Here is a 56,086-nt window from a genome sequence, read left to right as displayed (position 1 = left end):
AACTACTTCGCGGCCGCGCTCTTGTTGCCCGAGCAGGCAACTGTGGACTTCCTTCAGAAAGCCAAGGCGGCCAAGGAAATCGCCGTGGAAGACATCCGCGACGCCTTCGCGGTCTCCTACGAGACCGCAGCGCACCGCTTCACCAACCTGGCTACCAAGCACCTGGGCATCACCACGCACTTCCAGAAGACCCACCAGTCCGGCATCATCTACAAGGCCTACGAGAACGACGGTGTCGCCTTCCCCCAGGACCACACCGGCGCCATCGAGGGGCAACCGTCGTGCAAAGCGTGGACCTCCCGGGCCGTGTTCGACGTCCCGGACAAGTTCAGCGCCTACAGCCAGTACACGGATACTCCGTCCGGTACATACTGGTGCACGGCCCGCACGGAGCGATCCGCAGCGGGGGAGTTCTCGCTCAGCATTGGGGTGCCGTACCAGCACGTGAAATGGTTCCGGGGACGCGAGACGACTGCCCGCGCCACATCGACGTGCCCGGACCCCCAGTGCTGCAAGCGGCCACCGGCGGCGCTGGCCAACGAATGGGCCGGAAACGCCTGGCCCTCCGCCCGTGCCCACTCGCACCTGCTGGCGGCCATGCCTCCGGGTGCGTTCCCCGGTGTGGACGAGACCGAGGTGTACTCCTTCCTCGAGGCCCACTCCGGACGCTGAGCTCCCCCCAGGAATCCAACCCTCTATCACCTTCCGGCCTCTTTTCGCGATCCCTCTATCACCTTCTTGCAACATTCGGGCATCCCTCTCTCACTTCACGTGAGTTTGGACTGCTTCCGGGGCACCATGAAGCCATCACCGTTTCACAGGGGGGAAGTGTCATGGCCCGGACCTTGCTGAGGTTTGCTTCAGTATCTTTGGTGGGCGCGCTGGTAGCCCTGGCTGCCTGCGCGCCCCAGCCACCCGCCGTCGTGCTGTTGAAGGCCGACGGCGTCACCCGGCTTTCGGTGCAAACAGGGGACTACGACGCGCAACTGGAGGCCCTGAACGCTTCCGCGCGGAAGCTCGGGGACGCGCTCCTGACCGACGGAGGCGACTCAACGAGCGGCAACGTGGTGGTCTCGCCGGCCAGCTTGCTCATCGCGCTGGGCATGCTGCGGGCGGGGACCTCGGGGGCGACGGCGGCGGAGATGGATGCGGTTCTCGGCCTGCCTGCCGAGGGCCGCGACGAGGCCATGAACGCGCTGCTCACCTCGCTGGAAAAGTACGACGGCGATCCCGGCTCGGTTGACGAGGACAACCCGCCGCGGAAGCCTGTAATGCACGCTGCGAACGGGCTGTTCGTGGAGCGCTCGACTCCCACCGGGCAGGATTTCCTGGCGACCCTCGGGCGGCAGTACGGAACGGGCGTGTACCCGGTGTCGTTTCAGGACGAGGCTGCGACGAAGCCTGCAATTGACCGCTGGGTCAACGACAACACCGGCGGACGGATCAAAGAGGCTCCCGCCGGATATGACCCCAAGAACACGTTCAGCCTGGTCAATGCGCTGTACTTCGCGGCCGCGTGGCAAACCCCGTTCAGCGCGAACGACACCTATGACCGGCCCTTCACCAAGGCCGGCGGCGAGGTGGTGAACGTGCCCACCATGGGTGAAACGGTCAGCATGAAGTACGCAGAGGCCGCTGGCTGGAAGGCCGTGGACCTCCCGTACGCTGAAGGTTTCGTGATGCGGCTGGTACTGCCCGACGCCGGTACGCCGGGTTCGGATTCTCCGGCTGCGGTTTCGGCTGAGGTGCTTGCCGGTGTTGAGAAATCGTTGGCTGAGGCGCCATCGGACGTGGTCACCATCGCGCTCCCGAAGTGGGACCACAAGACCACCTTCGACCTGCGGAAGGTGTTTGCATCCCTGGGGCTCAAGGAGATGCTGGCAACGGAGAGCGATTTCGACGCCATCCAGGGCGGGATGAGGCTCACCCAAGCGGCCCAGGCTGCAAACATCAAGGTCGCCGAAAAGGGGACGGTGGCGGCTGCAGTCACCCAGATCAACGCAACGGATTCTGCTGGCACGGCTTCCGAGCGCGAAATCATCCTGGATCACCCGTTCCACTATCAGATCGTTCACTCGGAGACGGGCTTGCCGTTGTTCACAGGGTGGGTTGCGGATCCACGGTGAGGGCTGCTCGGAGACTGGGGCACGGGCGAGTTCGCGGCAACCGCGCGGTGACGCCGAAAGTTTCCGGGGGCCTTCGGCGGTTTCCCGCGACCTTGGCGCAGGCCTACGTCCGCAGCACAGCTCAGCTGTTGAGGGAACTTGCCCAAGCCAATGCGTTTGCCCGACGTTGTTCTGTGGGGTCGATGAGCTTGATGCGTTCCACCAAGGCGACAGGGTCAATGAGTTTCGAATCAACAAGGGCAAGGACGAAGGCGTGATCCTTGGTTCTGCCGGCAATCAACTTGGCAGCGCAAAGATCGTAGGGGTCCAGACACAGACCGGTGCTGTTCTTTGTGTTTTCGTTCCGGACGCTGACAAGCCTGTACTCCCAATCGCGTGGGAGCACGGCCGTTCCTTTGCCAACTCCCTGCACATAGAAGCCGAACTGTGCGTGAAACGGGGACCACTCGCCGATGGCCGCGTCAATACTGTCTGCCAGGCTCCCGGCGTCATCATCCGACATCGGTGCAATGTCCACTTCGTCGGACATGGTAGCCGCCAAGGGCAACTGGTCCTCGGTATAGGAGGCCAGGATGGACTGGCTGCCAATGACTATGACGCGATCGTTGTGGATGATTTCAGTGGCAGCCCGAATGGCGTGCTCCAGTTCTTCACGGCGCAAGAGCAGCCGCCTTCTTGATCGCTATCAAGCGCTCTTGTTCAGAGAGCGCCCCCGCGAAGGGGCTCATTTGTCTGAGCTCAGTGGCGAAAGGGCTGTCTTCGAGCATTGCCTCTTCAATCTCTGCGGCCGGTCGGTCCAGGAGTTCATCCCATCGGTCCACCCATGCCTCCGCGACCTTGCTTCTGGGCTTCTCGCGCATTCTGTTGACGCCGGCGCGACCTATACCGCGGATCTTCTCTTCATCCGTGTGGAGCTTGAGACTCAACTGGATGTGCAGTTCAAACGGGATGCGCTCTTCTCTGCGTACCAAGTGTGGGCGTCGCGACCGGGCGGACTTTATGGATGCCTGGACCACGGCGGGGCTGGAGTGAATCCTCTTGGCGATGTCCCGAATCGACAGTCCCACGGCATGGAGGGAAAGGATCGCCTCCTGTCGTTGATGGGCGGCCACCAATTGTTTGAGGCGCAACTGCTCGCTGATTCTGCCAAGGTTTTCAGCTTCTTGAACCAGCTCGTCAACATTGATGTCCACCCCTGTATGGTACCCCCATACAGGCTGGCTAACCAGCCAGCCGCGCTACCAGGATCGCCGCAGCATTGACGACGTCGTCCGCCTCCCGTTTGGTGGAGCTCAGGGCAACCTCCTGGCCCGCAACGGTGATGATGTCCGTGATCACGGCGACGGTAAGCCGTCCCAAGGTGTCCTCGCTGGTTCCGAGGAGGACCGAGTTTTGCCGCACCCATTCGCGGCCGCGTTCGCGTCGGAGGACCTCGAAGCCCGGGGGAGTGTCCCCCTCGATGAAGACGCGTTCCAACGCCCGGTGTTCCCAGGTGTAGTCGAAATAGCTGCGGCTGCCGACGTTGAACAGCGCGAGGGGGTCGCTTTCGCCGGACCTCCGGGCCTTGGCCACTGCAGCAGCGACGAGCCGCTCGTGTTCATTCCGGTAGTCGTCCCACAAAGCCAGGAAGAGTTCAGTCTTGCCGCCGAAGTGGTGATACAGGCTGCCGACGCTGGAGCCGGAGCGGGCAACAATGTCCGAGATGCCGGCGTCAGTGAAGCCCTGCTCGGAGAAGACCGCAGCAGCCGCATCAAGGAGGTTCCGCCGCGTTCCGGCAGTGCGCGACCATTGCCAGGAACCGGAATGGACGGCGGCGTCGGACGTTTTACGAACCATCGGTCCCCCTTGGTGCAGCGTCGGTGTGTCGTTGGGCTGAATTCTGGAACGTGGCCCACTGGAACCACCCGGAAATGCCACAGAATCCTTGACCCAGCCCCAAGCTACAGGAAATAATTCTGGAAGTCTGTTCTAGAAATATGTATTGCAGTATGTCACCAAATGCTGCGATTTTTGACGCCGAACGCCCCAAAACCCGGGTGCCGTTTTCACCGTCGGGCAGCAACTGGTTGAATCGCTATGAGAGAGCGCCAACTGGTCGCACGCCAACAAGCCAGAGAGGAACGCGGCCTGATGTCCGTTTCAAGCAAGTCGTCCGGGATCACGTCGAACAGGTGGTTCAAACCCGTCGTCGTTACCGCAGGGGCTCTGGTCGTCGCACTGATCCTGGTGCTCGTCGCCATCTGGCTGCGCACCCTGGATCCCGTCAAGCAGTTCCTGGTGGACTACCCTGGACACTCCGCCATCCCCGAGGGCACCCCCACCGGCTTCCCGGCCTGGCTCGGCTGGCAGCATTTCCTCAACATGTTCTTCCTGGTCCTGATCATCCGCTCGGGCTGGCAGGTGCGGACCACCACTCGTCCACCGGCGTACTGGACCCGTAACAACAAAGGCTTCATCAAGACCAAGAACCCGCCGTCCAAGATCAGCCTGGACCTGTGGTTCCACCTGACGCTGGATGCGTTGTGGGTGCTCAACGGCATCATCTTCATCGTGCTGCTCTTCGCGACCGGCCAATGGCTGCGCATCGTGCCCACCAGCTGGGACGTGTTCCCGAACGCCGTCTCGGCAGGACTGCAGTACGCGTCGCTGAACTGGCCCGTGGAAAACGGCTGGAACAACTACAACTCGCTGCAGCTGCTGACCTACTTCATCACGGTGTTCATCGCCGCGCCGCTGGCCATCATTACCGGCATTCGCATGTCCGGCGCATGGCCCAAGAAAGCAGCGGTCAACAAGTTCTACCCGATCGAGCTCGCCCGCAAGATCCACTTCCCCGTGATGATCTACTTCGTGGCCTTCGTGATCGTCCACGTAACGCTGGTCCTGGCCACCGGTGCGTTGAACAACCTGAACCACATGTACGCCTCGAACAACGACGTCAGTTGGTGGGGCTTCGGTATCTTCGCAGCGTCGATCGTGTTCACGGCCGCGGCGTGGTTCCTGGCCCGGCCGCTGTTCCTGCGCCCCATCGCTTCGTTGATGGGCAAGGTTTCGCGCTAGCTCAGCGCGCCCCACCCTGCCACAGCGCATCGAACGGCGCCCCCGACGCTACGCGGTTCCGGATACCCGCAGTGACGAACGCCTTGGCCGTGCGTGCTGCCTCCAGCGGCGACGCACCCTTGGCCAGTTCGGCAGTCACGGCTGCAGCAAGCGAGCAACCGGCACCGGACACGGCAACCTCGCCTACCTTTGGCGCACGGAGGACTTCCAGCGTCTCGCCGTCGTAGAAAACGTCGACGGCGTCAGCACCTTCCAGCCGCACCCCGCCCTTGGCCAGGACTGCTGCGCCGCTGAGCTCGTGGATGCGGATGGCGGCGGCCTTAAGGGATTCTTCGTCCGTGATGGCGAGCCCGGACAGGGACTCGGCTTCGAAGTGGTTCGGCGTGACGAACGTGGCGAGCGGAAGAATCTGGGCCTTGAGCGCCTGATCGGTGTCCAGTGCGTGGCCCGGCTCTTGGCCCTTGCAGATCAGGACCGGGTCCAGCACCACGTTGGCAAAGGAGCCGTCGGACAACGCCTTCTCAACCGTGCTGATCGTCGCCGGGCTCCCGAGCATCCCGATCTTCACGGTGTCCAGAACCGAAGGTGCCCCGGAAGCGGCGCCATAGGCCGCCGTCGTGGCTTCCAGTTGGTCCGCGATGACCTGCTGGTCCACCGGCACAAAGCGGTGGTTCCACTGGTCCTTGGGATCGAACGAAACGATGCACGTGAGGTTGACGATGCCGAAGACTCCCAGTTCCTGGAAGGTCTTGAGGTCGGCTTGCGCACCGGCGCCGCCGGTCGCTTCCGAGCCGGCGATGGTCAGTGCAATGGCAGGGGAAACGGCTGAAGTCATGGTTTCCATTTTGCCAGTTTCCTGGCGGTGCCCCGATTTCCGGCCCCGAAGGACTGGTTGCCTAGCCGTGCAGGGCCCGGTAGGCAGCCGCCGCAGCAGGGTGCAGGGGAACGCCGGCCGTGTTGATGAGCGTCTCCGGGCTGAGGAACTGGACACCGGCACTGGAGGCGGGTACCAGGTCCCGGGCATGCTCCACGAGCAGTTCGACCGTGCCCGTCGCCAGTGCATCAGGCAGGTCGCGCCGGCAAAGCAGGAGGTTGGCCACCCCTACGGTCCAGACCGCGGGGGCCTGGCCGTAGCTGTTGGCGGGGATCAGTACGCGGTCGTAGAAGAAGCCGGACTGCGCCCTCGTGGCCGGGATGATGCCGGAGAGATCCAGCAGCCGAAGTCCGGTGTCCTTGGCGGCCGCTATGACCGGAGCCGTGGGTACGCCCCCGGATTGGATCATCACGTCGATTGAACCGTCCTGCAACGCCGCGAGGGCTTGGTTCAGGCCAAGGTTCACCTGCTTCAGGGCGCTGTCCGGAGCCTGGTCCGACCCCAGCCCGGCAGCGGCAATGATCCTAGCGGCGGTGAGGGTGGTCCCCGAGCCAACCTCACCTACGGCTGCGGTCCTGCCGCCCAGCTCGGAAAATGATCGGATTCCGCTGTCTTCCCGGACGATGCAGTGGACGTAGTTTTCGTACACCTTTCCGAGAGCCACCAAGCCGTCGCCCCGCTCGTGGGCAGCAGCTTCGACCACCGCGGTATCAGCCAAAGCGACGGCGAGTGTCGCCTCGCCGGACAGCACCCGCCTGACGTTGTCCAGGCTTCCTCCGGTGACCACGGGCGTCGCGGTCCCGGCGATGCCCTCGCGTTGCAACAGCCCGGCCAACAGGGTGGCGAACTCGAGGTAGAAGCCCCCCGACTCGCCGCCGGCAACGGTCAGCTGCTGAGGCTTCGGCTCCGGAGTGCAGGCGGCCGCGGGCAACATGAGTCCGCCTGCGCCGATTGTCAGCCCGGCACGCAGCACGGCCCGCCGCGGCATCAGTTCACGCATCGGGTCCGCCTGTGAATTCCAGCCGCGCGGCCAGTCCTCGCGGCTCCCGGGCATCCAGGAACAGCATGCCGTCGTTGGCCTCGGCCAGGCGTTCCACAATGGTCATGCCCAGGCCGTTCCCGGGAATGTTGCTGTGCTGCGGCGCCCGCCAGAACCGCTTTGTGGAAGCGTCGCGCTGTTCGGCGCTGAGGCCTGGACCGTCGTCGGAAATGACGACGGCGGCGCCCCCTTGGGTGGGCCGGGCCGAGACGGCGATGCGGCCGCCGGGAGCGTACTTGATGGCGTTGGCCAGGAGTTCCCCCACCATTTGGCCCAGCTCTTCCGGGTCGCAACGGATGGCAAGTGGCTCGCCCGGCTGTGCCAGGGTCACGGTGCAGCCTGCCCGTTTCGCCGCGGGTTCGGCACGTTCCACTTCGCCTTGGAGTACGGGTATGGGGTCAATCACGCTTTGCCGTTGGTGCTCCGGCTCCTGCGCTGTTCCAGCAGCCCCAGCGGCGGCGCGGTGTTCCGCCGCAGCCAGCTTCAGCACGCCGTCGAGCATGTGTTCCACGCGGTCCAGTTCCGCAACGACTCCCGCCGCGGCGGCCTCCCCGGGAGTGTTCCGCAGTTCGAGTTGCAGCAGGTCGATCCGCAACCGCAGGGCACCCACCGGGTTGCGCAGTTGGTGGGAAGTATCGGCGATCAGTTGGCGCTGCGAGGCCATGCTCGCGCTGACCGTGTTGGCCATTGCAGTGAACGAGCGGCTGAGCTCGCGCAGTTCCGGCGGACCGGCCTCGGGGAGTTGGCTGGTTTTCCCCGTTTCTTCGAGTTCGTGGACCGCCTTGCTGAGCCTGTGCACCGGCCGCAGCACCCAGCCTGTGACCCGCGCCGCCGCCACCAGCAGCACTGCGAACATCGCCAGTGCCGCAAGCCCGACGACGAACCACCGCTCCCGTAGTTTCGCCCTGGCAGCGCTGGGGTCGACTTCCAGGACGGTTTCGCCGAGAACCTGGCTGGCCGTGCCGAAGGACCGCGAAATGGTTTCCGTTCCGGTCTCGAAGGGGCGGACCGTGCTGACTGTGGTGTCGCTGAGGTTGAGGCTGGCCCGGCTGATGGCCTCTTTCACGTCCTGCCGGTCCTCATCGAGGTTCCCGGACCGCAGCGTCCGTTCCTGCAGCCGGATCAGGATTCCTTCACCGTAGAGCTCGGAGTACCGGTCCATTTCGCGCTGGAGTTGGGTGGTGTCATTGTCAGCGGAGGCGTCGTTGGCCAGCTGGGCGAAGCGGTTCAGGGCGGCCACGCGGTTGATCTGGACTTCCTGGGTGACCTCCCGCCCGGCCGAGCCCAGGATCACGCTGGACACTGTCACCACAATGAGCACGGCGATCACACTCAGGATGCCCAGGACGCGGACTTTCATTCCTGCTCCACGCGATAGCCCACGCCTCGGACGTTGATGATGAAGCCCGGGATTTTGAGCTTGGCCCTGAGCCCGGTCAGATGGACGTCGAGCGAGCGGGAGTGCGCCAGGAATGCGTCACCCCAGAGGGCGTCGAGGATCTGCTCGCGCGTGACCACGGATCCTGCGTTTTTTGCCAGCAGGGCGAGAAGGTCGAATTCCGTGGCGGTCAGGGACAGTTGGCGGTGTTCGACGGCGGCTACCCTGCGGTCGAGGTCTACGGCGAGGGGCCCAACCACGATCTGCTGTGGAGCGCTGGGGCCGGAACGGTTGGTGCGACGGGTGACCGCTTCGATCCTCGCGAGCAGTTCGACGAGCTTCACGGGCTTGACCAGGTAATCATCCGCCCCGGAACGCAGCCCCAGCACGACGCTCCGCTCATCGTCCCGCGCCGTAAGGATCAGGATGGGGGCGTGGGTGACCTGGCGGAGCTTGCGCAGGACGTCCAAGCCGTCCATGTCCGGGAGGCCCAGGTCCAGGAGGATCACCTCGTGGTTGCGGTGGTCCAGGAGCGCGTCCTCCCCGCGGGATACCCGGGTGGGCTTGTGGCCCGCCGAAGCAACCGCGGCACCGAGGGCCGAGGCCATGGCGTCGTCGTCCTCGACAATGAGCACGTGCACGGTGTGGTCCTTCTTGTTGCGGCGATTGGTCCGACTTGGACGTTACTCCTTTCCCGGAGCGTCCGCCCCTCCGGCGGGCACGCAAGGCACCCAACCCCGGCACCCGCCGTCGTACATCCCCAACGCTCTCTCACCTTTAAGCGTCTTTTGGCCAACGCTCTCTCACCTTTTGGCGTCTTTATCGAAACCCTCTATCACCCACCCGCGCCACCTAGCCCTGAGAGGCCCGCCCTGCGTCCTTTCCAACAAACAAAGGGCGCAAAGCGGGCCTCACAACGGGGGGCTTTAGGCGTCCACGAGGTCCTTCTTGTCCCCGCGACCATCCCACGCGTGGCCCTGTTCCGTGTCCAGGTGCGTCGCCTTCTTGTTCTTCAGCGCGAAGACGTACACCAGCAGGGAGATGAAGATTGCGGCAGTGACGTAGGTGAAGAAGAGATTCTCCTGGCCGGCCTTCTGCAGGGCTGCGCCGATCAGCGGAACCGTGCCGCCGAACAGCGAGTTGGCGATCGCGTAGCCCAGCCCAACGCCAAGTGCGCGGATGGACGCCGGGAAGAGCTCGGCCTTCACCAGGGCGTTGATCGAGGTGTAACCGCCGACCATCAACAGTCCGCCCATCATGAGCAGGAAGGCCATAAACGGATCCTTGGTGCCGGCAAGCATGGAGAGCAGTGGCCACGTGAAGAGCACGCCCGTCACGCCGAACCACACCAGCAACGGCTTGCGGCCGATCTTGTCGGAAATCAGGCCATACACCGGCTGAAGCAGCATGAAGATGAACAGCGCCCAGAAGTTGATGACGGAGGTGTCGGTCTTGGGGATGCCGGACGTATCGTTCATGAACTTCAGGATGAAGTTGGTGTACGTGTAGAACGCCACCGTGCCGCCGAGCGTGATGCCAATGCAGATCAGCAGCGGCTTCCAGTGCTTGGTGAACAGGAGCTTCATGGTTCCCGGCTGTGCCTCGCCCTCCACCTTCACGTGGGCGGCGCGGAGCTGATCTGCGGAAATCGTTTCTTCCATGGACCGGCGAAGCCAGAGCACCACGAGCGCAGCGACACCACCTACGGCGAACGGAATGCGCCAACCCCACTCAGTCAGGGCTTCCTTGGTCATGGTGTTCTGCAGGATCACGAGCACCAGGAGGGCCAGCATCTGTCCGCCCACCAGCGTCACGTACTGGAAGCTCGAGAAGAAGCCACGCCGTTTCGCCGTTGCAGCCTCCGACATGTACGTGGCGCTTGTCCCGTACTCACCGCCCACGGAGAAGCCTTGGACCACGCGGACAAAGACCAGCAGGATCATTGCCCACAGGCCGATCACGTCCTGTGTCGGCAGGATGGCGATGGCAAAAGAGCCCGCGGACATCATGGTCACGCTCAGCGTCAGCGCCGCCTTGCGGCCCTTACGATCTGCGTAGCGGCCGAAGAACCAGCTGCCGATGGGTCGCATGAGGAACGACGTCGAGAAGACCGCCATCGCTTCGAGGCCCGCCTGGAGATCGTCCGAGGAATTGAAGAAGTGCGACTGGAAATACGCCGCAAACGCCGTGTAGACGTACACGTCGAACCACTCCACGAGATTGCCCGCGGAGCCCTTGAGGATGTTGCCCACGGCCTTGCGGGTTTGTGCCGCCTGGCTGAGGGGCGCAGCTTGTTGGGTGCTCATCAATGAACCTTCCTGGCCGGCTGCGCACGCGGCAGCCGTGTCTTTCATGAGTTCGTTCTGTCCATGAAGCTCGTGCTCATGGCGTCCTTGCGCATGGCTCTTCGTCGACTAAGAAAGGCCCTCTTGGGGTGAAGAGGACGTATTCCAAACTATGGGTGATGCACGGCACAGCCAACGCGGGAGGTGATTTCCTAACACTTCCTTAGGTTTCAGGGTCGCGTTTGGCGACGCACGACGGCGGCACGCAGCTTGGGCGCCCGACGCCCTTAAGGCTGTGGTCCCCCCGACGCTCTCTCACGGAATCGCCCTTTGGGGCGGACGCTCTCTCACCGATTGGCTGGTGTGGGCGGTCGCTCTCTCACCAGCCGCGCACCGGCCGTGGCTTTCCAGCAATGCCAGGAATATGGTTCATGCCATGATCATCGTTCGGAGGGCAGCACTCGTCCTGAAACGGGAGGCAGCCAGCGTCCCTTTGCCACCCCGACAGGTGGTCGGGTTGGTGTTGGATGTCGTGCTCGGTCGGCTTTATCCGACACGCGTCGCACCCATGCGGGGCATGCGCAGGATTGCCGGGGTGATCGTGGTTGCCGCAGGAGTGGGAGTTACTGCGTGGGCCGTTGCAGAACGCCGTCGCCACACAAAGGGCAACTTCGTTTTAGGACGTCCCGAGGAGTTGGTGACCAGTGGTCCTTACGCGGCGAGCCGGCATCCCATGTATCTGGGATGGTGGCTGATCCATGCGGGCGTGGCGATTTTCCGAGGTTCCTCCTGGGCCCTTGCGACGTTACCTGCTGGGATCCTCGTGGAACACCTCGGGGCTTTGTGGGAGGAAAAGGTGCTCCTCGAGGAGTTCGGTCCTACTTACGCCGAGTACATGCAGGCAGTGCCGCGTTACGTTGGCAATCCCGTGAGCAGGCGGATGCGCGTCGATGAAGCACGGTGAGAGAGGGCTTAGGAGAAGGGGTCATTCGGTGAGAGAGGGTTGGGTAGAACGGGTGGTTAGGTGAGAGAGGGTTGGGGGTTGAGTTTTACGAGCTTCCAAACTGATAACCGGCCCATACCCGCGGCCAAAGCAATGGGCAGGCTGAAAAGAGTTGCGCCCAGGCTTGAGAAGCCGCCGAAGGGTACACAGATCAAGGCGCCGGCCGCGAAGAATGCGGCAACGTGAAACCACTGATTGCCAACGCGACGAAGAGCGAATCCCAGGACGGCCCCTACCGCGGTGCCGATGAATGCTGCGGGGATGGCCGCGTAGATGAAGAAGATCAATGCCCAACCCGGAGCCTGCATGGTCAGCAGTAAGCTGAAGACCACATAGGCAACCAGGACACCGACCGCGAGACCCTTGCCGGTCAAAATCACGCGGTCCCGAGAGGCGTACTGTGTTGGACGCGGCTCGGCCAAAGCTATCTCGTCGTCGTTCCAGTCGTTCATGACTTTGCCGCCGCGATCTCGTTGAGGGCGCCCGCCAAGGACGGGTGTTCAAAGGCAAACCCTGCGTCAAGCAACCTGCGGGGCTCCACCCAGCGGCTCTTCAAGACGAGCTCCGTCTCCGTGCGGATCATCACCGCGCCCAGCTCCAACAACCACTTCGGCGTCGGAAGCCCGAACGGCACACCGAGGCTTCGTCGAACCAACCACATCAGTTCGCGGTTCTCCACGGGGTAGGGCGACGCGGCGTTGACGGGACCAGTAAGCTCGGGCCGGTCGTGGATGAACAACACGGCCCAGAACAAGTCCTCCACATGGATCCAACTGAATTTTTGTGTGCCCGGACCCATATGTCCGCCCAAGCCCACGCGAGCCAGGTTCCGGAAGGGTCCCATCACGCCACCGGTCCCACCCAAGACGATGGCGATCCGAAGCGGCACCTTCCGGGTGGCCGGCACGGCAGCCGCGGCCAGTTCGTCCTCCCACGCACGGGCCACGGAAACCGAGAATCCGCTGCCGAGTTCCCCCGCCTCTTCCGTTTGCGGCCGGTCCTCCGCATGCCGGTAGATGGTTCCAGTGCTTGCGTTGATCCATGTCCGCGGAGGTTCGTCGCAGCGGGACAACGCGACCCCCAATGACCGCGTCGTCAGCAGCCTGGATTCCAGGATTTCCCGACGGTTCCGTTCGTTGTAACGGCAATTCACGGTCCGTCCGGCGAGGTTCACCAGCACTTCGGCGCCGTTCAGCACCCTGGCCATGCCGCCGTCGTCGTTCCATTGCGCGTCAGCCGAAGCATCGCGACCAATGGTCCGCACCTGCCATCCCTCCTCAACGAACCGCCGCCGAAAGTAGCTGCCGATGAACCCCGAAGCCCCAGCGAGCACCACCGTCCGTGTCATGAGGCTTCCCTGACGTTGCGGACCAAGCCGAGGACGTCGTCGAACACTTTGCTGACACCCGGAATTTTCGCCAGCGACAGCCCGCGAGCCACCAGCGGTGCCGCGCCGTCAATCAGTTTGCGCGTGCGGCGTTGGTTCTCGGACCGGTCGTACACCCAGAACAATGCGATCCCCATGTGGGCGAGCCACAGCAGTTCCGGGAGGTCGGCGCGCAGCTTCTTCGCGACGGCGGGTGAAGAACCGTCGACGGCGGAGCGGAAGATCGCGAGCGAAGCGTCCCGGGCGGCGGTGGACGCCTCGCCGAACGGATTGACGGGCGACGTCGGCCGGATCGCCGTCGCGATGAAGTCGGAACCGAACTGGTGGTACGGGGTCATGACGTCGATGCCGCTGTGGAGGACTGCTTTGAGGCGCCCGGCCAAATCATGGACGCCTTCGAGGGCTTTCGCCGCTGCGACGGCGTGCTCGTTCTGGACTTGGAGGTACAGCTCCTGAACCAGCTCATCTTTGGAGGAGAAGTAGTAGTAGGCGTTGCCCACCGAGACGCCGGCTTCCTGGGCGATAGCTCGCATGGTGGTCTTCTCGAAGCCGATTTCGCGGAACATCTTCAGTGCGACGTCGGCTACGAGTTGTCTGGTTTGCTCGCTTTTGGCGGCCATGGTTCCTCCGAGCAGGTTTTGAACGTGTTCAAGAATGAGTATGCCACGACTTCTGAACGTGTTCAAAAAGGAGGTGAGAGAGGGGTGGGCGGGAACGGTGGTGGGGTGAGAGAGGGTTGGGTGGTTGGGGTGGTGAGAGAGGGTTGGGGAGGTGGGGTGGTTTGGTGAGAGAGGGTTGGGGAGGTGGGAGAATGTAGCTGGTGACGGGCCGGATGCCCCACCAAACACAGTGCTAATACAGCGGGGCGGCCTCGAAACGAGCGCCTGCGCGAACCACTACGAACGGATGACCCATGCCCTCGCCCTCAGGCTCCAGCACGTTGAGCAAACCAGCTCCCCGCTTTGCCTCTATCGGATCCCCTTATTTCGGCATCATGCTGGCGGTCATGGCCGTGGTGCTGATCCTGTCCAACATTGGCGCCTCCAAGGGTGTGGTGCTCGGCCCGATCATCACCGACGGCGGGTTCTTCCTGTTCCCGCTGGCCTACATCCTGGGCGACGTGATGAGTGAGGTCTACGGGTTCAAGGTTGCCCGCAAAGCCATCATCACGTCCTTTGCGCTGAGTGTGTTCGCGTCCCTCTGCTACTGGGTGATCATCATCCTTCCCGGCTTCGACGACGAGTACGGAACCGCCAAGCAAGCAGCCATCGAGGGCGCACTTGGCCCGGTTCCGCAGATCGTCCTGGCTTCGCTGCTCGCCTTCCTCGCCGGCCAGACCATCAACTCCTGGATCCTCGTGAAGATGAAGGAACGCACCGGAGAAAAGACCCTCTGGGCCCGGCTCATGGGTTCCTCTGTGGTGGGCGAATTCGTGGACACGCTGATCTTCTGCAGCATCGCTGCCTCGGTGATCGGCATCTCGGATGCAGGCTCGTTCGTCAACTACGTCCTGGTGGGCTTCGTCTACAAGACCGCCGTCGAGTTCATCTTCGTGCCCATCACGGTGTTGGTGGTGGGTTGGATCAAGAAGCGCGAGCCGAGCTACGGAGTAGTCGCAGCGTAAGCCCACGCCGGGTTCGCTGGAACGGTGCCCAGTCGCTGGAGGTTTCCCAGCCTCCAAGCACGTTTCCGGCGAACCCGGCGCCCACCAAAGGCTACGAGTAGTACTGCCCCAACGTCTCGGCCTTGAACTCGAAGAAATCCCCGGACTCGATGGCGAGACGCGCATCGTCCACCATCTTCACCACGAAGCGCTCGTTGTGGATGGAGATGAGCGTCGCCGAAACCATTTCCTTGGCCTTGAACAAGTGGTGGATGTAGGCGCGCGAGTAGTTCAGGCACGCGTAGCAGTCGCAGCCTTCCTGCAGCGGCCCGAAGTCCTTCTTGTACTTCGCCCCGGACAGGTTGAACCGGCCGTACGGGGTGTAGAAGGCGGAGTTCCGGGCCACGCGGGTGGGGGAGACGCAGTCGAAGGTGTCGGCACCATTCTCAATGGCCGTGAAAATGTCGTCGGGCTCGGAGATCCCCAGCAGGTGCCGGGGCTTGTCCTCGGGAAGTTCCTCGTTGCACCAGCGCACGATGGTCCCCAAGTTCTCCTTCTCCAACGCCCCGCCAATTCCGAAGCCGTCGAAGGGCATGGCGCCGAGGTCGCGGCAGGCCTTGCGCCGCAGGTCCTCGTACTGGGCACCTTGGATCACGCCGAACAACGCCTGGTAGGGCTTGCCCACCCGGGAGGCCGTCAAGGAGAAGTGCTCGTCCAGGCAACGCAGAGCCCACAAGCGCGTACGTTCCAGCGATTCTTCCTGGTACGCCCGCGAGTTCTGCAGCGTGGTCAGCTCGTCGAAGGCAAACATGATGTCCGCGCCGATCTGGTGCTGGACCTGCATGGAGATCTCGGGGGAGAACCGGTGCTTGTCGCCGTTGAGGTGGGACTTGAACCAGACGCCGTCGTCATCGATGTGCGCCAGGCGTTCCTTGCCTGGTGCCACGGCGTCGTCGGGCCCGGAAGTATCCACATTCTTCATGTCGATGACTTTCTTGAACCCCGAGCCAAGGCTCATCACCTGGAATCCACCGGAGTCGGTGAAGGTAGGCCCGGACCAGTTCATGAACGCACCGAGGCCTCCCGCGGCGTCGAGGATTTCCGGTCCGGGCTGCAGGTACAGGTGATACGCGTTCGCCAAGACCGCTTGCGCGCCGAGGTCCGCGATCGACTCGGGCAGTACGGCTTTAACGGTGGCTTTGGTTCCGACGGCGATGAACGCGGGCGTCTGGATGGTTCCGTGCGGCGTGCTGATGGTTCCGGTCCTGCCAAGGAATTCGCCGCCGTTGGCGTCCACCAAAGCGTCCGACGGCGACGACGTTTCAGTCAGTCGCTGGCCCACCGAGAAGGAGAAACCGGACGCAGGATCGGAAACGGCAGAGGGAACGGATGAGGGCGAAGACGCGGAAGCTGGCACGCTACCAAGTGTGCCAGCTTTACCGCGGGTAACTTACCCGGCAGACCCGGGAGTGCCCGGCAGCAACCATCAGGACCCGGAGCCTGAGTCCTTCCACTTGTCCCACGAGGACCGGATGTCCGCCAAAGTGTGGGCCCCCAAATCGTAAGTGGAGGCAATCACCATGGCGCCGCCGTCGGGCCTTTTCTCCGGAATCGCGAGCTGTTCGGCGACGATCAGCAGCCCATCGCCGTGTTCGGCGTAGCTGTGCACGGTGACGCCAACCTGGTGGCGGCTCTTGAACCAGACCTTCCCGGAAATCGACTCGCCGGTGGTCAGTGTGAGTGAGTATTCGTCGCCGACCGGCGGAAGATCGCCCAACCCCAATTTCTCAATGGCCGACCCGCCACCGGAGACCGAGACAAAGTGCGTCCGGCGCTTGCCGTGCGGGTGGCGTTCCAGGGTGAAGCGGAGCTGGTTCAGGAAAGTGAGCCAGCCTTGGGTGATGTCCTCGTCCCATTCGGCCCACTCAGAGTCGTGGTCCAGCGCGGCGCGCGTGACCTTGACTTCGGTGCCGCCGGAGACGGGATGGAGCTCGAATTCATCGCCGCCGCGAACGGTCAGGCTGGTGTGGTCCGGTCCTTCCACGACGCTCGGATCAAAGTAGATTTGTTTGATTTCGTCGGTCAGCTCGTCGGTTTCCCAGCCGTGCCATTGGGCCACCAGCGACGGTTCGCGCAGCATCGTCCAAACTTGCTGCGCGTCAGCATTAATCACAACGCTCAGATTGTTCGTCATGGCCCTGAATTTACCGCCGTTTGGGTGCCCATAACAGGCCTTGCACTTCCGCAGGTAGAGGACTAGGCGCGCACCGCTTCGAGTTCGTTCGCGATCCGTCGCCCGAGTTCGTCTTCGGCGATGGTCTTGGAGCCGCCATGTGCCCGGAGGAACATCAACGCTTCGAGCCGCAGGAACCGCCACTCACGCTCGGCGTCGCGGTTCCCGTTGTCCATGGCACGGAAAATTTCCTTGTCGTAGAGGTTGGGCTCGTTCAGGGAACGCTGGCGGACCCGGGCGTTGACGAGTGCCTTGAACGGGTCCTCTTCCTGGGACTCGGAGGCGCGGAGCAGTTTCTCGTAGACGGCGGCCCGCTCCGACTGGCCGGCTTCGCGGCAAATGAAGCTGGACAACGCGAGGGCCCGTTCGATCGATGCCCAGCGGTCCAGGTTCCCGTCGAACGGAAGCACGTTCAGCAGGTCCGCGACTTCAAGGGAATGGTCGGGGTCGCGCAGCACGATGCAGAGGTCGAAGGCGAGATCGCTCAGGTCGCGGAGGCAGCTGCCGGACTTGGTGTTGATGCCCTTGGCCAGCCGCTCGGCCAGCACCTGCACGCCGTTCTTGCCCTTGTGGTCGGCCACCGCGGCGCGCACTACGGCCTCCGGCGTTCCATCCGGTTCGGGAATCAGGGCGAGGTCTTCGGCGCTGGGGCCGGTGAAGGCGGGAGGGTCCGCCGGGCGGGGAGGTACGACGACGGCGGGTTCCGCGGGAGCCTCAACGTCGCCTTCCGCGGTGGTGCTGGAGTCCGGCTCGCTGCCCGTACTGGCGTCGCCACCCAAGCCGCGCGGAACTCCGTCTCCTACAGGAACACTGGACCCGACAGCGATCCGCACCGTGCCGGCGTCGTACGTGGTGACCAGCAGCAGCGCGGCAACGCCGTAATCGTCGTTCTGGACCTCAACGGAGGCGATTTCCTCGGCCGGACCATCCCCGGGAAGGTACACGAAATCCCCGGCTTGCAGGTCCCCAGCCTGCTTTTCGCGGTATTGCTGTGAGGCTGGGCTGTGAGTCATCGGAAGTCCTTTGGTTCTCGTGCGGTCCGCCGTCCAGTCTACAAAAGCGGACCGCCAATAACCTGAGGACCCGCTAGGCGACGATGCCGGAGAACGCCAAAGCCTGGCGGACCAGGTTCCCGCGGCCGCCTTCGAATTCCTGCTGGACGCCGTCGCTGAGGACTTCCTGCGGGGTCATCCAGGTGAGTTCCAGCGCGTCCTGGCGTGGTTCGCATTCGCCGGTGACCGGAATGATGAACACCAGCGACACCGCGTGCTGGCGGTCGTCCGTGAAGCCGGTCTGGGAGGGCGCGGGGAAGTATTCGGCAACCGTAAACGGCACCGGGCTGATGGGCAGTTGCGGGAAAGCCAGGGGGCCGAGGTCCTTTTCCATGTGCCGCAAAAGGGCTGCCCGGATGGTTTCGCGGTAGAGGACCCGGCCGGAGACGAGGTAGCGCACCATGTTGCCGTCGGCGTCGCCCTGCAGGAGGGTGCCCACTTCGTTGACGTACCCGAGCGGATCCAAGCGGACGGGGACAGCCTCCACGTAGACCATGGGGAGGCGGCCGCGGGCTTCGAAGAGGTCCTCATCGGAAAGCCAGCCTGGATACGGGTCGGGTGTACGTACGCTCATGGTTAAGTTCTACCCCATCACCAGCCGAAGTTCCGTTGAGGCCTTGCCCGGCGCTGTGGCGTTACGCTCTCGGCGGTATTACAACGCAAGGATTGACTCGAGGGGGTGGCCGGAGGCAAGGCGCGCAAGGATGTCCGGCTCGGCCTCGTCCGATGCCAACGCCTTATCCAGGACTCCCCGGGCCGCTTCGGGTGGAAGCACGATCACCCCGTTGTCATCCCCAAGCACCAGGTCTCCGGGATTGACCTCCACTCCGCCGCAGTGCACCGGGACGTCCACCGCCGAACCCGTACCGTGGAGCCGTTTGGTGGTGAGGCACGTGGTGCCGCGGGCAAAGACGGGCAGCCCGGCCTGCCGCAGTTCCAGGACGTCCGTCGCCACGCCGTCAACTACGACGGCGGCGGCACCTTGGGCGATCGCCGCGGCTGCCGTGACGGCACCGACGGGCGCATGGCGATGGTCGCCGAGCATGTCCACTACGAGCACATCTCCGGGCCGCAGGGCCAGAAGGGCGCGATTCATGGCGATGGCATCGTGGTCAGCGATCCGGACGGTGACGGCTGGTCCAGCGACCTTCACGTTCTCCAGCAGGGACTGGATGGCCGGATCCACGAAGCCGTCCTCAAGGAAGTGGCCGATGGTGGGATAGCTGACTTTCTGCAGGTCCTGGAGCAGTGTGGTGATCATGCTGCCACCACGGCGACACACTCGATCTCGAGGGACACGCCCCAGAGGCTCACACACACCGTGGTCCGGGCAGGCTTGGCGTCGCCAAAGTACTCCACATAAACGCGGTTGTACTCCTCAAGCTGCTCTTCGCTGGTCAGGTAGGTGTTCACCTTGACCACGTGCTGCAGGCTGGACCCGGCTGCTTCCAGAACTCCGGCGAGGTTTTCGATGGTCTGGCGGACCTGCCCTTCGAACGTGCCGGGTTGATCGTCCAGGCCTGTGATCGCCGGGATCTGGCCGGAGGTGAACACGAAACCGTTGGCAATGACCGCCGGGGAGAAAGGCCCGACGGCGGGCGCCTGGCCGGGGATGCCGGCCAGGCGCTCGATGGTGGTTGCGGTCACTTCGCTGCCACGGCTTCCGCTGCAGCCTCGGCCGGAGCTTCCTCGACGGAGTCGATGTTGCCGTGCCGGGTCTCGGTGAGGACGAAGAGCGCTGCCAGGGAAAGAATGGCCGCCGCCATGATGTACCAGGCGATCGAAGAGCTCTGGCCGGTCAGGCCAAGGAGCCACGTGGTGATGAACGGCGTGGCGGCACTGCCCAGGAGCCCGGAGAGCATGTACGCCACGGACAAGCCGGAGTAGCGGACCTTGGAGCCGAACAGCTCTGCCAGGAAGGTGGCGATGGGGCCATAGTTGGCCGCGAATGCCGTCATCATCGCAAGGTAGGCCACGAACAGCAGCGCCACCGATTTGGTGTCCATGAGCCAGAACATCGGGAAGGCGAGGGCGGCTTCGGCAGCGACTCCGGCGTAGATGATGGGCTTGCGGCCGTACTTGTCCGAGAGCTTGCCGAAGAAGGGAATCAGGACGAAGCACAGGGCACAGGCGGCCAGGACAACCCAGAGCATGAGGCTCTCGGAGTGGCCCAGTTCCTTCTTTCCGTACGAGACTCCCGATGCCACCAGGAGCGTGAAGGTACTGCCGGTCGAAAGCGTGGCCACGCCGCCCAGGACAACGTGCTTCCAGTACTTGGCCATGAGGGAGGCAAATGGCATCTTGGCCTTGGCCCCGGCGGTCTTGACGGCCTGGAAAGACGGGGTTTCCTCGATGTTCAAGCGGATGTAGATCCCGACGGCCACCAAAAGGACGGAGGCCAGGAACGGGATGCGCCAACCCCACGAGTGCAGGGCGTCCGTGCTGATGCTTGAGGCCACAATCAGGAAGGCAACGTTGGCGATCAACGTGCCTGCGGGAACGCCAACCTGGACCAGGGACCCGAAGAAACCCCGGCGGGCCGGGGGAGCGTGCTCAACGGTCATGAGCACCGCGCCACCCCATTCGCCACCGAGGGCCAGGCCCTGGATGACGCGAAGGAGGAGGAGCAGCAGCGGGGCCATGATGCCGATGCTCTGGTAGTCAGGCAGCAGGCCAATGGCGAACGTCGCAGCGCCCATGGTCAGGAGCGAAACGAGCAGCATCGACTTGCGGCCAAGCCGGTCACCGAAGTGGCCGAAGATGATGGCACCCACCATGCGGGCGATGTAGGCCGAAGCGAAGGTGCCGAAGGCGAGCATGGTGCCCACGATGGGGTCGAAGCTGGGGAAGAAGATCTTGTTGAAGACCAGCGCTGACGCTGTTCCGAAAACGAAAAGGTCGTACCACTCGACGGTGGTGCCAATAACGCTGGCGAGGGCAATCTTGCGCATCTTGGCCAAGTCCAGCCTGGCTGTGGATGCGGAGTCGGTATCTACCGTTTGGGCCATCAGAATCTCCGGATGGGGTGCGGGGACGAGTGTCCGGTGCAAGGTAGCTACAACTATTCTGTGTTGCCGATCACAGCTTCAATGGCATAAATCCCAGCAAAAATGCGCCGGAAATGTGAAAACACACATCGGGCCCCTCTGGAATCAACACGCGGCACTATGCCCAGGCCACCACCAGCCGTGCTGCGCTCACCGGTACCGCGAGGTCGATTCCGGTCAATTCCTGGAAGCGGTTGAGCCGGTTCAGGATGGTGTTCCGGTGGCAGAACAACTGCTCCGAGGTCAGGGTGACGTTGCCCGTGGTCAAGTAGTTTCGAACGGTCTCCAACAGGCGCTCGCGCTCGCCGCCCTTGCATTCGGCCAGGGCTTCCTCGAGTTCGGCAGCCAGGTCCAGTCCGGCGTCCTGCAGGTTCTGTTGCGCCAGACGGGCCCACGCCGAATCCGCCGAAAGCGGACCGGCATCGCGTGGCCGGAGCAGCGCGGCCAGGCTTTCCGCCGTCCGGGCCGCTGCCGGCAAGGCCCGCAGTCCCAGAACTTCGGGAACATAGCCGCAGGGGACGTCCACGACGCCGGGCGGCAGCTGGTGTCTTTCGGCGTCGGGTCCGTGAAGCTCGCCGCGGTTTTCCGGAGCCCTTGACCGGAGTGGTGGAAGGGTCCAGAACACGTAGGTATTTCCGCCCGACTCGTGCGCGAACAATCGCTGCCGGGCGTGCTGGCTTGATCCGAACTGGGATACGGCGGCCCGCAACCGGGCCCCTGGTTCACCGCTCGCAGCCACCAGGGCAAACCTGGATTCCGGGTTGATGCCCAGGGCCGAAGCTACTTGCGCGGAGGTCTCCAGGGACGGCGTGCTCTGGTTGAACAGGCGGGCGATGAACTCGCGCTGGATGCTCGACTCTTCCTGGGCCATGCGCACGCGTTCGGTGAGGTAGCTCGTGTGGGTCCGGGTGGCGAACTCGTCCACCACCCGCCACACCTGGTCCACCCTGGAGGCCAAGAGGATGGCGTCCTCCGGCTTGGCAATCTCCAGCAGTTCGGCCCACAGGATGCTGAAGTCCAGTCGCACAGCGGACGTCAGGGACTCTGGGGGAATGCCTGCGCGGGCGCGCTTGGAGCCGAGGTCGGAGGCGAAGTCCAGCAGTCCGTCACTGCTGTCAGTTGTGCCGTTCTTGAGCCCGCGAATGAGGCGCCGGAACGTTCCGCGGGCAGTCTCGGTGATCTCCTGGATGGTCACCTGGCTTTCGCCGTATTCGGGGATCTCGCGGACCCTGGCGGTAAACGCGCGGGCCAGTTCATCCAGCCGTCCATCCAGCTGATCCACCAGTTCGGTCCAGCGCTGGGTGTGCCCCGACGTTTCAACATTGTGCATTCACACATCCTAGCGGTCCTTTTGCGTGATGTATCGCTAGTTATTTTGGGAAAAACTACTGGCACTATGGAATGAGTCACTGTGGAGTGAACCCCCTCACAAGCATCCACACCACCTTCCGGGCCCCCAACGCCCGGTCCCGTTTTCGCACTTTTGGAGCAACAATGGCAAGCACCGTCAGCGGAGCCACGGGCGTCAGCCCAACGGCAGCACGCGTCGTCGATGAAAGCGTCACCAAGAAGGTGGCCCTCGCTGCCCTGGTGGGCACGGCGTTGGAATGGTACGACTTCTTCCTCTTCACCACAGCCGCTGCGCTGGTGTTCAACGCACAGTTCTTCGTCTCGCAGGACCCGTTCGTCGCAGCAATGGGCTCCTTCGCTACGTTGGCTGTTGGCTTCGTGGCCCGCCCCATCGGTGGCTTCATCTTCGGCGCACTTGGAGACAAGGTGGGCCGCAAGAAGATCCTCATGGTCACCATCGTCGGGATCGGCATTGTCACCGGCCTTATCGGACTGCTTCCCAACTACATGACCATCGGCCTGGCCGCCCCCATCCTCCTCGTGGCGCTGCGCATCGTCCAGGGCCTCGCCGTCGGCGGTGAGTGGAGCGGCGCGGTGATCATCGCCGTCGAGAACGCTCCAGTAGAGAAGCGGGCCCGCTACGCGGCGCTTCCGCAGGTGGGTTCGCCGATCGGCACCATCCTGTCCTCGGGTGGTTTCTTCGGCATGCTCTTCCTGGTGGGCCAGACCAACTTCGATGCCTGGGGCTGGCGCATTCCCTTCATCGCAGCTATCCCGCTGCTGGCCGTCTCCCTGTGGATCCGCAGCAAGCTCAGCGAGTCGCCCGAATTCGAAGCCCTCATGGAATCCGGCGAAACAGAGCACGCACCCATCCGCGGCGTCCTGAAGAACAGCTGGCGGCAGATCCTGGTGGGCATGTGCTCGGCTCTCCTGGGCATCGGCGGCTTCTACCTCATCACCAGCTTTGTGGTCTTCTACGGCACCAAGGTCCTCAAGCTGCCCTCCGAGTTGTTGCTCCTGGGCACCCTGCTTGCCGCTGCCCTCGAAATCGGCGCGCTCATCTGGGCCGGCCGCCTGGGCGAGAAATTCGGCGCCAGCAAGGTCATCCTCTGGGGTGGCGTTGCCTCAGCCCTCATCGCAGTCCCGGTGTTCCTGGCCATTGACAGCCGCAATCCCGTGCTGGTGGTCCTGGGCATGATGATCGGCGTCGCTGTCCTGTCCATCCCGTACGCCGTCTCAGGCACCGCGTTGACCGCCCTCTTCGCCACGAAGGTGCGGTACACCGGCGTCGCCATTACCTCCAACACGGCAGGCGTTATCTCCGGCTTCGTGCCGCTGATCGCCACGGCCCTGGTGGCCACCAACAACTCCTTCTGGCCGGGCGCCATCATCCTGCTGGTCGTTTCCGCACTGACCGCCCTCTCCGGATTGTTCCTCCCACGCCTTTCCATCGAAGAAGAAGGAATGAAGCATTGAGCACTACCACCACTGCGGGCCACCTGATCGTTGGCCAACTTGAACGGGCAGGCATCAAGCGTGTGTACACCGTGCCGGGCGAAAGCTTCCTGGATGTCCTTGACGGATTGCACGGCTCACCGATCCAGAACGTCGTGGCCCGCCAGGAAGGCGGCGCCGGGTTCATGGCCCTCGCCGAAGGCCGCTTGACGGAACTTCCAGGCGTGGCCATGGTGACCCGCGGTCCGGGCGCAGCAAACGCATTCATCGCCATCCACACGGCCCACCAGGATGCCACGCCGCTGATCCTGTTCGTCGGCCTGATCCCGGTCGCAGACCGTGGGCGGGAGTCGTTCCAGGAGTTCGACATCAACGCCTGGTTCGGCAGCACCGCCAAGAAGGTGGTCACGCTCGACGACGCCGCTTCCGCAGCACGCGTGGTGGACGACGCCATCTTCACAGCCCTCAGCGGGCGTCCTGGACCCGTGGTCATCGGCCTTCCGGAGGACGTCCTGGTGCACGTCGTCGAGGACGCCACGGTGGAACCCCGCACGGTCGCCCGCCCGGAGCCGACCGTCGCGGACCTTGCCGCGTTGAAGCAGAAGCTGGAGCAGTCACGCAAGCCGCTCATCGTCGTCGGCGGCGAAGGTTGGACGCAGGAGTCCGGCGAGCAACTGGCCGCCTGGGCGAGCCGCCACAGCATCCCGGTGGTGGCGGACTTCCGCGCTTACGACGCCGTTCCGCACCGCAGTGACGCCTACGCCGGCTACCTCGGATACGGCCGCAGCGACGCGAACGCCCGGCGCCTGGACGACGCCGATCTGCTGGTCTTTGTAGGCTGCGTCCGCGGCGACGTCCTCTCCGACGGCTACCAGCGCGGGCTCAGCGCCGAGACCATCGTGGTCAACGCAGACGCGAACCTTTTGGGCCACTTCGGCCGGGTGGACCAGCACATAGTTGCCGATGTTTCGGCGTTTGCGGGTGCCCTCGCCGCCGTTGACGCTGCTGTGGAACCGCAGGAAGGCTGGTTCGCGACCGCCCGCGCCGAGCAACTGAAGTTCTCCACGCCAACCCCCGACGGCGGCATCGGCGTCGATCTCGGCGTCGCCATGGAGCTCCTCAAGAAGGAAATGGACGACGACGCCGTCCTCACCTTCGGCGCCGGGAACCACGCCCTATGGCCCGCGCGCTACCTTGAGCACAACACCGCCAACTCCCTGGCCGCTCCCCGTAATGGCGCCATGGGTATGGGTATCCCGGCCGCCGTGGCAGCGTCGCTCGCGTACCCGGGCCGGCAGGTCATCTCGGTAGCCGGTGATGGTTGCTTCATGATGAACGGCCAGGAGATCGCCACGGCCATGGGCTACGGCGCGCAGTTCATTGTGCTCGTGGTGGACAACGGCATCTTCGCCACCATCCGTGAGCACCAGGAAGCGCACTATCCGGACCGCCCGTCCGGAACGCACATGACCAACCCGGACTTCGCCGCGCTGGCCCGCTCCTACGGTGGTTACGGCGAGCGGGTGGACCGCACGGAAGACTTCGCAGCCGCGTTCCGCCGCGCCGTCGACTCCGGCCTTCCGGCGCTGCTGCACTTGCCGCAGGACCCCACGACGCGTTCGCCCAAGACGTCCAACTAAGAGTCAGGACCTTTTTCGTGATTCAGCTCCAGAACATCATCAACGGCGAGTCCGTCTCCGCGCCGGAAACTCTCCCGTTCTTCGACCCCACCTCGGGCGAGCAGATCGGTACCGCTCCGGACAGTGACGCAGCCGCCGTCGACACCGCGTTCCAGGCCGCTGCCGCGGCTTTCAAGAGCTACAAGCGCACGACGCCGGCCACGCGCCAGTCGCTACTGTTGCAGCTTGCGGACCTCATTGAGGCCAACGTTGACCGGTTGCTCGAAGCCGAAGTTGCCTGCACGGGCAAGCCGGCAGCCCTCACCCGCGAGCTCGAAATCCTCCGCGGTGCCGACCAACTCCGCTTCTTTGCTGGAGCCTGCCGGGTGGTTTCGGGCACGGCACAGACCGAGTACGTCGAAGGATTCTCTTCGACCGTCCGGCGCGAACCCATCGGCGTCGTCGCGCAGATTACTCCGTGGAACTACCCGTTCATGATGGCCATCTGGAAGATCGGTCCCGCGCTGGCCGCCGGTAACACGCTGGTGCTCAAGCCCGCCGACACCACCCCGTGGTCCACGGTGGTCCTGGCTGAGCTGGCCCAGCAGGTGTACCCGGCCGGTGTGGTGAACGTGGTGTGCGGCGGTCGCGAGGCCGGGGCTGCCATGGTGGACCACGAGATTCCGGAAATGGTGTCCATCACCGGCTCCACCCGGGCCGGTGCCCAGGTGATGTCCGCAGCGTCCAAGACGCTCAAGGATGTCCACTTGGAGCTCGGCGGCAAGGCGCCCGCGGTGGTGTTTGCCGACGTCGATATCCAACGGACCGCACGCGAGATCGCCCTGGCCGCCTTCTTCAACGCGGGCCAGGACTGCACGGCCGTGACCCGCGTGCTGGTCCACCAGGACATCCACACGGAGTTCGCCGCGGCTTTGGCCGATGCTGCCTCGGCTCTTCGGGTTGGCGAGGACCTTGGCCCGCTCAACAGCGCCGCCCAATTGGAACGCGTGGAGGGCTTCATGTCCCGCCTTCCCGCGAACGCGCAGGTCCTGGCCGGTGGCAAACGCACCGGAACCGGGTACTTCTTCGAGCCCACGGTGATCGACGGCGTGTTCCAGACCGATGAGGTGGTGTGCGACGAGATCTTCGGTCCCGTCCTGACCGTCCAGCCCTTCGCCACGGAAGAGGAAGCCCTGGAGCTCGCCAACGGCACCAAGTACGCGCTGGCTTCCAGTGTGTGGTCCGAGAACCACGGTGTGGTGACGCGCGTTTCCAATGAGCTCGACTTCGGTGCCGTCTGGATCAACTGCCACCAGGTCATCCCGGCCGAAGCGCCGCACGGTGGCTTCAAGCACTCCGGCACCGGCAAGGACCTGTCCGTCTTCGGACTCGAGGACTACACGCGCATCAAGTCCGTCACCACGTCCCACCGCTAGAAGACGCCATGAAACTCGACCTCCTCCTGCGCAACGCAGACATCATCACCATGGACCCGGACCGTCCGTCGGCCAGTTCGCTGGGCATCTGGCAAGGCCGCATCGTGGGCCTCGACGAGGACCTGTCCGGCGTGGACGCTCTTGAGGTTCTGGACCTCGGCGGCGCGACGGTAACTCCGGGCTTCATCGACGCCCACTGCCACACCACGTGGTTCGGACTGGGACTCGCGGAACTGGACGTGTCCGGTGCCCGGGGGCTGGAGGAGCTGTATGGGCTGCTGCGGGACGCAGTCACGGACGGCGGTGGAACCAAAGGCGAGGGCTGGCTCTTCGCTACCGGCTTCAGCCAGACCCAGCACGGCGGGCTCTTCCCGGACATCGCCGAGCTTGACCGCATCACGGGGGAGCGGCCGCTGTTCATGCGCCACAACTCCGGGCACATGGCCGTGGTCAACACGGCCGCGCTGCGGCTGGCAGGTGCCCACTCGCCGTCGTTCCCCGACCCCGACGGCGGTGCGATTGTCCGCGACGCAGCGGGACGTCCCACGGGACTCGTCCAGGAAACGGCGCAGGAACTCATCCAGCAACTGATCCTGCCTTACTCCTTGGAAGACATCGAGGCGGCGCTGGAACGGGCCACGGCGTACTACGCCTCGGAGGGGATCACGAGTTTCACCGAAGCCGGGGTGGGCGGAGGCTGGATCGGGCACAGCCCGGCCGAGCTCGCCGCCTACCAACGGGCTGCCGGGAACGGCCGCCTGCACGCCCGGGCACAGGTGATGCCGGTGCTGGATGTGCTGCACCCCCTCGATGGACATTCCTCGGACAGTCCCGGTGCGGCTCCCACCGGACTGGACCTGGGGATTTCCACCGGATTCGGCAGCGGCTTCCTGTCACTCGGGCCGGCGAAGGTGTTCCTGGACGGCTCGCTTCTGGGTGAGACGGCTGCCGTGAGCCACGAGTTCTGCAGCCACGGGCACAAGGACAACCGCGGCAATGTGGGCTACTTCCAAGCCGACCCGGCGCAACTCCGGGAACGCATCGAATCCGCCTACGCCGCAGGATGGTCCATCGCGGCCCACGCCATCGGAGACCGCGCCATCGACCTGGCCCTGGATATCCTCTCGGATTGCCAGGCCACCTACGGCCCACGGCGTGTGCCCAACAGGATCGAGCATGCCTCCATGACCCGGCCGGAGCAGCTGGACAGGCTCGCCGAAGCGGGCATCGCCGTCACGCCACAGGCCAGCTTCTTCCGCGACGGCGGAGACGGCATGACGGACTCCCTCGGTCCGGACCGGCTTCCGTGGGCCTACCGCGCGGCCAGCTTCCTCGAAGCCGGAGTCACGCTCGCAGGCAGCTCCGACAGGCCGGTCGCCGATGGGAACGTCCTGCGCGGGATGCAGGCGTTCGTGGACCGTCGCACGGAATCCGGCGCGGTCTTCGGCAATCCGGCCGAGCGGCTCACGCCGTTGCAGGCCCTGGCGGCCTACACGAGCGGAGCCGCCGAGGCCACGGGATCGCTGGACGTGAAAGGGACCCTCACACCCGGCAAGCTCGCGGACTTCACAGTCCTCTCGGCCTCTCCTTTGGACGCTCCGGACATCAGCGCCCTGCGCGTCCTGGCCACCGCCGTCGGAGGCCGATTCACCTACCAATCAACCGACTTCCACACTGCGCCGGCGTCGCTCGTTCCGGCCGGCCAGTCGCACCACAGCCTTTAGGGGAGACCATGACAACCACAGCCAGCTTCACCGCCCAGGACACCGCTTTCGTGCAGGACTTCCGGACCATGAGCGCCTTCGGAGCCACCGAGAACGGCGGCGTGGACCGCCAGGCCGCCACCGTCCCGGACGGCGAACAGCGCCGCTGGCTCACCGGCCTCCTCGAGGAGCACGGCTTCACCGTGAAGTTCGACCACGCAGGCAACCAGTGGGGCCTCTACGAAGCCGTGCCCGGTGCGCCGTTCGTGGTGGTCGGCTCGCACATGGATTCACAGCCGACGGCGGGCCGTTACGACGGTGCGTACGGCGTCCTCGCTGCCGCCCACGCTGCGTTCCGATTGGTGAGCCGCTGGGAAGCCGGCGCCGAGGCACCCACGTTCAACCTCGCCGTCGTCAACTGGTTCAACGAGGAAGGCAGCCGCTTCAAGCCGTCCATGATGGGCTCCTCCGTCTACACCGGAAAACTGGAACTGGAGGACGCCCTCAACACCCAGGACGCCGCCGGGGTCACCGTGCGGGACGCATTGGATGCGATCGGCTGCCGCGGAACGTTCGAGGGGCCGGAGGCCGCCTACTGCGCCGAGATCCACATCGAGCAGGGCCGCAGCATGGAACGCGAGGGCATCACCATCGGCTTGGTGAGCTCCAACTGGGCCGCCAACAAGTACGAATTCGTGGTCCACGGCGAGCAGGCGCACACCGGATCCACCGTGATCGCGGACCGCAAGGACGCACTGCTTGGCGCCTCCATGCTGGTGGTCGCCGCCCGCGAACTCGCCGACCGTTTCCCTGGCGTGCTGCACACCTCCGTCGGCCAGCTCAACGTCTACCCGAACTCGCCCGTAGTGGTTCCGTCCCGCGTGAACCTGCTCCTTGACCTGCGCAGCGCCGACGAAGCCGTGCTGGCCGAGGCCGATGCCCTGCTGCACCAACGCATCGCGGAGATCGAACAGGCGGCCAACGTCTCCGTGGAGCAGCACCACTCGCACTCCTGGGCCGTGACGCCGTACCAGCCCGAAGGGGTGGAATTGGCAGCCAAGGTCGCTGCCGATCTGGGCCTGTCGAACAAGGAAGTCATGACCCTCGCCGGTCACGACTCCACCAACATGAAGGACCTGGTTCCCACCGTGATGCTGTTCGTGCCCAGCGTGGACGGGATCTCGCACAACGAGCACGAGTACACCACGGACCAGGACATCGTTGCGGGGCTGACCATGCTCACCGAGGTGGTCCGGCGGCTCTGCGACGGGGCGTTGGAGGACTAGGTACCCGTCACCACGATCGACGCCGGCGCGGAGCCGGCAGCCGCGTCCGGGTTGGCGACGTACAGCACATCGTCCTCGATCCTTGAGTCGATGCCCGCCCCGTGGAGCCTGTCCAGCAGCGGTTCCAGGCCGCCGTCGTACTCGAAGGCCAGGTCGCCGGACGCGGGCTCCGCGCCGTGCAACACCCGCAGGACGCCGCCGTTCTTGGTAGTGAAGGTAGCCGACTCGTCGGTCGAGGAGCGCGGCCGCGCGCCAATGTTGCGCAGCTCCTGGGCGGAACCCACGACGTCGGGACTTACCCACGTGGCCACCACGGCGAGTGCCGGGTCGGCTTCGTCCGAGGTTGCCCAGGTTCCGTCCGCGGCGCGTTGGGCCGGGTCGGCAAGGAAGGTGAAGCCATCCCGTGCCGTTACTTGGACGGTTTCCCCGTGGGCTGCCTCGGTGACGTCCGCGATGGTTCCGTCGTCCCTGGTCCGCCGGGCGAACTCGTCCAGCACGCCCACCTCAACGCCGAACATGGTGGTGCCATCGTCCGGCTGGGTGGATTCGTGCGCCACCCTGTGCAACGCGAGGCGGCCCGATCCGGCGTCGAACTCCCACCAGTCCTTGTCCGCCTTGGTGACCACCAGGCCAAGAGCCTCAAGCAGTTCGGCCCACGGTTCCGGCCGGGAGGTGAAGTGGATAGGGCGTGCTCGCAGCATGGATCCTCCTGGGCTGGTTCCCGGCAATTCGCGGCTTCCGCTCCCAAGCCTATGCCGAAAGCACGGATTCACAGCAGAATGGGGCCATGCCCATCGAACTTGCAGAACTGATCGTCAAAGACGCGGACCAATGGCGCGAATGGTTGTCCGATCACGCGGCAGAGAGCCGCGGCGTGTGGCTGGTCCTCCACAAGAAGGGCGGCAACGTCACCGAACTCGATTACGACGCCGCCCTGGACGAGGCTCTCTGCTTCGGGTGGATTGACGGGCAGGTGAAAAAACGCGACGCCGAGAGCTACTTCCAGCGTATGACCCCGCGCGGCGCCAAGAGCATCTGGTCCGCCCGGAACGTGGGGCACATTGCCCGTTTGGACGAGGCCGGGAGGATGACCGCCTCCGGATGGGCCGCCGTCGACGCCGCCAAAGCCGATGGACGCTGGGAGGCAGCTTATGCCGGGCCGGCCACCATTGAAGTGCCGGAGGATCTGGCCGCGGCCATTGCCGCCGTTCCGGAGGCCCAGGCGATGTTCGAGGTCCTGACATCGCAGAACCGCTTCGCGCTGATCCACCGGACCAACTCGGTCAAGCGTGCCGAGACCCGTGCCAGGAAGATCGCGGGCTTCGTGGAAATGCTGGCCCGGCACGAAGCCCCGTACCCGCAGAAGAAAAGTCCCGCCTCCCCGCCCAACTAGGTCGCATTTGTGCGCGTTTTGATGGCTCAAAACGCGCACAAATGCGACCCAGTTGGGTGTCAGTCGCCGATAGGGAACGCTACTCCCTCTCCCACCACGCGCAGGGAGAGCTCCGTTCCGGGCCTGGTGATCGAGGCATTCCAGTGGCGGATGGTGATGATTTCCCCGCCGCCAGGGTAGCGGTGGCCGTTGCCGGTGGCGCTGCCGTCGGGTGCCCGGTATTCACCGAGCTTGATGCGCACGGTGGTTTCCGGACCGAAGTAGTCCGTATCCACCACAACCCCGCGGATGGGTCCATCGGGTGCGATCCTGATCTGCTCGGGCCGGAGCATGAGCTGGACCTTGCCCTGGGCCGGTGGGCGGCGCACGGGGATTCCACCCAGCGAGCACGTGGCCAGGGATCCTTCCATCCAGGCGTCGAGGAACACCGCATCGCCGAGGAATTCGGCGGTGGCCCGGTCCGCGGGGCGCGTGTACACCACGAAGGGGTTGCCGATTTGGGCGAGCTTTCCTCCGCGCATGATCGCCACCTGGTCGGCAAAGGACAGCGCTTCGGCTTGGTCGTGCGTGACCAGGATGGTGGTGACACCTGCCTCGTTGAGGACCTTGGCCACGGTGCGCCGGGTGGCCACGCGCAAACCGGCGTCGAGGGCGGAGAACGGCTCATCCAGGAGCATGAGTTCGGGCTTCCGGGCCAAGGCCCGCGCCAAGGCAACGCGCTGTTGCTGGCCGCCGGAAAGCTGGTGGGGTCGGCGCTTCGCCATGGCCGGGTCCAGGGAAACCATCTCAAGCAACTCGGCCACGCGCGTTTTGACGGCGCGCCGACCGCCGTCGAGCTTTGCCGGGTCGAGTCCGAAGGCGATGTTCTGTCCCACGGTCAGGTGCGGGAAGAGGGCGCCGTCCTGGGCGACGTACCCAACATGGCGTTTATGCGCGGGAACCCACATGTTGCCGTCGGCCACGGCGGAGCCGTCGAGGCTGATGGAGCCGGTGTCCGGGTGCTCGAACCCTGCAATCAGCCGCAGGAGCGTCGTCTTTCCCGAACCGGAGGGCCCGACGATCGCCGTGGTCCCGCCCTTGGCAACCGACAGGTTGACGCCCTTCAGCACGGACTGGGAACCGAAGTTCTTGGTGACCTCGGAGATGTCCAGGTGCGGATTGGTGGTGGGCGCAATGGAGGCCGCGACCCGCGGGGCCGGGAGTCGTGAAGGGGATTGTTCGGTCACTGTCCGGCAACTTTCTTGGACTGTTGGAAAAGCAGGTAGGTCATGGGTGCCGAGAGCAGGATCATCAGCAGGGCGTAGGGGGCTGCGCCGGTGTAGTCGATCTCGCTGCTCTTGCTCCAAAACTCCGTCGCCAGGGTCTTGGTGCCGTTCGGTGAAAGCAACAGCGTGGCGGTGAGCTCATTGACGATGGCCAGGAATACCAGGGCCGCACCACCAGCAGCCGCAGGTGCGGACAAGCGAAGGGTGACCCGGAAGAAGGACACCAGGGGTGCCTTGCCCAGTGACTGGGCGGCTTCGTCGAGTTCCTTGGGTGCCTGGGCCAGCCCCGCCCGCAGGTTGACCAATGCGCGGGGGATGAACAGCAGGACGTACGCAGCAACCAGCACACCCGTTGTCTGGTAAACGCCCGGTACCAGACGGATGCTCACCGTGACGAACGCCAGGCCCACCACGATTCCCGGAAGCGAACTGGTGACATAGTTGGAGAGCTCCAGCGTCTTGCTGAACCAGTTCGGACGCCGCACAGCCAGGTACGCCATGGGGAAGGCCACAATGGTTGTGACCAAGGCACCCACGGCGCCGTACATCAGGGTTTGCAGCAGAGCGGGAAGGAACTCGCTCGCAGTCCAGATTTCCGTACCCCCTGCCACAATCCAGCGCAGCACAAACCAGACCGGCACCCCGAACGCCAGTACCGTGAGGGCCAGGAGTGACAGTTGCGCCGGTGCCTGGTAGAAGCCCAGCGGCAGGCGGGTGGCCTTTGCCTGGGCTCCGGAACCGATGCGGGCATACCGTGCCGTCCCACGGCTCCTGACTTCCACAACCAGCAGGATCAGGCACAGGAACACCAGCACACTGGCCAGCATGTTGCCCGCGGTGCCGTTGAACGTCGACTGGAACTGGACCATGATCGCCGTCGTGAACGTGTCGAAGCGGATCATGGCAAAGGCACCATATTCAGCCAACAAATGCAGGGCCACCAGCAGGGCGCCACCGGTCATGGCGATCCGCAGTTGGGGCAGTATTACCCGGAGGAAGACAGCCCAAGGGCCCAGGCCCAAGGATGCTGCGGACTGTTCGATGGCCGGGTCCAGGCGGCCCAGCGATGCGGCCGCGGGAATGTAGACCAGCGGGAAATAGGAGAGCGTGGCGATCAGGACCCCGGACCAGATGCCCTCCAGCGACGGGACGGCCGAGACCCAGGAATAACTGTTCACGAACGCCGGGATGGCCAGCGGAGCAGCGAGCGCCACGGCCCAGAAACGGTGTCCGCGCAGTTTGGTCCGCTCCACCAGCCACGCACCACCCACGCCCAGGACCAGGCACGCGGGGACCGTGATCACGGTGAGCAGGATGGTGTTCATCAACAGTTCCGCGACGCGCGGCCGGAAGATGAGTTCGACGGCGGTGTCCCAGCCTGTGGCTGCGGTCATGTAGACCACGTAGCCCAGCGGGATGAGGGAAAACACCGCGGTCAGGATGGCCAGCAAGGACACTGTGGAAACGCCGAAAGGCGGGCGAGGGCGCTTGCCCCTGCCCGCCGTCGTCGTGCTTCCGCTGTGGTGGCCGGAAGCCGAAAGCCTGGTGCTCACTTGGTTACAGCAGTCCTGCCTTGGTCATGAGATCGGTGACCTTGGTGGAGTTGAGCTTGGCCGGGTCCACGGTGGGAGCCTGGAGTTCCTTGATGGGAACGAGCTTCTCGTTGGACTCAACCTGGGACGCCACGGCGTACTCGAATGACGTGCCGGTCTTGAGGATCTCCTGGCCCTTCTTGCCCGTAATGAACTTCAGGAAGGCCTGGGCGTCCGCTGCGTGCTTGGAGGACTTCAGTACGCCGCCACCGGAAACGGACACGAAGGCACCCGGATCCTGGTTCTTGAAGTAGTACGGCGTCACGTTCTTGGAGTTCTCGCCGGTCTTGGCCTGGTCGCCATAGTAGTAGTAGTGGTAGATCAGCGCTGCGTCCACTTCACCGGCATTCACTGCCTTCATCGCGGTGCTGTTGCCCTTGTAGGCCTTGAAGTTTTCCTTCATGCCCTTGAGCCATTCCTCGGTTGCGGCCTCGCCCTTGAGTTCAAGGAGCGCGGAGACGATCGCCTGGAAGTCGGCGCCAGTGGGGGATGCGGCCCACTTGCCTTTCCACTCCGGGTTGGCCAGGTCCAGCATGGACTTGGGCAGCTTGTCGTCACTGATCTTGTTCTTGTCGTACACAAAAACGGTGGAGCGGGCTGCGATGCCGGTCCATTTGCCGGTGGAGGGGCGGAATTCGGCGGGAACCTGCTCGACGGTTGCCTTGTCCACGTCCGCGAACAGGCCGGCGTTCTCAACCTGCGTCATTGCGGGCGAGTTCTCCGTGAGGAAGACGTCTGCCGGGGAGGCGGCACCTTCCTGGATGATCTGGTTGGACATCTCGGTGTCGCCGCCCTGTCGGACGGTGACTTTGATGCCGGTTTCCTTGGTGAAAGCGTCGATCCATTCCTTGGTGAGGCTTTCGTGCTGGGCGTTGTACACCGTGATGCCATCGCCGGAAGCCGCGGCCGAATCGGAGGCGGCCGGAGTACCTGCGTTGGAGCCACAGGCTGCGAGGCCAAGGGCGGCGGTGGCTGCGAGTGCGATTCCGGCCAGCGCGTTCTTGCGGAGCTTCATGGGACTTCTTTCTGCGAACAGACTTGGGGCCGGAGCACATTCCGGGCCTGGCGGGCGGGGGATTGGGGGTGCCCGTCCTTGAAAAGAGTAGGTTAGGCAATCCTTCCGCACGAAGCCCACAAGCCTGTATGTGACGAGGATCACTACAATTACAGAACTGTTGCGTGACTTAATTCGCCTGGCCAAGCGTGGCTGCCGCTTCGAGCGCCATCCACGCCTGCAGCTGGGTGGAAAGCTCGACGGCGGCCCCCGCCGGATACGTCTCGCTCGCGGGTCGCACGGGGTCGGGGGAGAACACTGATCCGTGGGTGCCGGCCTCCCGGCGCCCGCCCCAAAAGGCTCCTGCGGTGGCCAGCACCATCTCCATTGCCGTGGCGCGGGCCCCTTCGGGGAGTTGCCTGTCACGGGCGGCCGCAGCCAGGTAGCGGACCAGGATGCCCGTGAACAGGCCGCCGTCGCCGGTCCCTTGGCCGCGGATGATGGAGGTGCCGTCCACGGTCAGCCCACGCGCTGTTGCCTCGACGAGTTCCGCTGCCCTGTTGATGTTCGCGCCGCCGCCGAGTTCCAGCAGTGCTCCCAGGACCGGGCCCTGGTTGTAGGTGTAGATGGCGTTTTCCAGCACGGTTCCGCCATTCCGGATCCGCAGCCCATCCATGTAAAGGCCGTTGTCCGGGTTGAGCAGATTGGTGTTGAGCCAATCCACCAGGACCTGGGCCTTATCCCGGTGCCCGGTACGGGCGAAATACAAGGCGATGGGAGCCGTGGCGGGGGTGTTCTTGAAGTCCCTCGCCGTGCTCCAGAAGGTGCCGCCGCCAAGGTCTTCCGTGGCGGCGGAGTTGAATTGCAGGGTGAGGGACCTGCGCACGTAGGCGTTGCGGCGGCGTCCGGGCTTGCGGGTTTCCTCCGCCAACTGGTCCAGCCTGAGCGTCGAAAGGGCCAGCCAGGCCATGTCGTCGTAGAAGTGGTTGACGAACCTGAAGCGGTTCCTGATCCGGACGGAAGTGACCAGCCGTGACGCGAGCCGTCCGGCGCTGGGGCGAGAACCGCCGTCGAACTTTGCTCCGGTGGCGAGTTCCCGGCGGCCGGTATCCACCAGGCAGTCCACGTAATGCGCTTGCCACCAGTAGTGCCACGGGCCGAAGAGGCTGCTTGCCTGCCATGGGACCTTGATGGCGCCAATGTGCGTTCCCGGGAGGAGGAACAAGCGCCTGCCGAAAGTGCGGGTTACCGAGCGGGCAGCGTGGTCGGCGCGATTCGCCCACTGGCTCGGAAGGGCTGGTGGTTCGGCGTTGCTCGGCATGGTCACAGCCTAGCGGCGGAGCCCCGGCCTGGCGGTAGGGTCCCGGCGGGCCTTGGGCCTATCCAACGTGCGCTGGGTCACAATTCCAGTTAACATGCATTAACGGATTTTGGTCATCGAAGGACTGCATCGCGTCTGCATCAAGGAGGATGGATGGACATCAAGGGCACAGTTGCACTGGTCACCGGGGGAGCGTCAGGGCTGGGTGCCGCTACCGCCAAACGGCTGTTCGATGCCGGGGCGTCGGTGGTGTTGGTGGATTTGCCCCAGTCAGCCGGCGAGGCCTATGCGGCCGGACTCAACGAAAGCGCTACAGGGCAACAGGCTGTTTTCGCCCCCGCGGACGTCACCGACGAGGCCCAGGTTCAAGCGGCCGTCGATGCTGCCGCCGCGCTGGGAGTCCTGCGGATCGTCGTGAACTGCGCAGGCATCGCGACGCCGGGCAAGGTCCTGGGGCGGGATGGTGTGCTGCCCCTTGAAACCTTCAACAGGGTCATCCAGATCAACCTGGTGGGCACCTTCAACGTGGTCCGGCTCGCCGCCGCTTCGATGGTGCAGAACGAGCCCGTCAGCACGGAACTCGGCGGGCCGGAACGTGGAGTCATCATCAACACGGCGTCCGTGGCAGCATTCGAAGGCCAGATCGGGCAACCGGCCTATGCCGCCTCCAAAGGTGCAGTTGCAGCGATGACGCTTCCGCTCGCCCGCGAATTTGCCCGCTCCCTGATCCGGGTGGACACCATCGCCCCCGGGATCTTTGAAACGCCCATGATGGCGGGCCTGCCCCCGGCCGCCCAGGAGTCACTGGGACAGCAAGTACCGCACCCCGCGCGCCTGGGCCGGCCCGAAGAGTATGCCAACCTGGCCGCACACATCGTGGAGAACGCCATGCTCAACGGAGAGACCATCCGCCTCGACGGTGCCATCCGGATGGGGCTCAAGTGACGGCCACCTTGACGGATTTGCCCGCGGCAGATTTCTTCGACTTTGAGTCGCTCCTCAGCGTCCAGGAGCAACGCAAACTGAAGGAACTCAGGGCATTCCTGGCCACCGAGATCGCCCCGTATGCCGGGCAATGGTGGGACAAAGCGGAGTTTCCCGAGCACATCCTGCCCAAGCTGGCAGCACTCCGGCTCAGCGCACCCGCCCAGCGCGGCTACACGCACCTGTTCGCGGGCTTGGTCATCGCCGAAATGACGCGCGTGGACACCTCCATCGCCACTTTCTTCATGGTCCACCACGACCTCTTCGTCGAATCGCTCTACGATTTCGGCAGCGACGCCCAGCAGGACCGCTACCTTGATGACGCCTCCAACCTCCGCACCACTGGAGCCTTCGCACTCACCGAGCCGAACCACGGCTCAGACGTCGCCGGCGGTATGGAAACAACGGCGCGGCGCGTCGCCAGGGACCAGTCCGACGGCGGCGACTACTGGGTGATCAACGGTGCCAAGCGCTGGATCGGGAACGGGACGTTCTGCGACTACATGCTGGTGTGGGCCAAGGACCAAGCCGACGGAGCGGTGCGGGGGTTCATTGTCGATGCCTCCCTGCCGGGGATCACCCGCAGCCGCATCGAAAACAAGGTGGCGTTGCGGACCGTGCAGAACGCCGACATTCTTTTCGACGATGTCCACGTGGCCGAGGCCGATCGTTTCGCCGGGATCAACAGCTTTGCGGACACCAACCACCTCCTGCGCGGCTCACGGATCATGGTGGCCTGGCAAGCGGTAGGCCAGCAGTTGGCTGCTTTTGATATCGCGCGGCAATACGCCGTGGAACGCCTCCAATTCGGCAGGCCGCTGGCCAAGTTCCAGCTGATCCAGCAGCACTTGGTGGACATGCTGGGCAACGCGGTGGCCAGCATGGGGATGATGGTCCGGATTGCCCAATTGCAGGAGGACATCTTCACCGACGCTGCCGGAATACGGCACGGTGGCGCCGACATGGCCCAAGTGGCACTGGCCAAGGCCTACTGCAGCGCACGGATGCGCGAAACAGTGGCCCTGGGCCGGTCCATCCTGGGCGGGAACGGAATCGTGACCGACTACGGGATAGCCAAAGTCTTCGCCGACGCCGAGGCGATCTATACCTACGAGGGTTCCTACGAGATCAACTCACTCATCGTGGGCAGGGCTGTCACGGGGGTTTCCGCCATCGCCTAGCTACAGGTCTTCAGGGAGTTTCTCGCCGGCCTCCACCCGGACATCGATCGAGTTTCCGCGCACCGGCATGGGGCACGTGCCGTAAGGAGTGAACGCGCTGGGGTAATTGATGGCCCGGTTGAAGTCGATCACCACTGATCCGTCAGGGCGTGGCTTGGGGATGAACACCTTGCGCCATTCGTCGGTGGTCTCGCCATTGGTCTCATCGTGGAAGGTCACGTTGAGGGCACCCAGTTTTTCCTCTTCCGCGTGGAGCCTGATCTCGTGGGAAATACCCGGAGCATGGAACACCACCTCGCCCACCGAGCGGTGCAGCCCGTCCACCAAAGGGTTGGCGGTGCCGATGGGCACGTCCACGGGATGGTCGTAGGCCTCGAACGTGCCTGTGATCACCCACTGCGGATCGTAGGCGAACGTTGGCACGCTGGTGAAGCCGGTGTAAACGGGCGAGCCGTTGTCCCTGGTGCGGATTGCATATTTGTCCGCACGGACGGCCAGTTCCACCACCACTTGGTGTCCCTCCGGGCCGCCGTACTGCACCCACATGAGCGATTCTTCGTCCTGGAGGGCTTCGGTGAACGTACCCACCGCAGATTCGCCAGTGGCTACGAAGCTCAGCCCGTCGTCCGCGGTTGCTGTGAGGACGGCGCTGCTTCCGTCCGTTGACCACAGCCCGGGGGCAAGCTCCACGGCAGCCGGTTCTTCCTCAAGCCACTGGAACGAGGTCAAGGTCAGCCAGCCGTGGTCCGATGCCAGGGCCGAATTCCGTCCGCTGCGGAACCTCTCCCAGCGGGCAAGTTGGGCATCCGTAGCGATGGGACTCATGGTTCTCCTTGGTTCTCGAGGCTCCGCTTGTGGCGGCTGTTCCTTCCCGTCAACCATGCGGGAAGGACAGGCATTCCCGCGGTGGAGCGGCTCACGCTGGCCCCCAACACATGCCAGCGCGAGCCCGTCTTAAGAGCGATGCGATGTGCCAGGGGGACGGCACATCGCATCGCAGTTCGTGTAGCCGGTGTTCCTAGTGGGAGCGCCGGCGTGCTGCGGACCTGGTTGCAACGAAAGCCAGCAGCGAACCCACAGCGAGGAACGCAGCGGCCACGAAGATGTACACCGGACCGTTGGCCCCCGTGGTGGCGAGCTGGCCTTCACTGCCGCCCGCTGCAGGAGTGGTCTCCGTCGGTACCACCACAACCGGGGCGGACGACGTGGTGCTGGCCGTGGACGTGGGCATCACGGTTGGCGTGGCCGTGGCGCTGGGTGTGGGAGTCACTGTGGGTGTCACAGTCGGTGTGGGTGTCACTGTGGGCGTGACGGTCGGTGTGACGGTGGGGCTGGGTGTCACCGTGCGTGTGGGGGTGGGAGTTGCCGTTGGCCCGGAGGTGGCGTTGCCGTTTCCGTTGGCGTCAGTCCGCTTGGTCTCGGCGCCGATGTCAGTGGTAACGCCGGAGATGGTCACTGTTCCGGTGTTGGTGTAGGAGTCGAGGCCGGGGTCGGTCACTGCGGTGACCACAAAGAGTTCCACGCGCTCGCCCTTGGGCAGTCCCGTCCAGGTGGCCGTTACCTTCCCGGGCGTGCAGTCGACTACTGCCGGGTATTTGTCTGTATCCATGGGATCGATGATGTTGCCGTCGGCGTTCAGAACGGTGCCGACGCGGGGCGTGATCTCATCGCAATCGATCTCCATGCCTTCGGCGGGCGTATCAGTCACTACCACGTCGTTCGTGTCCGACTTCATGGGCGGCATGTAGATGATCGATTCGAGGCGCGTCTGGTTGGCATCCGCCCACCACATGGCTTTGCCGGGAGTGAGGGGGACTGGTGCGCAATTGCTGGTGCATGGCGTGATGTCCACTGGTACGCGGAGCACAGTATCGCCAATGACGAAATCAAGCTGGCTGTGGCTGTCTGCGCCGGGAACCTCGGAGTACTGGGTAGTGAAGGAGCAGGTGCCGCCGATACCGAAGGGGTGGGACTTCACAAAGTCGGTGAGGGTGAAGACCACAAGTCCGGAATCGTTGGCCTCAGCCTTGGCGACAGTCTCGCCGTCGGGGTTGTCCAGATCGAACGACGCACTGCCAAACCAGCGCAATTGGGGAGGCAGCTGGAGTTCGAAGGTGTCGCCGGGCTTGGAGTGGTCCGGCACGCTCCACTCGCAGGAGATATCCATCTGGTCCCACTGGCTTGTCACCACGGACTGCGTGCTCAAAGTGATGCGGGCATCCGAAATCACGGCGGCGTGGGCGGGGGCGGCGGACCAGACCAAGCCCGCCACCAAAAGCAGTAGGGCGAGTAGCGCGGTGGCCGCGGAAGCCGCCTTGAGACGTAACTGATTGTTCATAGGGAAATGGATCCTTCGTTGGTAAACCGTGGGCCGTCGAAAGATCAGTGACGCGGTGCCTGCTTTCGTGACGCCCTTGCACGGATTCCCGTCAATGCAGTTCAGGCCACCGCTCGGAGGTTCCGGCATCCTCCGAAAGCGGGTAGAGGCGCATCCGCGAAGGACTCAAGGAACCGGCTCCCAGGGCCTCCATGGCCGCCTTGCAGGCGGCCAGCCGTTCGAGGTTGGCTTCGCACACCTGGAACACCACGTGGATCGCGGAACTCCGGTAGGTTGCCATGGCGCCTGTCCCGCTGAGCTGGCGCTGCACCAGGGCGCCCAGTTGGACCAGCAACGTCCACCCGTGGCTTCGGCTGTCCGGAGGCTCGGGAAGTGCGATGACGGCCAACGCATGATGCCGGGAGTACTCGGGACCAGCGTTGTCCAGCTCCAGGAGATGGCGTTGGAAATGGGCCTGCGTGGCGAGGCCGGTGTAGACGTCCGTGCAGGAGATCGGCGGGAGCGCCTCGGCGCCTTCCACCCAACCCTCGGCCAGTGACTGGAGTGCGTCGACGTCGAGGTTCTGGTCTGCCGCGTCGAACAGGGCGCGGAAGTCCGTAATGGTTTCGCTGATGCCCACGCCGTTCCTCGCCCGGGCAGCGCCCAGCGACTTTGCCGTGGGCGCCGGCACCGTGGAGCGGGTTGTCAGCGACGTGACCACCGTACGGACTTCGGGCAGCAGCCAGTCGGATTTGAACCGCCATCCCTGCTGGTAGCTGGTGGTCTGCCATCTGCGCAAGAGGAGGTGCCGCGAGAACGTACAGTCGGCGATCGATTTTGTCCGGGACGAGGTCATACCGGAAGAGTGCGGCCATGCCGCCATTCATGACGACGTGCCGGGCAACTCTAATTCCTAAAAAGATTGTAGAAACGAGCGTCATGAGTTTGTCCTGCCATTCACTGCGTATGTATGGGCAAGATTTATTCGCATGTGGGGACGCCGTAAATGGCGCGGAGGACGCAGCACCCGGAGGAGGCCAGCGACGGGCAGCTTATTGCGTTGGTTCGGGGTGGGGACACGGCAGCCTTCGACGGCCTGTATGAGCGGCACATTTCCATCGCCTCTACCGTGGCCCGGCGCAACGTGGACAACCCCAGCGACGCCGAGGACATCGTGGCGGAAGCCTTCCAGTCCGTGCTGCAGAACCTCGTTGCCGGAAAAGGCCCGGATACGTTCTTCCGCGCCTATCTGCTGTCCACTGTCACCCGTCTGTCCCACCATCGGAACCGCAAGGCGGGCAGGACGCTCCCAAGCGGCGACGACTCCACCCTGGATCATGCAGTGGGCGAGCCCGACGCCGTCGTCAAGGCCTTTGAATCCCATACGGTTGCCAAGGCATTCCGCATGCTGCCGGAGCGTTGGCAGGCAGTGCTGTGGTACCTCGACGTTGAACGCATGAAACCGGCCGCAGCCGCACCCTTGCTGGGGCTGTCGGCCAACGCCGTTTCGGCGTTGGCCTTGCGGGCAAGGGAAGGCCTGCGCCGCCAGTACCTGCAATGCCATGTGTCGGAAGGCCCCACCCGGGAATGCGCCGAGTATGTTGCTAAGCTCGGCAGCTTCATCCGGGGTGGCCTTTCCGGGCCATCGGCGCGGAAGGTCCGTACCCACCTGGAGGGGTGCGCGAGTTGCACGGCCGTGGTGGCAGAACTCCGGGACGTGGAGGGGAGCATGAAAGCTGTGCTCCTGCCCTTGGTCACGGGGATTCCCGTGGCTGCGTGGGCAGCCAGCGGTTCCGGGCTCGGCATCATTGGAAGCCTCGCGGCTCCCGCCAAGGTGGCAGCCGTCGCGCCCCTCCTGGCCCAGCCGGTGGCCGCAACCATCATGACCGCCGCGGCAGCGGGACTCGTGTTGGGGGCGGCCGGAGTCATTGACTACTTTTCCCAAGGGACTCCTCCCGAACAACGGACCGTCCAGACCGCTGCCGTTCCCAGCCAGGCCACCGTCGTCCCACCGCCGGAGACCCCTGCTCCGTCGCCCAGTCCAAGTGACATTCCGTCCGTGCCGGTTGTTCCGGCTACAGAGGAAGCGCCGCCACCGGTTGCTGAGCCTGAGCCCCAAACCACCACACCCGCCGTCGAACCTCCCGTGCCATCTGCCCCTGAAGTGACGCCCTCTCCCACGCGGACTCCAGACCCACCACCCAAGCGTGACGCCCAGCCGGCAATGGTCACCTCTTCCGTGGGGACCACAAAGGATGGAAACCCCTTCACCACGCCTTTCACCATCGAGTTCACTGTCTCTGGCACGGCACCGCTTGGCCGGGGGACTGCAGTGTTCTCGGCGCCGGATGGCGCGAGGATCGTCGGCGGGTCGCTCGAGGCTCCGGACGGTTGGCAGTGCTCCTTGGAGAACGAGTCCAAGGCCGTGTGTTCCACCGAATCGGCCAAGCGCCGGAACCTGCACTTTCACCTGACGGTCGAATCACGGCATCGAAGCGCGGAATCGCTGAGCTACGGCCTCGATGGGACTGGTATCCAGGAACGGCATTTCGTCCATAACTACTGACCAATTTTTGATGCGTGGATCACAAACCGATCCACATCATGAACTGGCCCTTGCATTCACTCATTCATGGCAAGACCCGGACGCGGGTTGGTACGCATCATCCACGTTATTTAGGGGAAGTATGAAGGCAACGGTGTTTGCCGTGGCAGGCTCGCTTGGCGCGCTTGCTGTGGTTTTGGCCTTGGTCCCGGTCGGCCGGAATTGGTTTGTTCGCAGGTTCAGGTCCCCGCATCGGCTGCGGTGGATCACTGCGGCCTTGGGAGCGCTGCTGATGGCAGCCCTGTTGGGCTGTGTTCTGAGTCCCGAGCATTTGGGCTGGTGCGCAGTGGTGGTGCTTTTGTGCGGTGCTGCCTTGGTGGTCGGCTTCCTGGTGGCACCAACACTACGGATTGATCACGCCATGGCCGCCCAACCCAGGCGCGTGCTGGCCATCGGAGCCCATCCCGACGATCTGGAGTTGGCCTGCGGCGCCACGCTCGCCAAGTTGGCGGACGCAGGACACGAAGTCCGGGCCATGGTGATGAGCACCGGCAGCAGGGGAGGCGACAGTGCAGCGCGCCTGTCTGAGGCATCCTCCGGTTCCGAGTTCATGGGCGTCTCCAAAGTCCAGGTACACGACTTCAGGGACACGAACCTGTCCCAGCACGGCCAGGAGATGGTCCATGCGATCGAGGCATTCATCAAGGAGTTCCAACCGGATGTGGTCATGACGCACTCGGGTCACGACTACCACCAGGACCACCAGGCCGTGCACAGTGCCACCATGCGCGCCGCGCGGCGCCACTCGTCCATCCTGTGCTTCGAAAGCCCGTCGGCAACCCGGCAGTTCAACCCCAGTGTGTTTGTGGACATTGCGGGGTACGTGGACGTGAAAATCCACGCAGTTTCCATGCACAAGGACCAGCGCGGCAAGCCCTACATGAGCGCCGAACGGGTGCGCAGCCTTGCCGCCTTCCGCGGGTCGCAAGTGAAAACCACGTACGCGGAAGGCTTCGAACCCGTCCGTCTGCTTGGCTCAGCCGTAGGGGAGTTCTGATGGTCCGTTTCCTGGTGACAGGCGTGGGAGGGCCCGCCGGCAGTTCGTTGGCCCGCCAACTCATGGACCGTGGACATTGGGTCCTCGGCGTGGACATGCAGACGGTGGACACCCGCTCCGCGGATATGGTGGCGAGGGTTTCCCGGTCTGGTGCGCCGGGCTACCTGTGGGAGCTGCGGGGGCTGATCGCCCAACACGGCATCCACGTCGTTGTTCCGACCGTCAGCGACGAGCTGGTGCTGGTCTCCGAGGCAAAGGACGATCTGGCACCGGGTGTCCGGGTGGTGGTGGCCGATGCTGCACCCGTCCGAACCGCGAACGACAAATTCCATACCATGACGTGCCTCCATACTGCGGGCGTTGACGTTCCACCCTTCGGGCTCCCCAGCAGTTTCGATTCCGTCCACCACGCCATGGATGTCCTGGGCGGCCCCCTCGTCGTCAAGCCGAGGGTTTCGCGCGGTGGCCGAGGGGTGCAGCTCCTGGAGCGGTTGATGGACGGGGGAGCCCGGGCGGCCCACGCCTGGGCCATGGCGGACGACACCTGCATTGTGCAGCGGTTTGCTCCTGGGACGGAATACGCACCAGTTCTCCATAGGACGGGCACCGGGACAGACGTCGTGGTGGTCCTGGAGAAAACCGCGCTCAAGGAAGGGCGCGTGGGCAACGCGGTTTCGGTCCGGCGCAGCGAAGCCTCCGCGGACCGGGACGTTGCGGCACTGGCGGTGTCTGCAGTCGAAGCCCTGGGCTTGCAGGGTCCCGTGGATATCGACATCAGGCGGATGCCGGACGGTACCCCGGTGGTCCTTGAGGTCAACGCCCGCTTCGGTGCCAACAGCGCCCACGCTCCCGAACTCCTGGACAGTGTGCTTCGAGTGCATGCGCAGGAGCAGTTGTCGGGAAGGAACGCGTGACCATCCTCGATCTCGCACTGGCCTTTGTCCAGGTTGGCGGACTGATCATCCTTGGGTTCGGTGCCGTCAAGATTATCTACGTTCCGCTGGCGCTCTACTTCAACCGCGTTCACCGGCCCCGGCCGGTGAAACACAAGTATTCCGTCCTCAGCACCCAGCCGATGGTTTCGGTGATCGTCCCGGGCTACAACGAGGCCGTGGTCATCACCAACTGCGTGGAATCGATCCTCAGCAGCCGCTACTCCCGGTTGGAAGTCATCCTGGTGGACGACGGCTCCACCGACTCCACTGCAGAGATCATGGCTGCGCTCGCCGAGGAGTACCACCGCGTCAGGTTCATATCGCGCGCGAATGCAGGCAAGGGAGCCGCACTGAACACGGGCATCAAGGCGGCGCAAGGCGAGATCCTGATGTTCGTTGATGCGGACGGCATCTTCGCTCCGGACACGATGCTCCACATGCTGGCGGGATTCGACCATCCCAAAGTGGGCGCGGTCTGCGGCGATGACCGGCCCGTGAACCTCAACAGGGTGCAAACCATGATGCTCGCCGTGCTCAGCCACGTCGGCACCGGGCTGGTGCGCCGAGCCCTCTCCCTGATGCACTGCCTTCCGATTGTCTCCGGGAACATCGGTGCGTTCAGGGCGGACCTGGTTCGCAGCGTGGGCGGTTTCCACGAGGACACCCTGGGCGAAGACCTTGAACTCACCTGGCGGGTCTACAAAGCCGGCTACCGGGTGAACTTCCAGCCCAAGGCGCTGGTCTACGCCGAGTCGCCTTCCACCATGGGAGGGCTGTGGCGGCAAAGAGTCCGTTGGTCCCGGGGCCTGCTCCAAACGCTTCGCCTGCACTTTGGGATGCTGGGCAAAACAACCTACGGAACGTTCGGGCTGTTCCTGGTTTTCAACGCTTTCACCATGGTGTTGATACCCATCCTGCAATTGTTGATCCTGGGAATCCTGCCATTTCTCTACGCGGCAGGCAGGGGACCCATTCCGTGGGAAGTGCTTGCCATCCTGGGCTGGTTGGGCCTGTTCGTGTCCTTCGTTTTGATCGTCTTTTCCATCGGCCTCAACGGTTCCTGGCGGGATCTCCGGTTCCTCTGGACGGTACCGCTCTGGCCCTTCTACTCGGTTTTCGTAGGACTCGCCTTGGCCAGCGCGATCGTCAAGGAGCTGCGCGGCAGCCCGGCCCGGTGGAACAAGCTCCAACGCACTGGTGTGGTTTCGGTGACTGCACTGGACAGTGAATCCTTAAGGGAGTCCCTCGCATGAAACAGGTCATCTTGTCCTTCGCAATCATGGTTGCCACAGCAACTGCGTCCACAGTGATCATGGTGGCGTCACCGGGAGGGGGTGGTTCCCGACCCAGCGATCGGATGGTCAACCTTGGCTTCGAGGACATCGTCACCAAGGATCCACAGCATCTTCCCGAGCTTGCCAAACGGCTGGACTCCGTGAATGCCACGGCGGTCTCGCTTTCCGTGGGTCGCACGGACTGGACAGCCTTTCCGTGGGCCGGACGGCCGGGATCCTTCTCAGGCGAGGTGTCGGCCACCGGACGTGATTACGTTGCCGAGGCCATCAAAGCCGTGGGGACTTCGGCTGACGGAGAAAAACGGGACATTGTGCTGACCATCGATGTCCTCCTGGGCCGGGCGCTCAGCGAGGATCCGTCACTGGCAGGCCGCGATGTGCATGGCCGGGCGTCCACAAGTTTTGCCGGCGTTGCTGCCCTGCGGACCGGTGCGGCGGGTGCCCGGCTCGTTGCCTTGGCCGCCGAGGTTGCCCGGAAGTACCACCCCACAGCAGTGGACCTGACGGAGTTGATGTTCGACGATTTCACGTTTGGGCCCGATGACCTGCAGGACTACAAAGCCACCACCGGCCAAGCGGACTGGCCCCGGAAGGGCAACGGCTCCATAGACACTGCGGATGCCCACATCAGGACGTGGCGCAGCGAAGCGGTGGCGGACATCGCCCGGAAGGTGAGTGCCGCCGTCGAGCCCTTTGGCGTTAAGGCCGAAACGGACGTGCGGAGTCCCACGAAGTCCGCGTCCGGGGACCGGGCCGAGAGCGGGCATGACTACGATCTTCTCCTCAAGCAGGTGGACCGCCTCCATGTGTGGCAGTACGTGGGCCTCAATGATGAGCGTGCGCCCAGCACGGAGGAATTGGTGCGCGCCATGAACCGCAGGGCCGGTTCCCGGATGTCGCTTTCGTTGGGCATGTGGGCCAACGACGGCATTATTTCGGCCGACACGTTCCGGAACGCGCTCAAGGACGCCGCCCGGGGCGGGGCGCAATCCGTCTCCGTGACGCCCGCAAGCCTCATGGAAGGCGCCCACTGGGAGGCCTTGAAGGAGGCTTGGGCAGAGTAGCCCGGACGTGTAGCCCGGACCATGCCAGAATCTGAGACACATTCCCGCAGCCCAAGCCGCTGCGGGTAATATCCCTTGGGAAACATAAGTAATAGGGCTCACAGTATCCAGCGCAGTGTACGAGCCAAACCACATCCCGAAGGTAAGTATCTATGGTTCACACTGCCCCTCAAGACACCGATCTCGCTGCGGAACTCCGCGCCGACGTACGCCGGGTTTCCACCCTGCTGGGTGAGTCCCTGGTACGGCAGCACGGACCGGATTTGCTGCAGCTTGTGGAGCAGGTCCGGCTTCTCACCAAGGAGTCCAAAGAGGCCGCGCGCGGCGGCGCCGATGCTACGGGTCCGTGGAGCGCGCACGACGTCGTAGCCCAGGTCCGCGAGCTTCTCGCCTCCCTGCCACTCGAGCAGGCGACTGACCTGGTCCGTGCCTTCGCGTTCTACTTCCACCTGAGCAATGCTGCCGAGCAGGTGCACCGCGTGCGCGGTCTCCGTACCCGACAGGAGAAGGACGGCTGGCTCGCCAAGGCCGTCTCCGAAATCGCGGGACAGGCCGGCCCGGAGGTGCTCCAGGACGTGGTCAACGAGCTGGACGTCCGTCCGATCTTCACGGCCCACCCCACCGAGGCATCGCGCCGTTCGGTGCTGGACAAGATCCGCAAGCTCTCCGACGTCCTGGCCCAGCCGACGCTGGAGGGCACGTCCGCCCGCCGCCGCCAGGACCGGCAGTTGTCCGAAATCATCGACCAGATGTGGCAGACCGATGAGCTGCGGCAGGTGCGGCCCACCCCGGTGGACGAGGCCCGCAACGCCATCTACTACCTGAACAGCATCCTCACGGACGCCATGCCGGAAATGCTGACCGACCTTGCCGAACTCCTGGGCGAACATGGCGTCAAGCTTCCGTCCGCCGCGGCCCCGCTTCGCTTTGGATCCTGGATCGGTGGCGACCGCGATGGAAACCCGAACGTCACGGCCGCCGTGACCCGGGAAATCCTGCAGCTGCAGAACCAGAACGCAGTGCGTCTTGGCATTGCGCTGATCGATGAGCTGATTTCGGTCCTGTCCAACTCCACGGCGCTGTTCGGAGCGGACCAGGAACTCCTGGACTCCATCGAGGAGGACCTGAAGAAGCTTCCAGGACTGGACAAGCGGGTCCTGGAGCTCAATGGGCAGGAGCCCTACCGGCTTAAGCTCACGTGCATCAAGGCCAAGCTCATCAACACGGGTCGTCGTATTTCGGCGTCCACCCACCACGAACCGGGCCGCGATTACGCCACCACCCCGGAGCTTCTTGCCGAATTCGGCTTGCTCGAATCGTCCTTGCGGAACCACGCTGCCGGCCTGGTGGCCGATGGTGCGCTGGCACGCGTCAGGCGAGCCCTCGCGGCTTTCGGCCTGCACCTTGCCACCTTGGACATCCGTGAGCACGCGGATTACCACCACGACGCCGTGGGCCAGCTCGTTGACAGGCTGGGCACCGAAAAGCCCTACGCATCGCTCACCCGTGAGGAACGCTTCGAGTTCCTGGGCGCCGAGCTGGCATCCCGCCGTCCACTCTCGGGCCACCCCATCAAGCTCGACGGCACCGCTGATGGCACATACGACGTCTTCCGCAGCATTCGCCAGGCCTTGAACACATACGGTCCGGACGTGGTGGAAACGTACATCATCTCCATGACGCGCGGCGCTGACGATGTTCTTGCCGCGGCCGTCCTGGCCCGCGAAGCCGGCTTGATCGACCTCTTCGGTGCCAAGCCGCACGCCCGGATCGGCTTCGCGCCGCTCCTGGAAACCGTCGAAGAGCTCCGCGCCTCGGCCGAGATCGTTGACCAGCTGCTGTCCGATCCGTCCTACCGTGAACTTGTCCGCTTGCGTGGGGACATCCAGGAAATCATGCTCGGCTACTCCGATTCCAACAAGGAATCCGGCGTGATGACCAGCCAGTGGGAGATCCACAAGACCCAGCGGAAGCTGCGCGACGTCGCTGCGAAGCACGGTGTCCGGGTGCGCCTTTTCCATGGCCGCGGCGGTTCCGTGGGACGTGGTGGCGGACCTACCTACGATGCCATCATGGCCCAGCCCAACGGTGTACTTGAAGGCGAAATCAAGTTCACGGAGCAGGGCGAGGTCATCTCGGACAAGTACTCGCTGCCTGAACTTGCCCGCGAAAACCTGGAGCTCTCGCTGGCGGCCGTGATGCAGGGTTCGGCCTTGCACCGGACTCCGCGCACTTCTGAGGACGAGCGTGAGCGGTACGCGAACGTCATGGAGACCATCTCCGACGCCGCCTTCGCCCGTTACCGGGCTTTGATCGACGATGAGGATCTTCCGGCCTACTTCCTGGCGTCCACTCCCGTGGAGCAGCTCGGTTCCCTGAACATCGGTTCGCGCCCGTCCAAGCGCCCGGATTCGGGTGCGGGACTGGGCGGCCTGCGTGCCATCCCGTGGGTCTTTGGCTGGACCCAGTCCCGCCAGATCGTCCCGGGGTGGTTCGGCGTCGGCTCCGGCTTGAAGGCTTCCCGCGAGGCCGGCAACACGGAACAGCTCACGGAGATGATGGACCGTTGGCACTTCTTCCGTTCCGTGATCTCCAACGTGGAGATGACGCTGGCCAAGACGGACATGGAGATTGCCGGGCACTACGTTTCCTCGCTGGTTCCCAGCGAGCTGCACCGCCTGTTCCATATGATCCGCGACGAATACGAGCTCACGGTGGCTGAGGTCGAGCGGCTCACGGGAGAACTTGAGCTCCTCGATGCCCAGCCAACGCTCAAGCGTTCGCTCGAAATCCGCGACCAGTACCTGGACCCCATCAGCTACCTGCAGGTGGAACTTCTTCGCCGCGTCCGTGAAGAGTCCGTCTCCGGAGCGGAGATCGACGAACGGCTCCAGCGGGCCATGCTCATCACCGTCAATGGTGTGGCCGCCGGCTTGCGCAACACCGGCTAAGCCACGGCTAGGCTAGTGGGATGCCATCGTTCCAAACCAAGCTGAAAATCACGGGCCTCAAGCCGGGCAATGCTCCGGAGTCCGTGATGGCTGCCGCCGTGGAAGCCCTGGGTACCAGGCACCACGTGGAGTCGAACCAGTTGGATATTGTTGGTGGCGTCCCACAGATCAGCCTGCGGTTCATGGTGGATGCGCGGGACTACACAGGTGAGAACCATGAGGCCCGGACGTCGGCTGCCATGATGCGTGACGCCGTCGAGCGCGTGGCCCTGACCGGCAGCCTCTACGTGCTCCGCCGGAGCCGCGGGCGCTGGTCGCCTATCTAGGACTGCTGGTCAGGTTGCGGTGCGTCCCCGTCGAACGGTTCATCGACGGGGGAGCGGTCACCGCGGCGCCGGGTGACGATCACGCCCACCACCACGCCGATCACCAGGCCCACGCCCACACCGATCAGCGAACTGGCCCAAAACGGCAGTTTGGTGGTGGACCCGGTGAAGTATCCGAGGCCCACCTGCCACAAGGCCCACAGTACGCCGCCGAGTCCTGCGCACAGGCTGAAGCCGCGGACCGAAACATTGGCAATGCCTGATGCTGCGGACGTGGCCAGCCTGCCACCGGGAACGAATCGTGCGCCGATGATTGCGCCATAGGCGGAGGAACGCCCGGCCTTGGCGATGGTTTCGTGGATGGCCAGGTGCACCTTGCGGCCCCACGACCACCGGTCCAGCACATGGCTGACGCGCCGCTTGAACAGCAGGTACACGGCCATGTCGCCCAACCAGGAGGCGAAGGCGGCCAGCAGCAGGATCAGCCAGAAATTGACGTGGCCCTCGGCGGCCAACGCGCCACCGGTGATGACCACCATCTCCGAGGGGATCGGCGGAAAAACGGCATCACCCAGCACGAAAGGGACCACCCACAAGTAGATGGCTGATCCCCACGTGTCCGGGGAAGTGAAGTCCATTGGCACAAAATACCGCACTTGCCACCCCGCCCGCTGGCTCTTGCCGCTTCGCCCGGGCGGCGGAAGACTGGCGGAATGCGGATCGAGATCATGCACGGGGACGTGACCACGCGCGGCGTCGACGCAATCGTCAATGCCGCCAACTCTTCACTGCTCGGTGGGGGAGGGGTGGACGGAGCCATCCACAGGGCCGCCGGGCCTGAACTCCTGGACGCATGCCGGGAGTTGCGCCGCACCCGACTGCCGGACGGGCTTCCGGTGGGTGCCGCCGTCGGGACGCCGGGTTTCCGGCTCCCCGCGCGCTGGGTGATCCACACCGTAGGGCCGAACCGGCATGCCGGACAAACCGACCCCGAAATGTTGGCCTCGTGCTTCCGCGAAAGCCTGGCGGTGGCAGGGGAACTTGGCGCGCGGAGCGTCGCGTTTCCCGCGATCAGCGCCGGAATCTACGGTTGGGATGCCCGCGAAGTTGCCGAGGTGGCGCACGACGCCGTCTCGGCCTTTTCGGTGTCGGGTACCGGAGGTGCCGCCAAGGGGAGCCCTCTGGACCTGGTGGAGTTCGTGCTGTTTTCGGAGGATACGACGGCGGTCTTCCGCGCCGTGTTCGGCCGTTGACCCGGCTCGGCTAGCCGTGGGCTTCGCTGAGCGTGAGCTGGCTCCGGTATTCCACGGGTTTCCTGCTGATGGGGTCCACAAAGCGGATGCCGCGGGCCAGGAGTTGGAGCGGTTTGGAGTAATCGTCGGGCGCTTTGTCCAGGAGGTCCGGGTAGAAGGCGTCGTTGACGATTCCCAGGCCGAGTGAGGCCATGTGCACACGGAGCTGGTGGGTTTTCCCGGTGTGGGGTTCCAGCCGGTACAGCGCACGCGGCCCAGCACCGCCGTCGAACGTCCTGGTCTGTTCGATGCGCGTCTCGGCGTTCGGTTCGCCGTCCACTACCTCCGCGAGGAGGTAGCTGCGGGACTTGGTCATGCGGTTCCGGACCAGGGCAGGAAATTCGACGGCGGGATAGCCCGGCGCCGGCGTCGCCGCGGACACGCACTCGTATTCCTTCTGGACCTGGCGCTTTTCGAAGAGCACCTGGTACCTACCGCGCGTTTCCGGGTTGGTGGAGAGCAGGAGGATTCCGGCGGTCATGCGGTCAAGGCGGTGCATGGGAATGAGGTCCGGCAGGTTCAGGAGGTTGCGCAGCCGGACCAGGGCCGATTCCTGGATGTAGGTGCCGCCCGGGGTCGTGGGGAGGAAGTGGGGTTTGTCCACCACCAGGATGTGTTCGTCCTGGTGGAGGATGGTGATTTCCACGGGCAGTCGGGTCTCGGGAGGAAGGGTGCGGTAGTACCAAATGAAGGTGTGGTCCTCCAGCTTGGTGGTCCGCGTGAGCGGCACGCCGCCTTCGCCAACTATTTCGCCGGCGTCGAAGCGGTCCTCGATTCCCTGCGGATCGATGTGTCCCCAGCGATGCATCATGTAGTCCATCGCTGTGTCCCACGGTCCCTCGTCCGGGAGGCGGAGGCGGGTGGCGTTGACGCCGTCGCGCACGGGGAGGGGGGATTGCATCACCGGATAATTCTACGTTGCTCCCGTTGCCGGGCCCGCTCTGCGCGTAATACCGATGCCGGGGAGGCGGTGGGGACGCGGCCTCATACATTCGTGCCTACCGAACATAAAAAAGTTCTTGACAAAAAAAGTTGTCGGTAAGCAGACTTGAAGCATGTTGGATATCGAAGTGATCGAGGACCCGGCCGCGGCGGAGGTTTCGCTGGACCCGATCCGCACGCGCATCCTGCAGGAGCTGGCCCAGCCGGCGTCGGCCACGCAGCTCGCCGCCAAGGTTGGCATGCCGCGCCAGAAGGTGAATTACCACCTCAAGGCCCTTGAGCAGCACGGCCTGGTGGAGTTGGTGGAGGAGCGGCGCAAGGGCAACGTCACGGAGCGCGTTCTCCGGGCGACTGCGGCTTCCTACCTCATATCGCCGGTGGCCCTGGCCTCCGTGGCGCCGGATCCGCGGCGCTTTGCGGACAGGTTCTCGGCCTTTTGGCTCCTCTCGCTTGCCTCGCGAACCGTACAGGAGATGGGGAAGCTGATCTCCGGCGCCGCGGCGGCGAAGAAAAAGTTGGCCAGTTTCGCGATCGACGGCGAGATCACCTTCCGCTCGGCCGCCGACCGCGCCGCCTTTGCGGAAGAACTCGGCGTTGCAGTGACGCAGCTCGTGGACAAATACCACGACGGCGGTCCGTCCGCCGCGGCGGGCGGCGGACGCAAGCATCGCCTCGTCGTCGTGCTTCATCCCGCACTCAAGAACCCCTCAGTTGAGGTCTCATCAGACAGTGACATTCCCACAGAAAAGGACCAGGACAATGGCAAATAACCGTGAATTCGAAATCGTGGCCGATACCGAGCTTCCCGGAACTCCCGAGCGGGTGTGGCAGGCCGTTACGGTAGGCACCCCGGCATGGATGTTCCCCACGGACCAGTGGCCGGCTGTCCGGACAGTCGATGAGTTCCCGGGACACCTCGTGACCCGAATGGATGGGCCTGACGGCTGGTTCAACCAGTTGGAGCACGTCCTGGAACCGGTGGACGGTGGCCGCGCCAAGCTGCACTACGTCCACAGCGGGATCTTCGCCGACAACTGGGATGAACAGTACGACGGCGCCAGCAAGCACACTGAGTTCTACCTGCACACCTTGGGCCAGTACCTCGAGCACTTCGACGGCCGGCCGGTGGTCTTTACCGACATCCAGGCCCCGGGCTCCTCGCAGGCTGCGGATGGATTCCGGCGGTTGAAGAACGCGCTCGGCGTGGAGGGATTGGCCGCGGGTTCGACGTTCGACGTGGACCTGGAAGGCGTGGGGCAGTTGAGGGGCGAGGTGGACTTTGCCAATGACAACTTCCTTGGCCTGCGCACGGATGACACCCTGTACCGCTTCTTTGGCCGCAACGCCTTTGGGGCTCCCGTAGGCATGACGGTCCATGATTTCAGTGGCTCCGGGGACTCCGAGCTCACGGCGAAGGCCTGGGGAGCATTCCTGGAGAACGTGTACGCCTAGGAGGTCCTAAGCTGCCCAGGCCCGGGCAACTCCTTCCAGCGCTGCCTCGTAGATGGCCGCCCAGTCCGTGCCGGGTTCGTTCATCTGCGCCAGTTCCAGGCTCACCAGCCCATGGACCTGCCCCCAAATGGCCATCGCCACCGTTTGGGGGTGGTCCTCTTTAAGCCTGCCCGCTTGCTGCGCGGAGGTAACCGCCTCCACCAGGGGGGCCATGGACGCGGAGGCGACTTCCGGCGTCGGGCTGCAGTCAATGTAGGCGGCCAGGGCGCCGCTGAACATGAGCCGGTACAAGGCCGGATGCGCGAGGGCCCAGGTGCGGTAGGCGCGGCCAAGGCCAAGGAGGCCGCCCTTTGAGGCGTCGCGCTGGGACTCGCCGAAGGAACGGAAGCCGTCGTCGACGGCGGCCGTCAACAGTTGTGCTTTCCCGCCGAAGAGGGAGTAGATCGCTGTCGTGGACGTGTTCGCGGCTGCCGCGACGTCCCTCAGTGTCACCCGGGCGGGGCCTTCGCGGTCCACGAGCTCCGCGGTGATTTCCAGTAGCCGTTGGCGAACGGCGTGGTCGTGAACGATGGGTCTTGCCATGCTTCCAAGTGTTTCATAACATTGTTTCGTAACGCCGTTATGAAACCAGGAACCAGGAACAATGACCGAAGGACTGACATGGCACAGGAGATCTTCCCTGGACGTTTCACGGCTGACATCGGCCGCGACAACATCACGGTTTTCCTCATCGGAATGCGGGCCAACCGCTGGTGGAAGACGGGCCGCGTTGCAAGGGTGGCATCCGCGATGCCCGTGATGATGCAGCACTTGGCCCGGAATCCCGAGGCCGGCCTGCTGGGGAGCGAGCAATGGTTTGGCCGGACCACCATCCTGCTCAGCTACTGGGAGAGCCCCGAACACTTGCGGAAGTTCGCCGCGGACAGGGAATCGCCGCATCTGGGTCCGTGGCGGAAGTTCATGAAGGAGATCGCGGGCAGCGGGGACATCGGGGTGTGGCACGAGACGTACCAAGTGCCCGCATCCGGGATTGAAGTGGTGTACAACGGCATGCCCTTGTTCGGCTTGGCCAAGGCGACCTCGCACGTTCCCGTGGGCCCCGGCAGCAACACGGCGAAGCAGCGCATGGGCTCGGCCGCGCGGGTGGCCCCCAACTGATATGTAGGTTGGGGTGTCAAGGGCAGTGGTGAGCGGCCCGCGTGGTGTTGATTGCGTGGGCCGCTTGAAGGGTGCGGCCCGGTGTG

General features: G+C 64.4%; 54 protein-coding genes (1 of these 54 cut by a window edge). 24 read left to right on the top strand and 30 right to left on the bottom strand.

Annotated features, from left to right (window positions below):
* Window positions 1-672 carry the 3' end of a helix-turn-helix domain-containing protein gene (locus ACIPY3_RS17315; RefSeq protein WP_400336150.1) on the top strand. The gene continues 843 nt to the left of window position 1, outside the view, so the window shows 672 of its 1,515 coding nt (coding positions 844-1,515); its start codon lies beyond the left edge, outside the window; its stop codon occupies window positions 670-672.
* Between the two features lie 161 nt (window positions 673-833).
* Window positions 834-2,126, top strand: coding sequence for a serpin family protein (locus ACIPY3_RS17310; protein WP_400336148.1), 1,293 nt, complete (start codon window positions 834-836; stop codon window positions 2,124-2,126).
* A gap of 121 nt (window positions 2,127-2,247) precedes the next feature.
* Here ACIPY3_RS17310 and ACIPY3_RS17305 read toward each other — a convergent pair whose 3' ends face one another.
* The 3 genes from ACIPY3_RS17305 to ACIPY3_RS17295 are packed head-to-tail and all read right to left on the bottom strand — an operon-like array spanning window position 2,248 to window position 3,962.
* Window positions 2,248-2,787 (bottom strand): DUF6036 family nucleotidyltransferase, encoded by a 540-nt coding sequence (locus tag ACIPY3_RS17305; protein ID WP_400336146.1) that lies wholly within the window; start codon window positions 2,785-2,787, stop codon window positions 2,248-2,250.
* Entirely contained in the window at window positions 2,777-3,319 is a 543-nt protein-coding gene (locus ACIPY3_RS17300) for a hypothetical protein (protein WP_400336144.1), read from the bottom strand. The genes ACIPY3_RS17305 and ACIPY3_RS17300 overlap by 11 nt, the downstream gene beginning before the upstream one ends.
* 28 nt (window positions 3,320-3,347) lie before the next feature.
* The gene (locus tag ACIPY3_RS17295) at window positions 3,348-3,962 is read right to left on the bottom strand and encodes a TetR/AcrR family transcriptional regulator (protein ID WP_400336142.1); all 615 of its coding nucleotides are present in this window, start codon (window positions 3,960-3,962) and stop codon (window positions 3,348-3,350) included.
* 294 nt (window positions 3,963-4,256) lie between these two features.
* Between ACIPY3_RS17295 and ACIPY3_RS17290 the strand changes: the two genes are divergently transcribed.
* Window positions 4,257-5,186 (top strand): cytochrome b/b6 domain-containing protein, encoded by a 930-nt coding sequence (locus ACIPY3_RS17290; protein WP_400336140.1) that lies wholly within the window; start codon window positions 4,257-4,259, stop codon window positions 5,184-5,186.
* A 1-nt stretch (window position 5,187) separates the two neighbouring features.
* On the opposite strand, the gene ACIPY3_RS17285 is transcribed toward ACIPY3_RS17290, so the two are convergent.
* The 5 genes from ACIPY3_RS17285 to ACIPY3_RS17265 form a co-directional block, all read right to left on the bottom strand.
* A complete protein-coding gene (locus ACIPY3_RS17285; protein ID WP_400336138.1) occupies window positions 5,188-6,030 on the bottom strand; it encodes a hydroxymethylpyrimidine/phosphomethylpyrimidine kinase in 843 nt (280 codons plus the stop codon).
* 52 nt (window positions 6,031-6,082) lie between these two features.
* Complete coding sequence (locus ACIPY3_RS17280) at window positions 6,083-7,060, bottom strand: TAXI family TRAP transporter solute-binding subunit (protein WP_400336136.1); 978 nt, start codon at window positions 7,058-7,060, stop codon at window positions 6,083-6,085.
* Window positions 7,053-8,459 (bottom strand): ATP-binding protein, encoded by a 1,407-nt coding sequence (locus ACIPY3_RS17275; RefSeq protein WP_400336134.1) that lies wholly within the window; start codon window positions 8,457-8,459, stop codon window positions 7,053-7,055. The genes ACIPY3_RS17280 and ACIPY3_RS17275 overlap by 8 nt, the downstream gene beginning before the upstream one ends.
* Entirely contained in the window at window positions 8,456-9,118 is a 663-nt protein-coding gene (locus ACIPY3_RS17270; protein WP_400336132.1) for a response regulator transcription factor, read from the bottom strand. Before ACIPY3_RS17270 ends, ACIPY3_RS17275 begins: the two co-directional genes overlap by 4 nt.
* Window positions 9,119-9,403: 285 nt before the next feature.
* Entirely contained in the window at window positions 9,404-10,783 is a 1,380-nt protein-coding gene (locus ACIPY3_RS17265) for an MFS transporter (protein ID WP_400336130.1), read from the bottom strand.
* A gap of 415 nt (window positions 10,784-11,198) precedes the next feature.
* On the opposite strand from ACIPY3_RS17265, the gene ACIPY3_RS17260 reads away from it, so the two are divergent.
* On the top strand, window positions 11,199-11,726 hold the full coding sequence (locus ACIPY3_RS17260) for a methyltransferase family protein (protein WP_400336128.1): 528 nt from the start codon (window positions 11,199-11,201) through the stop codon (window positions 11,724-11,726).
* Between the two features lie 56 nt (window positions 11,727-11,782).
* On the opposite strand, the gene ACIPY3_RS17255 is transcribed toward ACIPY3_RS17260, so the two are convergent.
* From ACIPY3_RS17255 to ACIPY3_RS17245, 3 genes are read right to left on the bottom strand one after another with little or no spacing between them, the layout of a single operon-like run.
* Window positions 11,783-12,217, bottom strand: a complete 435-nt coding sequence (locus ACIPY3_RS17255) for a hypothetical protein (RefSeq protein WP_400336126.1) — start codon at window positions 12,215-12,217, stop codon at window positions 11,783-11,785.
* A complete protein-coding gene (locus ACIPY3_RS17250) occupies window positions 12,214-13,113 on the bottom strand; it encodes a TIGR01777 family oxidoreductase (RefSeq protein WP_400336124.1) in 900 nt (299 codons plus the stop codon). Before ACIPY3_RS17250 ends, ACIPY3_RS17255 begins: the two co-directional genes overlap by 4 nt.
* A complete protein-coding gene (locus ACIPY3_RS17245) occupies window positions 13,110-13,772 on the bottom strand; it encodes a TetR/AcrR family transcriptional regulator (RefSeq protein ID WP_400336122.1) in 663 nt (220 codons plus the stop codon). The genes ACIPY3_RS17250 and ACIPY3_RS17245 overlap by 4 nt, the downstream gene beginning before the upstream one ends.
* A 293-nt stretch (window positions 13,773-14,065) precedes the next feature.
* On the opposite strand from ACIPY3_RS17245, the gene ACIPY3_RS17240 reads away from it, so the two are divergent.
* Window positions 14,066-14,776: a queuosine precursor transporter gene (locus ACIPY3_RS17240; protein WP_400336120.1), complete on the top strand. Its 711-nt coding sequence runs from the start codon at window positions 14,066-14,068 to the stop codon at window positions 14,774-14,776.
* 91 nt (window positions 14,777-14,867) lie between these two features.
* On the opposite strand, the gene tgt is transcribed toward ACIPY3_RS17240, so the two are convergent.
* The 8 genes from tgt to ACIPY3_RS17200 all read right to left on the bottom strand — a co-directional run bounded on the left by tgt (window position 14,868) and on the right by ACIPY3_RS17200 (window position 22,417).
* On the bottom strand, window positions 14,868-16,172 hold the full coding sequence (gene tgt, locus ACIPY3_RS17235; protein WP_400336118.1) for a tRNA guanosine(34) transglycosylase Tgt: 1,305 nt from the start codon (window positions 16,170-16,172) through the stop codon (window positions 14,868-14,870).
* A gap of 69 nt (window positions 16,173-16,241) precedes the next feature.
* Window positions 16,242-16,949 carry an SRPBCC domain-containing protein gene (locus ACIPY3_RS17230; RefSeq protein WP_400336116.1) on the bottom strand — a complete coding sequence of 236 codons (708 nt, stop codon included), beginning with the start codon at window positions 16,947-16,949 and terminating at the stop codon, window positions 16,242-16,244.
* 62 nt (window positions 16,950-17,011) lie between these two features.
* A complete protein-coding gene (locus tag ACIPY3_RS17225) occupies window positions 17,012-18,001 on the bottom strand; it encodes a DUF6707 family protein (RefSeq protein ID WP_400336114.1) in 990 nt (329 codons plus the stop codon).
* Between the two features lie 73 nt (window positions 18,002-18,074).
* Window positions 18,075-18,614: an NUDIX hydrolase family protein gene (locus tag ACIPY3_RS17220; RefSeq protein ID WP_400270579.1), complete on the bottom strand. Its 540-nt coding sequence runs from the start codon at window positions 18,612-18,614 to the stop codon at window positions 18,075-18,077.
* Window positions 18,615-18,692: 78 nt separating this feature from the next.
* Window positions 18,693-19,301 (bottom strand): RraA family protein, encoded by a 609-nt coding sequence (locus ACIPY3_RS17215; protein WP_400336112.1) that lies wholly within the window; start codon window positions 19,299-19,301, stop codon window positions 18,693-18,695.
* Window positions 19,298-19,687, bottom strand: coding sequence for a RidA family protein (locus ACIPY3_RS17210; protein ID WP_400336110.1), 390 nt, complete (start codon window positions 19,685-19,687; stop codon window positions 19,298-19,300). The genes ACIPY3_RS17215 and ACIPY3_RS17210 overlap by 4 nt, the downstream gene beginning before the upstream one ends.
* On the bottom strand, window positions 19,684-21,048 hold the full coding sequence (locus ACIPY3_RS17205) for an MFS transporter (protein ID WP_400336108.1): 1,365 nt from the start codon (window positions 21,046-21,048) through the stop codon (window positions 19,684-19,686). Before ACIPY3_RS17205 ends, ACIPY3_RS17210 begins: the two co-directional genes overlap by 4 nt.
* 157 nt (window positions 21,049-21,205) lie before the next feature.
* On the bottom strand, window positions 21,206-22,417 hold the full coding sequence (locus ACIPY3_RS17200; protein ID WP_400336106.1) for a PucR family transcriptional regulator: 1,212 nt from the start codon (window positions 22,415-22,417) through the stop codon (window positions 21,206-21,208).
* Window positions 22,418-22,581: 164 nt separating this feature from the next.
* Here ACIPY3_RS17200 and ACIPY3_RS17195 point away from each other — a divergent pair, with 164 nt between their 5' ends.
* From ACIPY3_RS17195 to ACIPY3_RS17175, 5 genes are read left to right on the top strand one after another with little or no spacing between them, the layout of a single operon-like run.
* Window positions 22,582-23,913 (top strand): MFS transporter, encoded by a 1,332-nt coding sequence (locus ACIPY3_RS17195; RefSeq protein WP_400336104.1) that lies wholly within the window; start codon window positions 22,582-22,584, stop codon window positions 23,911-23,913.
* Window positions 23,910-25,532 (top strand): thiamine pyrophosphate-dependent enzyme, encoded by a 1,623-nt coding sequence (locus ACIPY3_RS17190; protein WP_400336102.1) that lies wholly within the window; start codon window positions 23,910-23,912, stop codon window positions 25,530-25,532. Before ACIPY3_RS17195 ends, ACIPY3_RS17190 begins: the two co-directional genes overlap by 4 nt.
* Window positions 25,533-25,549: 17 nt before the next feature.
* Window positions 25,550-26,947 carry a gamma-aminobutyraldehyde dehydrogenase gene (locus ACIPY3_RS17185; RefSeq protein WP_400336101.1) on the top strand — a complete coding sequence of 466 codons (1,398 nt, stop codon included), beginning with the start codon at window positions 25,550-25,552 and terminating at the stop codon, window positions 26,945-26,947.
* A gap of 8 nt (window positions 26,948-26,955) precedes the next feature.
* Window positions 26,956-28,671, top strand: a complete 1,716-nt coding sequence (locus ACIPY3_RS17180) for an amidohydrolase (protein WP_400336099.1) — start codon at window positions 26,956-26,958, stop codon at window positions 28,669-28,671.
* An 8-nt stretch (window positions 28,672-28,679) separates the two neighbouring features.
* A complete protein-coding gene (locus ACIPY3_RS17175) occupies window positions 28,680-29,936 on the top strand; it encodes a M20 family metallo-hydrolase (RefSeq protein ID WP_400336097.1) in 1,257 nt (418 codons plus the stop codon).
* Here the strand turns inward: ACIPY3_RS17175 and ACIPY3_RS17170 are convergent.
* Window positions 29,933-30,637, bottom strand: a complete 705-nt coding sequence (locus tag ACIPY3_RS17170; RefSeq protein WP_400336095.1) for a hypothetical protein — start codon at window positions 30,635-30,637, stop codon at window positions 29,933-29,935. The genes ACIPY3_RS17175 and ACIPY3_RS17170 overlap by 4 nt on opposite strands.
* Before the next feature lie 86 nt (window positions 30,638-30,723).
* On the opposite strand from ACIPY3_RS17170, the gene ACIPY3_RS17165 reads away from it, so the two are divergent.
* Entirely contained in the window at window positions 30,724-31,329 is a 606-nt protein-coding gene (locus ACIPY3_RS17165) for a YdeI family protein (RefSeq protein WP_400336093.1), read from the top strand.
* A 59-nt stretch (window positions 31,330-31,388) separates the two neighbouring features.
* On the opposite strand, the gene ACIPY3_RS17160 is transcribed toward ACIPY3_RS17165, so the two are convergent.
* The 4 genes from ACIPY3_RS17160 to ACIPY3_RS17145 form a co-directional block, all read right to left on the bottom strand.
* Window positions 31,389-32,555, bottom strand: a complete 1,167-nt coding sequence (locus ACIPY3_RS17160) for an ABC transporter ATP-binding protein (protein ID WP_400336091.1) — start codon at window positions 32,553-32,555, stop codon at window positions 31,389-31,391.
* Window positions 32,552-34,147: an ABC transporter permease gene (locus ACIPY3_RS17155; protein WP_400336089.1), complete on the bottom strand. Its 1,596-nt coding sequence runs from the start codon at window positions 34,145-34,147 to the stop codon at window positions 32,552-32,554. The genes ACIPY3_RS17160 and ACIPY3_RS17155 overlap by 4 nt, the downstream gene beginning before the upstream one ends.
* Before the next feature lie 4 nt (window positions 34,148-34,151).
* On the bottom strand, window positions 34,152-35,201 hold the full coding sequence (locus tag ACIPY3_RS17150) for an iron ABC transporter substrate-binding protein (RefSeq protein WP_400336084.1): 1,050 nt from the start codon (window positions 35,199-35,201) through the stop codon (window positions 34,152-34,154).
* Between the two features lie 169 nt (window positions 35,202-35,370).
* Window positions 35,371-36,501: a glycoside hydrolase family 76 protein gene (locus tag ACIPY3_RS17145; RefSeq protein ID WP_400336081.1), complete on the bottom strand. Its 1,131-nt coding sequence runs from the start codon at window positions 36,499-36,501 to the stop codon at window positions 35,371-35,373.
* A gap of 153 nt (window positions 36,502-36,654) precedes the next feature.
* Here ACIPY3_RS17145 and ACIPY3_RS17140 point away from each other — a divergent pair, with 153 nt between their 5' ends.
* Window positions 36,655-37,446 carry an SDR family NAD(P)-dependent oxidoreductase gene (locus tag ACIPY3_RS17140; RefSeq protein ID WP_400336076.1) on the top strand — a complete coding sequence of 264 codons (792 nt, stop codon included), beginning with the start codon at window positions 36,655-36,657 and terminating at the stop codon, window positions 37,444-37,446.
* A complete protein-coding gene (locus ACIPY3_RS17135) occupies window positions 37,443-38,666 on the top strand; it encodes an acyl-CoA dehydrogenase family protein (RefSeq protein ID WP_400336073.1) in 1,224 nt (407 codons plus the stop codon). The genes ACIPY3_RS17140 and ACIPY3_RS17135 overlap by 4 nt, the downstream gene beginning before the upstream one ends.
* On the opposite strand, the gene ACIPY3_RS17130 is transcribed toward ACIPY3_RS17135, so the two are convergent.
* From ACIPY3_RS17130 to ACIPY3_RS17120, 3 genes are all read right to left on the bottom strand, one after another.
* Window positions 38,667-39,491, bottom strand: a complete 825-nt coding sequence (locus ACIPY3_RS17130; protein WP_400336071.1) for a DUF1684 domain-containing protein — start codon at window positions 39,489-39,491, stop codon at window positions 38,667-38,669.
* 193 nt (window positions 39,492-39,684) lie between these two features.
* Entirely contained in the window at window positions 39,685-41,004 is a 1,320-nt protein-coding gene (locus tag ACIPY3_RS17125; protein ID WP_400336069.1) for an Ig-like domain-containing protein, read from the bottom strand.
* A 91-nt stretch (window positions 41,005-41,095) separates the two neighbouring features.
* Window positions 41,096-41,839: a hypothetical protein gene (locus ACIPY3_RS17120; RefSeq protein ID WP_400336067.1), complete on the bottom strand. Its 744-nt coding sequence runs from the start codon at window positions 41,837-41,839 to the stop codon at window positions 41,096-41,098.
* Window positions 41,840-41,989: 150 nt separating this feature from the next.
* Between ACIPY3_RS17120 and ACIPY3_RS17115 the strand changes: the two genes are divergently transcribed.
* The 7 genes from ACIPY3_RS17115 (at window position 41,990) to ACIPY3_RS17085 (ending at window position 51,156) form a co-directional block, all read left to right on the top strand.
* Complete coding sequence (locus tag ACIPY3_RS17115) at window positions 41,990-43,549, top strand: zf-HC2 domain-containing protein (protein WP_400336065.1); 1,560 nt, start codon at window positions 41,990-41,992, stop codon at window positions 43,547-43,549.
* Between the two features lie 121 nt (window positions 43,550-43,670).
* Window positions 43,671-44,585 (top strand): PIG-L deacetylase family protein, encoded by a 915-nt coding sequence (locus ACIPY3_RS17110; protein WP_400336063.1) that lies wholly within the window; start codon window positions 43,671-43,673, stop codon window positions 44,583-44,585.
* The gene (locus tag ACIPY3_RS17105; protein ID WP_400336061.1) at window positions 44,585-45,499 is read left to right on the top strand and encodes an ATP-grasp domain-containing protein; all 915 of its coding nucleotides are present in this window, start codon (window positions 44,585-44,587) and stop codon (window positions 45,497-45,499) included. Before ACIPY3_RS17110 ends, ACIPY3_RS17105 begins: the two co-directional genes overlap by 1 nt.
* Window positions 45,496-46,773 carry a glycosyltransferase gene (locus tag ACIPY3_RS17100; RefSeq protein ID WP_400336059.1) on the top strand — a complete coding sequence of 426 codons (1,278 nt, stop codon included), beginning with the start codon at window positions 45,496-45,498 and terminating at the stop codon, window positions 46,771-46,773. Before ACIPY3_RS17105 ends, ACIPY3_RS17100 begins: the two co-directional genes overlap by 4 nt.
* Entirely contained in the window at window positions 46,770-47,879 is a 1,110-nt protein-coding gene (locus tag ACIPY3_RS17095) for a hypothetical protein (RefSeq protein WP_400336057.1), read from the top strand. Before ACIPY3_RS17100 ends, ACIPY3_RS17095 begins: the two co-directional genes overlap by 4 nt.
* 152 nt (window positions 47,880-48,031) lie before the next feature.
* Window positions 48,032-50,830 carry a phosphoenolpyruvate carboxylase gene (gene ppc / locus ACIPY3_RS17090; RefSeq protein ID WP_400336055.1) on the top strand — a complete coding sequence of 933 codons (2,799 nt, stop codon included), beginning with the start codon at window positions 48,032-48,034 and terminating at the stop codon, window positions 50,828-50,830.
* 20 nt (window positions 50,831-50,850) lie between these two features.
* Window positions 50,851-51,156, top strand: a complete 306-nt coding sequence (locus ACIPY3_RS17085; protein ID WP_397323785.1) for a hypothetical protein — start codon at window positions 50,851-50,853, stop codon at window positions 51,154-51,156.
* Here the strand turns inward: ACIPY3_RS17085 and ACIPY3_RS17080 are convergent.
* Complete coding sequence (locus ACIPY3_RS17080; RefSeq protein WP_400336053.1) at window positions 51,153-51,794, bottom strand: DedA family protein; 642 nt, start codon at window positions 51,792-51,794, stop codon at window positions 51,153-51,155. The genes ACIPY3_RS17085 and ACIPY3_RS17080 overlap by 4 nt on opposite strands.
* Before the next feature lie 75 nt (window positions 51,795-51,869).
* Here ACIPY3_RS17080 and ACIPY3_RS17075 point away from each other — a divergent pair, with 75 nt between their 5' ends.
* Window positions 51,870-52,409, top strand: a complete 540-nt coding sequence (locus ACIPY3_RS17075; protein ID WP_400336052.1) for an O-acetyl-ADP-ribose deacetylase — start codon at window positions 51,870-51,872, stop codon at window positions 52,407-52,409.
* A gap of 10 nt (window positions 52,410-52,419) precedes the next feature.
* Here ACIPY3_RS17075 and ACIPY3_RS17070 read toward each other — a convergent pair whose 3' ends face one another.
* Complete coding sequence (locus ACIPY3_RS17070) at window positions 52,420-53,349, bottom strand: pseudouridine synthase (RefSeq protein WP_400336292.1); 930 nt, start codon at window positions 53,347-53,349, stop codon at window positions 52,420-52,422.
* 154 nt (window positions 53,350-53,503) lie between these two features.
* On the opposite strand from ACIPY3_RS17070, the gene ACIPY3_RS17065 reads away from it, so the two are divergent.
* Window positions 53,504-54,160, top strand: coding sequence for an ArsR/SmtB family transcription factor (locus ACIPY3_RS17065; protein ID WP_400336050.1), 657 nt, complete (start codon window positions 53,504-53,506; stop codon window positions 54,158-54,160).
* On the top strand, window positions 54,150-54,842 hold the full coding sequence (locus tag ACIPY3_RS17060; RefSeq protein ID WP_400336048.1) for an SRPBCC domain-containing protein: 693 nt from the start codon (window positions 54,150-54,152) through the stop codon (window positions 54,840-54,842). Before ACIPY3_RS17065 ends, ACIPY3_RS17060 begins: the two co-directional genes overlap by 11 nt.
* 6 nt (window positions 54,843-54,848) lie before the next feature.
* Here the strand turns inward: ACIPY3_RS17060 and ACIPY3_RS17055 are convergent, their stop codons facing one another.
* A complete protein-coding gene (locus ACIPY3_RS17055) occupies window positions 54,849-55,424 on the bottom strand; it encodes a TetR-like C-terminal domain-containing protein (RefSeq protein ID WP_400336046.1) in 576 nt (191 codons plus the stop codon).
* A 78-nt stretch (window positions 55,425-55,502) separates the two neighbouring features.
* Between ACIPY3_RS17055 and ACIPY3_RS17050 the strand changes: the two genes are divergently transcribed.
* Complete coding sequence (locus ACIPY3_RS17050) at window positions 55,503-56,000, top strand: DUF4188 domain-containing protein (protein WP_400336044.1); 498 nt, start codon at window positions 55,503-55,505, stop codon at window positions 55,998-56,000.
* Window positions 56,001-56,086: the final 86 nt, after the last annotated feature.

Origin of the sequence: Paenarthrobacter sp. NPDC089714 (genome assembly GCF_044748905.1) — a bacterium.
Classification (GTDB): Bacteria; Actinomycetota; Actinomycetes; order Actinomycetales; family Micrococcaceae; genus Arthrobacter.
This window is presented reverse-complemented; position numbering and strand designations above follow the sequence as displayed.

Coding starts and splice junctions, on each gene's coding strand:
- ACIPY3_RS17265 (WP_400336130.1), bottom strand. CDS start 10,783: ATGAGCACCCAACAAGCTGCGCCCCTCAGCCAGGCGGCACAAACCCGC.
- ACIPY3_RS17175 (WP_400336097.1), top strand. CDS start 28,680: ATGACAACCACAGCCAGCTTCACCGCCCAGGACACCGCTTTCGTGCAG.
- ACIPY3_RS17260 (WP_400336128.1), top strand. CDS start 11,199: ATGATCATCGTTCGGAGGGCAGCACTCGTCCTGAAACGGGAGGCAGCC.
- ACIPY3_RS17055 (WP_400336046.1), bottom strand. CDS start 55,424: ATGGCAAGACCCATCGTTCACGACCACGCCGTTCGCCAACGGCTACTG.
- ACIPY3_RS17250 (WP_400336124.1), bottom strand. CDS start 13,113: ATGACACGGACGGTGGTGCTCGCTGGGGCTTCGGGGTTCATCGGCAGC.
- ACIPY3_RS17290 (WP_400336140.1), top strand. CDS start 4,257: ATGTCCGTTTCAAGCAAGTCGTCCGGGATCACGTCGAACAGGTGGTTC.
- ACIPY3_RS17070 (WP_400336292.1), bottom strand. CDS start 53,349: ATGCAATCCCCCCTCCCCGTGCGCGACGGCGTCAACGCCACCCGCCTC.
- ACIPY3_RS17255 (WP_400336126.1), bottom strand. CDS start 12,217: ATGAACGACTGGAACGACGACGAGATAGCTTTGGCCGAGCCGCGTCCA.
- ACIPY3_RS17225 (WP_400336114.1), bottom strand. CDS start 18,001: ATGACTCACAGCCCAGCCTCACAGCAATACCGCGAAAAGCAGGCTGGG.
- ACIPY3_RS17280 (WP_400336136.1), bottom strand. CDS start 7,060: ATGCGTGAACTGATGCCGCGGCGGGCCGTGCTGCGTGCCGGGCTGACA.
- ACIPY3_RS17120 (WP_400336067.1), bottom strand. CDS start 41,839: ATGACCTCGTCCCGGACAAAATCGATCGCCGACTGTACGTTCTCGCGG.
- ACIPY3_RS17215 (WP_400336112.1), bottom strand. CDS start 19,301: ATGATCACCACACTGCTCCAGGACCTGCAGAAAGTCAGCTATCCCACC.
- ACIPY3_RS17245 (WP_400336122.1), bottom strand. CDS start 13,772: ATGGCCGCCAAAAGCGAGCAAACCAGACAACTCGTAGCCGACGTCGCA.
- ACIPY3_RS17310 (WP_400336148.1), top strand. CDS start 834: ATGGCCCGGACCTTGCTGAGGTTTGCTTCAGTATCTTTGGTGGGCGCG.
- ACIPY3_RS17065 (WP_400336050.1), top strand. CDS start 53,504: ATGTTGGATATCGAAGTGATCGAGGACCCGGCCGCGGCGGAGGTTTCG.
- ACIPY3_RS17205 (WP_400336108.1), bottom strand. CDS start 21,048: ATGGCCCAAACGGTAGATACCGACTCCGCATCCACAGCCAGGCTGGAC.
- ACIPY3_RS17080 (WP_400336053.1), bottom strand. CDS start 51,794: ATGGACTTCACTTCCCCGGACACGTGGGGATCAGCCATCTACTTGTGG.
- ACIPY3_RS17150 (WP_400336084.1), bottom strand. CDS start 35,201: ATGAAGCTCCGCAAGAACGCGCTGGCCGGAATCGCACTCGCAGCCACC.
- ACIPY3_RS17165 (WP_400336093.1), top strand. CDS start 30,724: ATGCCCATCGAACTTGCAGAACTGATCGTCAAAGACGCGGACCAATGG.
- ACIPY3_RS17295 (WP_400336142.1), bottom strand. CDS start 3,962: ATGGTTCGTAAAACGTCCGACGCCGCCGTCCATTCCGGTTCCTGGCAA.
- ACIPY3_RS17170 (WP_400336095.1), bottom strand. CDS start 30,637: ATGCTGCGAGCACGCCCTATCCACTTCACCTCCCGGCCGGAACCGTGG.
- ACIPY3_RS17180 (WP_400336099.1), top strand. CDS start 26,956: ATGAAACTCGACCTCCTCCTGCGCAACGCAGACATCATCACCATGGAC.
- ACIPY3_RS17285 (WP_400336138.1), bottom strand. CDS start 6,030: ATGGAAACCATGACTTCAGCCGTTTCCCCTGCCATTGCACTGACCATC.
- ppc (WP_400336055.1), top strand. CDS start 48,032: ATGGTTCACACTGCCCCTCAAGACACCGATCTCGCTGCGGAACTCCGC.
- ACIPY3_RS17115 (WP_400336065.1), top strand. CDS start 41,990: ATGGCGCGGAGGACGCAGCACCCGGAGGAGGCCAGCGACGGGCAGCTT.
- ACIPY3_RS17240 (WP_400336120.1), top strand. CDS start 14,066: ATGCCCTCGCCCTCAGGCTCCAGCACGTTGAGCAAACCAGCTCCCCGC.
- ACIPY3_RS17110 (WP_400336063.1), top strand. CDS start 43,671: ATGAAGGCAACGGTGTTTGCCGTGGCAGGCTCGCTTGGCGCGCTTGCT.
- ACIPY3_RS17220 (WP_400270579.1), bottom strand. CDS start 18,614: ATGAGCGTACGTACACCCGACCCGTATCCAGGCTGGCTTTCCGATGAG.
- ACIPY3_RS17130 (WP_400336071.1), bottom strand. CDS start 39,491: ATGAGTCCCATCGCTACGGATGCCCAACTTGCCCGCTGGGAGAGGTTC.
- ACIPY3_RS17085 (WP_397323785.1), top strand. CDS start 50,851: ATGCCATCGTTCCAAACCAAGCTGAAAATCACGGGCCTCAAGCCGGGC.
- ACIPY3_RS17105 (WP_400336061.1), top strand. CDS start 44,585: ATGGTCCGTTTCCTGGTGACAGGCGTGGGAGGGCCCGCCGGCAGTTCG.
- ACIPY3_RS17145 (WP_400336081.1), bottom strand. CDS start 36,501: ATGCCGAGCAACGCCGAACCACCAGCCCTTCCGAGCCAGTGGGCGAAT.
- ACIPY3_RS17125 (WP_400336069.1), bottom strand. CDS start 41,004: ATGAACAATCAGTTACGTCTCAAGGCGGCTTCCGCGGCCACCGCGCTA.
- ACIPY3_RS17095 (WP_400336057.1), top strand. CDS start 46,770: ATGAAACAGGTCATCTTGTCCTTCGCAATCATGGTTGCCACAGCAACT.
- ACIPY3_RS17075 (WP_400336052.1), top strand. CDS start 51,870: ATGCGGATCGAGATCATGCACGGGGACGTGACCACGCGCGGCGTCGAC.
- ACIPY3_RS17060 (WP_400336048.1), top strand. CDS start 54,150: ATGGCAAATAACCGTGAATTCGAAATCGTGGCCGATACCGAGCTTCCC.
- ACIPY3_RS17195 (WP_400336104.1), top strand. CDS start 22,582: ATGGCAAGCACCGTCAGCGGAGCCACGGGCGTCAGCCCAACGGCAGCA.
- ACIPY3_RS17275 (WP_400336134.1), bottom strand. CDS start 8,459: ATGAAAGTCCGCGTCCTGGGCATCCTGAGTGTGATCGCCGTGCTCATT.
- ACIPY3_RS17230 (WP_400336116.1), bottom strand. CDS start 16,949: ATGACGAACAATCTGAGCGTTGTGATTAATGCTGACGCGCAGCAAGTT.
- ACIPY3_RS17050 (WP_400336044.1), top strand. CDS start 55,503: ATGGCACAGGAGATCTTCCCTGGACGTTTCACGGCTGACATCGGCCGC.
- ACIPY3_RS17200 (WP_400336106.1), bottom strand. CDS start 22,417: ATGCACAATGTTGAAACGTCGGGGCACACCCAGCGCTGGACCGAACTG.
- ACIPY3_RS17140 (WP_400336076.1), top strand. CDS start 36,655: ATGGACATCAAGGGCACAGTTGCACTGGTCACCGGGGGAGCGTCAGGG.